General features: G+C 30.9%; 57 protein-coding genes and 1 tRNA gene (2 of these 58 cut by a window edge). 26 read left to right on the top strand and 32 right to left on the bottom strand.

What is annotated here, in order from left to right; translation table 11 throughout:
• Positions 1 to 660: the final stretch of a M56 family metallopeptidase gene (locus tag ABNT14_RS10385; RefSeq protein WP_101903144.1), read on the top strand. The gene continues 876 nt to the left of window position 1, outside the view; only the last 660 of its 1,536 coding nucleotides appear in the window; its start codon lies beyond the left edge, outside the window; the stop codon is at positions 658 to 660.
• 36 nt (positions 661 to 696) lie between these two features.
• Here the strand turns inward: ABNT14_RS10385 and ABNT14_RS10380 are convergent, their stop codons facing one another.
• Positions 697 to 2,205, bottom strand: coding sequence for a GH3 auxin-responsive promoter family protein (locus tag ABNT14_RS10380; protein WP_101903143.1), 1,509 nt, complete (start codon positions 2,203 to 2,205; stop codon positions 697 to 699).
• A gap of 76 nt (positions 2,206 to 2,281) precedes the next feature.
• Here ABNT14_RS10380 and ABNT14_RS10375 point away from each other — a divergent pair, with 76 nt between their 5' ends.
• Positions 2,282 to 3,082: a DUF2797 domain-containing protein gene (locus ABNT14_RS10375; protein ID WP_101903142.1), complete on the top strand. Its 801-nt coding sequence runs from the start codon at positions 2,282 to 2,284 to the stop codon at positions 3,080 to 3,082.
• Between the two features lie 156 nt (positions 3,083 to 3,238).
• Here ABNT14_RS10375 and ABNT14_RS10370 read toward each other — a convergent pair whose 3' ends face one another.
• On the bottom strand, positions 3,239 to 5,371 hold the full coding sequence (locus ABNT14_RS10370) for a carboxy terminal-processing peptidase (protein WP_101903141.1): 2,133 nt from the start codon (positions 5,369 to 5,371) through the stop codon (positions 3,239 to 3,241).
• A 286-nt stretch (positions 5,372 to 5,657) separates the two neighbouring features.
• Between ABNT14_RS10370 and surE the strand changes: the two genes are divergently transcribed.
• Genes surE through ABNT14_RS10350 form a run of 4 tightly spaced genes read left to right on the top strand, consistent with a single transcriptional unit; the run spans position 5,658 to position 8,435 of the window.
• Positions 5,658 to 6,428: a 5'/3'-nucleotidase SurE gene (surE, locus tag ABNT14_RS10365; RefSeq protein ID WP_101903140.1), complete on the top strand. Its 771-nt coding sequence runs from the start codon at positions 5,658 to 5,660 to the stop codon at positions 6,426 to 6,428.
• The gene (locus ABNT14_RS10360; RefSeq protein WP_101903139.1) at positions 6,416 to 6,703 is read left to right on the top strand and encodes a hypothetical protein; all 288 of its coding nucleotides are present in this window, start codon (positions 6,416 to 6,418) and stop codon (positions 6,701 to 6,703) included. The genes surE and ABNT14_RS10360 overlap by 13 nt, the downstream gene beginning before the upstream one ends.
• Before the next feature lie 3 nt (positions 6,704 to 6,706).
• The gene (gene lpxB, locus ABNT14_RS10355; RefSeq protein ID WP_101903138.1) at positions 6,707 to 7,822 is read left to right on the top strand and encodes a lipid-A-disaccharide synthase; all 1,116 of its coding nucleotides are present in this window, start codon (positions 6,707 to 6,709) and stop codon (positions 7,820 to 7,822) included.
• 28 nt (positions 7,823 to 7,850) lie between these two features.
• Positions 7,851 to 8,435, top strand: coding sequence for a C40 family peptidase (locus ABNT14_RS10350; protein ID WP_101903137.1), 585 nt, complete (start codon positions 7,851 to 7,853; stop codon positions 8,433 to 8,435).
• A gap of 234 nt (positions 8,436 to 8,669) precedes the next feature.
• Here ABNT14_RS10350 and obgE read toward each other — a convergent pair whose 3' ends face one another.
• From obgE to secDF, 3 genes are all read right to left on the bottom strand, one after another.
• On the bottom strand, positions 8,670 to 9,659 hold the full coding sequence (gene obgE / locus ABNT14_RS10345) for a GTPase ObgE (RefSeq protein WP_101903136.1): 990 nt from the start codon (positions 9,657 to 9,659) through the stop codon (positions 8,670 to 8,672).
• Between the two features lie 129 nt (positions 9,660 to 9,788).
• Positions 9,789 to 10,907, bottom strand: coding sequence for an adenylate kinase (locus ABNT14_RS10340; protein WP_101903135.1), 1,119 nt, complete (start codon positions 10,905 to 10,907; stop codon positions 9,789 to 9,791).
• Positions 10,908 to 11,006: 99 nt separating this feature from the next.
• Positions 11,007 to 14,024 (bottom strand): protein translocase subunit SecDF, encoded by a 3,018-nt coding sequence (gene secDF, locus ABNT14_RS10335; RefSeq protein WP_101903134.1) that lies wholly within the window; start codon positions 14,022 to 14,024, stop codon positions 11,007 to 11,009.
• Positions 14,025 to 14,231: 207 nt separating this feature from the next.
• Between secDF and ABNT14_RS10330 the strand changes: the two genes are divergently transcribed.
• Positions 14,232 to 15,908, top strand: a complete 1,677-nt coding sequence (locus tag ABNT14_RS10330) for a formate--tetrahydrofolate ligase (protein WP_101903133.1) — start codon at positions 14,232 to 14,234, stop codon at positions 15,906 to 15,908.
• An 86-nt stretch (positions 15,909 to 15,994) separates the two neighbouring features.
• Here the strand turns inward: ABNT14_RS10330 and ABNT14_RS10325 are convergent, their stop codons facing one another.
• The 15 genes from ABNT14_RS10325 to trxA all read right to left on the bottom strand — a co-directional run bounded on the left by ABNT14_RS10325 (position 15,995) and on the right by trxA (position 24,563).
• Entirely contained in the window at positions 15,995 to 16,594 is a 600-nt protein-coding gene (locus tag ABNT14_RS10325; protein ID WP_101903132.1) for a hypothetical protein, read from the bottom strand.
• Between the two features lie 94 nt (positions 16,595 to 16,688).
• The gene (gene rplT, locus ABNT14_RS10320) at positions 16,689 to 17,033 is read right to left on the bottom strand and encodes a 50S ribosomal protein L20 (protein ID WP_101903131.1); all 345 of its coding nucleotides are present in this window, start codon (positions 17,031 to 17,033) and stop codon (positions 16,689 to 16,691) included.
• A gap of 92 nt (positions 17,034 to 17,125) precedes the next feature.
• Positions 17,126 to 17,323 (bottom strand): 50S ribosomal protein L35, encoded by a 198-nt coding sequence (gene rpmI, locus ABNT14_RS10315; RefSeq protein ID WP_101903130.1) that lies wholly within the window; start codon positions 17,321 to 17,323, stop codon positions 17,126 to 17,128.
• A 46-nt stretch (positions 17,324 to 17,369) separates the two neighbouring features.
• Positions 17,370 to 17,888 carry a translation initiation factor IF-3 gene (gene infC, locus ABNT14_RS10310; protein WP_101903129.1) on the bottom strand — a complete coding sequence of 173 codons (519 nt, stop codon included), beginning with the start codon at positions 17,886 to 17,888 and terminating at the stop codon, positions 17,370 to 17,372.
• 97 nt (positions 17,889 to 17,985) lie between these two features.
• Positions 17,986 to 19,932 carry a threonine--tRNA ligase gene (thrS, locus tag ABNT14_RS10305; RefSeq protein WP_101903128.1) on the bottom strand — a complete coding sequence of 649 codons (1,947 nt, stop codon included), beginning with the start codon at positions 19,930 to 19,932 and terminating at the stop codon, positions 17,986 to 17,988.
• Positions 19,933 to 20,270: 338 nt separating this feature from the next.
• The gene (locus tag ABNT14_RS10300) at positions 20,271 to 20,681 is read right to left on the bottom strand and encodes a hypothetical protein (protein WP_101903127.1); all 411 of its coding nucleotides are present in this window, start codon (positions 20,679 to 20,681) and stop codon (positions 20,271 to 20,273) included.
• A gap of 125 nt (positions 20,682 to 20,806) precedes the next feature.
• Positions 20,807 to 21,037, bottom strand: coding sequence for a hypothetical protein (locus ABNT14_RS10295; protein ID WP_101903126.1), 231 nt, complete (start codon positions 21,035 to 21,037; stop codon positions 20,807 to 20,809).
• On the bottom strand, positions 21,027 to 21,401 hold the full coding sequence (locus ABNT14_RS10290) for a hypothetical protein (protein ID WP_101903125.1): 375 nt from the start codon (positions 21,399 to 21,401) through the stop codon (positions 21,027 to 21,029). Before ABNT14_RS10290 ends, ABNT14_RS10295 begins: the two co-directional genes overlap by 11 nt.
• 5 nt (positions 21,402 to 21,406) lie before the next feature.
• A complete protein-coding gene (locus ABNT14_RS10285; RefSeq protein ID WP_101903124.1) occupies positions 21,407 to 21,745 on the bottom strand; it encodes a hypothetical protein in 339 nt (112 codons plus the stop codon).
• 238 nt (positions 21,746 to 21,983) lie between these two features.
• Complete coding sequence (locus tag ABNT14_RS10280; protein ID WP_101903123.1) at positions 21,984 to 22,211, bottom strand: hypothetical protein; 228 nt, start codon at positions 22,209 to 22,211, stop codon at positions 21,984 to 21,986.
• Positions 22,201 to 22,575: a hypothetical protein gene (locus tag ABNT14_RS10275; RefSeq protein ID WP_101903122.1), complete on the bottom strand. Its 375-nt coding sequence runs from the start codon at positions 22,573 to 22,575 to the stop codon at positions 22,201 to 22,203. Before ABNT14_RS10275 ends, ABNT14_RS10280 begins: the two co-directional genes overlap by 11 nt.
• Before the next feature lie 10 nt (positions 22,576 to 22,585).
• A complete protein-coding gene (locus ABNT14_RS10270; RefSeq protein ID WP_101903121.1) occupies positions 22,586 to 22,918 on the bottom strand; it encodes a hypothetical protein in 333 nt (110 codons plus the stop codon).
• Positions 22,919 to 23,110: 192 nt separating this feature from the next.
• Positions 23,111 to 23,184, bottom strand: a tRNA-Asp gene (locus ABNT14_RS10265).
• 58 nt (positions 23,185 to 23,242) lie between these two features.
• Complete coding sequence (locus ABNT14_RS10260; RefSeq protein ID WP_101903390.1) at positions 23,243 to 24,166, bottom strand: DUF58 domain-containing protein; 924 nt, start codon at positions 24,164 to 24,166, stop codon at positions 23,243 to 23,245.
• A gap of 79 nt (positions 24,167 to 24,245) precedes the next feature.
• A complete protein-coding gene (trxA, locus tag ABNT14_RS10255; protein WP_058885805.1) occupies positions 24,246 to 24,563 on the bottom strand; it encodes a thioredoxin in 318 nt (105 codons plus the stop codon).
• A 341-nt stretch (positions 24,564 to 24,904) separates the two neighbouring features.
• On the opposite strand from trxA, the gene metK reads away from it, so the two are divergent.
• Complete coding sequence (metK, locus tag ABNT14_RS10250; RefSeq protein WP_101903120.1) at positions 24,905 to 26,161, top strand: methionine adenosyltransferase; 1,257 nt, start codon at positions 24,905 to 24,907, stop codon at positions 26,159 to 26,161.
• 90 nt (positions 26,162 to 26,251) lie between these two features.
• On the opposite strand, the gene sppA is transcribed toward metK, so the two are convergent.
• On the bottom strand, positions 26,252 to 28,009 hold the full coding sequence (gene sppA, locus ABNT14_RS10245; protein WP_101903119.1) for a signal peptide peptidase SppA: 1,758 nt from the start codon (positions 28,007 to 28,009) through the stop codon (positions 26,252 to 26,254).
• Between the two features lie 291 nt (positions 28,010 to 28,300).
• Here sppA and ABNT14_RS10240 point away from each other — a divergent pair, with 291 nt between their 5' ends.
• Both ABNT14_RS10240 and ABNT14_RS10235 read left to right on the top strand, forming a co-directional pair.
• Positions 28,301 to 28,861 carry a DNA-3-methyladenine glycosylase I gene (locus tag ABNT14_RS10240; protein WP_101903118.1) on the top strand — a complete coding sequence of 187 codons (561 nt, stop codon included), beginning with the start codon at positions 28,301 to 28,303 and terminating at the stop codon, positions 28,859 to 28,861.
• A gap of 44 nt (positions 28,862 to 28,905) precedes the next feature.
• Positions 28,906 to 30,966 carry a dipeptidyl-peptidase 3 family protein gene (locus tag ABNT14_RS10235; RefSeq protein ID WP_101903117.1) on the top strand — a complete coding sequence of 687 codons (2,061 nt, stop codon included), beginning with the start codon at positions 28,906 to 28,908 and terminating at the stop codon, positions 30,964 to 30,966.
• A 144-nt stretch (positions 30,967 to 31,110) separates the two neighbouring features.
• Here ABNT14_RS10235 and ABNT14_RS10230 read toward each other — a convergent pair whose 3' ends face one another.
• Both ABNT14_RS10230 and ABNT14_RS10225 read right to left on the bottom strand, forming a co-directional pair.
• On the bottom strand, positions 31,111 to 32,109 hold the full coding sequence (locus tag ABNT14_RS10230; RefSeq protein ID WP_101903116.1) for a metal-dependent hydrolase: 999 nt from the start codon (positions 32,107 to 32,109) through the stop codon (positions 31,111 to 31,113).
• A 132-nt stretch (positions 32,110 to 32,241) separates the two neighbouring features.
• Complete coding sequence (locus tag ABNT14_RS10225; protein WP_232119078.1) at positions 32,242 to 32,475, bottom strand: hypothetical protein; 234 nt, start codon at positions 32,473 to 32,475, stop codon at positions 32,242 to 32,244.
• A 106-nt stretch (positions 32,476 to 32,581) separates the two neighbouring features.
• Between ABNT14_RS10225 and ABNT14_RS10220 the strand changes: the two genes are divergently transcribed.
• Entirely contained in the window at positions 32,582 to 32,968 is a 387-nt protein-coding gene (locus ABNT14_RS10220) for a nucleoside triphosphate pyrophosphohydrolase family protein (RefSeq protein WP_101903115.1), read from the top strand.
• A gap of 49 nt (positions 32,969 to 33,017) precedes the next feature.
• Here the strand turns inward: ABNT14_RS10220 and ABNT14_RS10215 are convergent, their stop codons facing one another.
• Together ABNT14_RS10215 and ABNT14_RS10210 are read right to left on the bottom strand one after the other, a co-directional pair.
• Positions 33,018 to 33,872, bottom strand: a complete 855-nt coding sequence (locus ABNT14_RS10215) for a TlpA family protein disulfide reductase (RefSeq protein WP_101903114.1) — start codon at positions 33,870 to 33,872, stop codon at positions 33,018 to 33,020.
• Between the two features lie 131 nt (positions 33,873 to 34,003).
• Positions 34,004 to 35,059, bottom strand: coding sequence for a branched-chain amino acid aminotransferase (locus tag ABNT14_RS10210; RefSeq protein ID WP_101903113.1), 1,056 nt, complete (start codon positions 35,057 to 35,059; stop codon positions 34,004 to 34,006).
• A gap of 145 nt (positions 35,060 to 35,204) precedes the next feature.
• Between ABNT14_RS10210 and mnmD the strand changes: the two genes are divergently transcribed.
• A complete protein-coding gene (mnmD, locus tag ABNT14_RS10205) occupies positions 35,205 to 35,864 on the top strand; it encodes a tRNA (5-methylaminomethyl-2-thiouridine)(34)-methyltransferase MnmD (RefSeq protein ID WP_101903112.1) in 660 nt (219 codons plus the stop codon).
• 152 nt (positions 35,865 to 36,016) lie between these two features.
• Positions 36,017 to 36,775: a tRNA1(Val) (adenine(37)-N6)-methyltransferase gene (locus ABNT14_RS10200; protein WP_101903111.1), complete on the top strand. Its 759-nt coding sequence runs from the start codon at positions 36,017 to 36,019 to the stop codon at positions 36,773 to 36,775.
• 42 nt (positions 36,776 to 36,817) lie between these two features.
• On the opposite strand, the gene ABNT14_RS10195 is transcribed toward ABNT14_RS10200, so the two are convergent.
• The 4 genes from ABNT14_RS10195 to ABNT14_RS10180 form a co-directional block, all read right to left on the bottom strand.
• Entirely contained in the window at positions 36,818 to 37,669 is an 852-nt protein-coding gene (locus ABNT14_RS10195) for an alpha/beta fold hydrolase (RefSeq protein WP_101903110.1), read from the bottom strand.
• A gap of 222 nt (positions 37,670 to 37,891) precedes the next feature.
• A complete protein-coding gene (locus ABNT14_RS10190; RefSeq protein WP_101903109.1) occupies positions 37,892 to 38,194 on the bottom strand; it encodes a hypothetical protein in 303 nt (100 codons plus the stop codon).
• Between the two features lie 25 nt (positions 38,195 to 38,219).
• Positions 38,220 to 39,293, bottom strand: coding sequence for a cytochrome d ubiquinol oxidase subunit II (gene cydB / locus ABNT14_RS10185; protein ID WP_101903108.1), 1,074 nt, complete (start codon positions 39,291 to 39,293; stop codon positions 38,220 to 38,222).
• Positions 39,294 to 39,295: 2 nt separating this feature from the next.
• Positions 39,296 to 40,627: a cytochrome ubiquinol oxidase subunit I gene (locus ABNT14_RS10180; RefSeq protein WP_101903107.1), complete on the bottom strand. Its 1,332-nt coding sequence runs from the start codon at positions 40,625 to 40,627 to the stop codon at positions 39,296 to 39,298.
• 155 nt (positions 40,628 to 40,782) lie between these two features.
• Between ABNT14_RS10180 and ABNT14_RS10175 the strand changes: the two genes are divergently transcribed.
• Positions 40,783 to 42,666, top strand: a complete 1,884-nt coding sequence (locus ABNT14_RS10175; protein ID WP_101903106.1) for a B12-binding domain-containing radical SAM protein — start codon at positions 40,783 to 40,785, stop codon at positions 42,664 to 42,666.
• Positions 42,667 to 42,929: 263 nt separating this feature from the next.
• Here ABNT14_RS10175 and ABNT14_RS10170 read toward each other — a convergent pair whose 3' ends face one another.
• Both ABNT14_RS10170 and ABNT14_RS10165 read right to left on the bottom strand, forming a co-directional pair.
• The gene (locus tag ABNT14_RS10170; protein WP_101903105.1) at positions 42,930 to 43,568 is read right to left on the bottom strand and encodes a WG repeat-containing protein; all 639 of its coding nucleotides are present in this window, start codon (positions 43,566 to 43,568) and stop codon (positions 42,930 to 42,932) included.
• Positions 43,569 to 43,706: 138 nt separating this feature from the next.
• Positions 43,707 to 45,077, bottom strand: coding sequence for a saccharopine dehydrogenase family protein (locus tag ABNT14_RS10165; RefSeq protein ID WP_101903104.1), 1,371 nt, complete (start codon positions 45,075 to 45,077; stop codon positions 43,707 to 43,709).
• A 77-nt stretch (positions 45,078 to 45,154) separates the two neighbouring features.
• Between ABNT14_RS10165 and ABNT14_RS10160 the strand changes: the two genes are divergently transcribed.
• From ABNT14_RS10160 to rlmN, 12 genes are all read left to right on the top strand, one after another.
• On the top strand, positions 45,155 to 45,541 hold the full coding sequence (locus ABNT14_RS10160; RefSeq protein ID WP_101903103.1) for a DUF423 domain-containing protein: 387 nt from the start codon (positions 45,155 to 45,157) through the stop codon (positions 45,539 to 45,541).
• Positions 45,542 to 45,624: 83 nt separating this feature from the next.
• Complete coding sequence (gene pckA, locus ABNT14_RS10155; protein WP_101903102.1) at positions 45,625 to 47,226, top strand: phosphoenolpyruvate carboxykinase (ATP); 1,602 nt, start codon at positions 45,625 to 45,627, stop codon at positions 47,224 to 47,226.
• A gap of 95 nt (positions 47,227 to 47,321) precedes the next feature.
• Positions 47,322 to 48,944: an adenine deaminase gene (ade, locus tag ABNT14_RS10150; protein WP_101903101.1), complete on the top strand. Its 1,623-nt coding sequence runs from the start codon at positions 47,322 to 47,324 to the stop codon at positions 48,942 to 48,944.
• 53 nt (positions 48,945 to 48,997) lie between these two features.
• Positions 48,998 to 49,552, top strand: coding sequence for a crossover junction endodeoxyribonuclease RuvC (ruvC, locus tag ABNT14_RS10145; RefSeq protein ID WP_101903100.1), 555 nt, complete (start codon positions 48,998 to 49,000; stop codon positions 49,550 to 49,552).
• 6 nt (positions 49,553 to 49,558) lie between these two features.
• The gene (hemW, locus tag ABNT14_RS10140; protein ID WP_101903099.1) at positions 49,559 to 50,674 is read left to right on the top strand and encodes a radical SAM family heme chaperone HemW; all 1,116 of its coding nucleotides are present in this window, start codon (positions 49,559 to 49,561) and stop codon (positions 50,672 to 50,674) included.
• A gap of 4 nt (positions 50,675 to 50,678) precedes the next feature.
• Positions 50,679 to 51,434 (top strand): cyclase family protein, encoded by a 756-nt coding sequence (locus ABNT14_RS10135; RefSeq protein WP_101903098.1) that lies wholly within the window; start codon positions 50,679 to 50,681, stop codon positions 51,432 to 51,434.
• A 260-nt stretch (positions 51,435 to 51,694) separates the two neighbouring features.
• Complete coding sequence (locus ABNT14_RS10130; protein WP_101903097.1) at positions 51,695 to 52,900, top strand: MFS transporter; 1,206 nt, start codon at positions 51,695 to 51,697, stop codon at positions 52,898 to 52,900.
• Positions 52,901 to 53,203: 303 nt separating this feature from the next.
• Entirely contained in the window at positions 53,204 to 53,530 is a 327-nt protein-coding gene (locus tag ABNT14_RS10125) for a nucleotide pyrophosphohydrolase (RefSeq protein WP_058885777.1), read from the top strand.
• Positions 53,531 to 53,540: 10 nt separating this feature from the next.
• Entirely contained in the window at positions 53,541 to 53,789 is a 249-nt protein-coding gene (locus ABNT14_RS10120) for a hypothetical protein (RefSeq protein WP_101903096.1), read from the top strand.
• Positions 53,790 to 53,819: 30 nt separating this feature from the next.
• A complete protein-coding gene (locus tag ABNT14_RS10115; RefSeq protein WP_101903095.1) occupies positions 53,820 to 55,061 on the top strand; it encodes a 3-phosphoshikimate 1-carboxyvinyltransferase in 1,242 nt (413 codons plus the stop codon).
• Positions 55,062 to 55,127: 66 nt separating this feature from the next.
• Entirely contained in the window at positions 55,128 to 56,177 is a 1,050-nt protein-coding gene (gene queA, locus ABNT14_RS10110) for a tRNA preQ1(34) S-adenosylmethionine ribosyltransferase-isomerase QueA (RefSeq protein WP_101903094.1), read from the top strand.
• A gap of 70 nt (positions 56,178 to 56,247) precedes the next feature.
• Positions 56,248 to 57,288, top strand: coding sequence for a 23S rRNA (adenine(2503)-C(2))-methyltransferase RlmN (rlmN, locus tag ABNT14_RS10105; RefSeq protein ID WP_101903093.1), 1,041 nt, complete (start codon positions 56,248 to 56,250; stop codon positions 57,286 to 57,288).
• 78 nt (positions 57,289 to 57,366) lie between these two features.
• Here rlmN and ABNT14_RS10100 read toward each other — a convergent pair whose 3' ends face one another.
• On the bottom strand, positions 57,367 to 57,671 hold the 3' end of the coding sequence (locus tag ABNT14_RS10100; RefSeq protein WP_101903092.1) for a toxin-antitoxin system YwqK family antitoxin. It continues 1,228 nt past the right edge of the window; only the last 305 of its 1,533 coding nucleotides appear in the window; the start codon falls outside the window, past its right edge; it ends in the stop codon at positions 57,367 to 57,369.

The raw sequence follows: 57,671 nt of genomic DNA, 5'->3' as shown, positions 1-57,671 counted from the left end.
CAACCAGTAACGGTTTATGAAACTATAAATGGTAAAATAACAGCCGTACCTTCTAGTGGTTATCAGAGTAAATATCTTGATATTTATTCAGGAAATGATATCCCTAATACAAAAGAACTTACAGTTACAGCATTATCAAGTGAAGAACTTACAGAGTATCAAGATTTATTAAATAGTTTAGAAGATTATTCTTTACCAATTAAAATGAGAATTTTTGAAACTATTAATACTAGAAAAATGCTTTTTTTTGAATCTGAATCTGAATCTGAATCTGAATCTAAATCTAAAAGGTTAAAAAAATTAGTAGATAATAATAATATTACTTTTTCCGATTTAGATAAAATACCAACATTTCCAGGTTGTCAAGAAAATGATAAAGAATGTTTTAATAACAGTTTATTACATTTTGTGAAAGAAAATTTTGATACTAAATTAGTAAATTCATTAGGTTTATCTGCAGGAAAAAAGAGAGCTTATGTTCAGTTTAAAATTGATAAAAAAGGCACTATTGTTGATGTTAAAGCACGTACGCCACATAAAAAAATAGCAGCAGCAGTTGTAGCAGCACTACAAAAATTACCTAAAATGATACCAGGAGAAATAGCAGGAAAAGTAGTAGAAACAGGCTATGTTTTGCCAATTAGTTTTAATGTAGAATAAATTACATACTTAAAAGCCGAGGTACTACTTCGGCTTTTATAATTCGAGTAATTCTTCTACAAAATTACGAGAATTAGACAAACGAGGCACTTTATGTTGACCGCCTAATTTTCTTTTTTTAGTAAACCAATCGTAAAATAAATTTTTACGTGCTATGTGTATTGTAGGCATTGTTAAGGTCATGTTATTATAGCGTTTAGCCTCATAATCAGAATTTATCTTTTTTAAATTATCGTCTAATAATTGGGTAAAATACTCCATATTTTCGGGTAAATTATCAAATTCGATAATCCATTGATGTCCACCACTATTTTTATCAATCATAAAAATAGGACCAACTGTATATTCTCTAATACTTGCTTTTGTTTTTTTACAGGCAATTTTTAAGGCATCTTCGGCATTTTCAATAATTAATTCTTCGCCAAAAACATTAATATGATGTTTGGTGCGCCCTGTAATTTTTATACGATACGGATTTGTGTTGGTAAAACGAACAGTATCGCCAATTAAATAACGCCATAAACCGCTGTTTGTGGTAATTATAATGGCGTAATTAACACCTGTTTTTACTTCCGATAACGGAATTGCAGTAGAATTTTCGCAGTCATATTGTGTCATTGGAATAAACTCATAAAAAATTCCATAGTCTAGCATTAGTAGTAATTCATCTGAATTATTTACATCTTGAATTGCAAAAAAACCTTCCGAAGCATTATAAGTTTCGTAATATTTAAACTCTTTTTTAGGAATTAATTTTTGATACTGCTCTCGGTAAGGATTAAAATTTACGCCACCATGAAAATAAACCTCTAAATTAGGCCAAACCTCCAATATATTATCTTTTCCTGTTTTTTCTAAAACCCTATTTAAAAGCACTAACATCCAACTAGGAACGCCTACTAAGCTGGTAATATCTTCATCAATAGTTTCTTCAATAATAGCCTCCATTTTGGTTTCCCATTCTGCCATTAAAGAAACTTCGTGACTAGGAGCGGAGCTAAAATCGGCCCAAAAAGGTAGGTTTTTAGTTAAAATTGCCGATAAATCGCCAAAAGATGAATTGTTGTTTTCGTAAATAGCCGTACTACCACCTAATTTTAAGCCTTTTCCTTTAAACATTTTCGAATTTTCGTTGTTCGAAACATACAAACACAACATGTCTTTCCCTGCCTTTAAATGACAATCTTCAATTGCCTGATTGCTAACAGGAATAAATTTACTTTTCGCATTGGTTGTTCCACTGCTTTTTGCAAACCAACGAATAGGTGTAGGCCAAAATAGGTTTTGTTCTCCTTTTCGGCAGCGTTCAATAAGCGGCTCGATGCTTTCATATTTTTGTATCGGCACATTTTTTGAAAAATCAGCATAGTTTTCTATGGATAAAAAATTATGTGAAGCTCCAAATTCGGTGTTTTTAGCCGTATTTATTAATTTTAGAAGCAATTCATTTTGAACATCAATAGGATATTTTAAAAATAATTCTACTTGGTGTTTACGTTTTTTTAAAAACCAGGAAATGATTGAATTTATAAATGGAAACGACATAGGTTACAACTTAATTCGATTTAATTCAGTTTTTTTACTGTAATTTTGTAAGGTTAAAAGTAATAAAATTTAAGACATGGAATACCAAGGAGTTTTAAAAAAAATGCGCACTGAAAATTTAGATACAGTTCAGTATTATTTAGATATGAAAACTGATTTTATAAATATGAATCAGTTGTTACAGAACAAAATAACGCTAAGTTTTGCTGGGTATGAATGTTTAAATTGTCATTTAGAAAAAGAAATATATCGTCAAGGCTTTTGTAAAAAGTGTTTTTTTGAAACGCCAAATGCTGGCGATTGGATTATGCGCCCTGAATTAAGTAAAGCTCATTTAGATATTCAAGATAGAGATTTAGCTTATGAAAAAAGCGTACAATTAAAACCTCATATTGTGTATTTAGCCAATTCTAGCAATGTAAAAGTGGGGGTTACTAGAAAAACACAAGTGCCAACTCGTTGGATAGATCAAGGCGCACATGAAGCTATTGAAATCGTTGAAGTGCCAAACAGGTATTTAGCAGGAATTACAGAGGTTGCTTTAAAAGCACATGTTGCCGATAAAACCAATTGGCGAAAAATGCTAAAAAACGATATTGAAGATGAAAGTTTGCTATCTTGGAAAGAGAAATTAAAAGAATTTATTCCTGAACAAGCACAGCAATATATTATTGAAAATAATAAAGAAACGGCAATTAATTTTCCTGTTGATAAATATCCTTTAAAACCAAAGAGTTTAAATATTGTAAAATCAGAAACTTATACGGGAGTTTTAGTTGGAGTAAAAGGGCAGTATTTAATTTTTGAAGACGATACTGTTTTTAATGTACGTTCTAACGAAGGTTTGGTGGTTAAACTAGAAGTGTTAAGTGAGTAAAAATGCCTAGCCCCGATTGAAGCAATTGTTTGAGCTCTTTTTTATTTTTAAAAAATAAAAAAAGCGAGTGCGTAAAGCGGGAAGTTGCTTCAAAAAAAATAAGAATTTAAAATATTAAAAAAGAGACTACTTTTTAGCAGTCTCTTTTTTATCTAATTATTGTTTTACAAGCGTGTAATTTCGATTCATTTTTAATTCACTTAAAACATTTAAAGCTTCGTTTAAATAAATATCTTTCTTTAAATTTTTATGCCAAACCACACGTTTTTCTTTTAAAACAGTGTCTTTTGTAAAAAGATTTACTTCGTATTTAGGCGAATTAAAAGTTAAGTTAGAATCGAATTTAAAGATGTCTTTAAAAAGTTCACCTTCTTTAATTTTTTTAGTGCTCTCCTTTTTAAAAGTACTATATTTTAATGAATAGACTCTTTCTTCCTGGTTTTTCTTTAGCCATTTTGCGTATTTATTAATTTTATTAAAACGCTCATTTTCTAATACACGTTGCTTGCTATTATAAACAGCATCGTTAAAATTACTATACGAATTTGTCGGGTTATAATCGGCTTGTAACACTTTATCCCACGGCAAGGCACCGTCTAAATCACGTTCGCCAAATTTCATATAACTATATCTGGTAGGCAATGAAATATCAGAATAAACACCTTCAATTTGAGTAGAACCACCGTTAATTCTATAAAATTTTTGAATGGTCATTTTTAAGGCGCCTAAATCGCTTGGGTATTTTTCATAAAAACGATTAATTGGCATCACATTTTGAACAGTTCCTTTTCCGTAAGTTTGTTTTCCGCCAATAATAACACCACGTTTATAGTCTTGCATTGCAGCGGCAAAAATTTCAGAAGCCGAAGCCGAAAACTCATTCACCATAACGACCAAAGGACCGTCCCACTGTATTTTTGAATCGGTATCATTTTTTATTAAAGGATCTTCTCCACGGTATTTTACTTGTACAATAGGACCTTTTTTAATAAATAATCCGCCAATTTCGATGGCTGTTTTTAACGATCCTCCGCCGTTGTCACGCAAATCGACAATAATTCCTTTTACGTTTTCACTCTTTAAACGCTCAATTTCTTGCTCCATATCTTTAGCAGCATCTCTACGGCTTAAATCATTGAAATCGATATAAAATCGTGGCAGGTCGATAACGCCATACTTTTGTCCATTTTTTTCAACAATACTCGATTTTACAAAGGTTTCATCTAATTCAACAACATCTCTAATAATTGGAATAATTTTGGTTGATCCGTCAATTTTTTTCTTAACCGTTAAACGAACTTCTGTTCCTTTTTTTCCTTTGATAAATTTAATGGCATCGTCTAAGCGCATTCCTACAATATCTAAAGGTTCAGCATCGCCTTGGGCTACTTTTAAAATAATATCGTCAGGTTCTAATTCGCCTTGTTTCCATGCTGGACCGCCTGAAATTAGCTCTACAATATGTGTGTACATTCCTTTTTTTTGTAAACGAGCGCCAATTCCTTCTAGTTTACCCGACATTTCTTGGTCAAAACGAGATTTTATTCTTGGCGACATATACGTAGTATGAGGGTCAAAACCGCTAACCACACTGTTTAAAAAGGTAGAATACCAATCAGAATTTTCAAGCTCATCAATACGCTCGTATAATTCGTTCATGTTTTTTAACACTTCTTTTCGAGCTTCAATTTCTAGCTGATAGAATTTTTTAAGCTTTAATTTTTTATCTTTTTTAGCTTTTTTATTTTGTGTGTCATCGGCATCTTCAATTCTGCTTAATATTGATAATTTAAGCTGTTTTCTCCAATAATCAACCAATTCGCTTTCATTTTTAGCAAACGGAATTTTTTCGTAATCAACATTAATTACTTCATTTTTTTTGTAATTAAAAGGTTGGGCTAATAAAGCACGGTAGTTATTTTTTGCGGCAGTTAATTTTTCTAAAAACCGATTGTAAACCAATTTGTAAAAATGAATTTCTGTGTTTCTTAATTGGTCATCTATCTGATACTTAAATTGCGAAAATTCGATTAAATCTTCTTGAGTAAAATACCGTTTATTAGGGTCTAAACCGTCTATAAAAGAGGTGTAAACATACTCGGAAAATTCATCATTTAATTCTTTTTGAACATAATGATATCTGCTTAAAATATTTTTTAAAACATATACAATTACCCGATCTTTTTCAGGGTCTTTGTTATGATTTTTATCTGAAGTTGTATTTGAATAAATGGTGTTTGAAAAAAATACAATAACGGCTAAAAATGGAATGATAAACTTCTTCTTCATATCTCTTCTATATTTTTAATGATGTACTTAGCATTGCTAATCTACTAAAATAATGCCAATTTATTAATTTTGATGTTTTTTATAACAACTTCTTTCCTTTATTTAAAGGAATTATGATCAAAAAAACGTGTTAAGAATATAAATAGATACATATATAATTAATTGTAGCATGTTGTTGGGCTTTGATTCTTACAATTTTACGTATAAAATTCAGGTTTTTATCTTTATAAAATGTTAAAATAAGAGTGCTTTTTTTATGTTACATTTGTTGTAAAACTAACATACTATGCAAGAAAGACCCTTAATTTTGGTGACCAATGATGATGGAATTACCGCACCAGGTATTCGCATGCTTATTGAAATAATGAATAAAATAGGTGATGTCGTTGTAGTAGCGCCCGATAGCCCACAAAGCGGTATGGGGCATGCCATTACGGTAAACAACGTATTGCATTGTAATCCTATTACAATTGACCAAGGCCCGCAAATAGAATACAGTTGTTCGGGTACGCCTGCCGATTGTGTTAAAATGGCTAAAAATGAAATTTTAAACCGCACGCCCGATTTATGTGTTTCAGGAATTAACCACGGTGCAAATTCATCGATAAATGTTATTTATTCAGGAACTATGAGTGCTGCTGTTGAAGCGGGTATTGAAGGGATTCCTGCAATTGGTTTTTCGTTATTAGATTTTGACTGGCATGCCGATTTTAGAGCTGCTAAAAAATTTATAGAAAAAATAGTCGTAAATGTACTAGAAAATGGCTTGCCTGATGGGGTGGTTTTAAATGTAAATATTCCAAAATTAAAAGAAGAAGAAATAAAAGGGATTCGTGTTTGTCGTCAGGCAAATGGCTATTGGAAAGAGAGTTTTGACAAACGTAAAAACCCAAATGGTAAAGAATATTATTGGTTGTCGGGCGAATTTGTAAATAGAGACAAAGGACAAGATACGGATATTTGGGCGCTAGAAAATAATTTTATTTCAGTGGTTCCTGTGCAATTTGATATGACGGCACATCATGCAATTCAAAAATTAAACTCATGGGACATATAAACAAAGAAGTATTTATTGGTGTTTTAACAGGTTTACTAGCTACGGCTTGTGGTCTTTTTGTGTATTTAGAATTTATTTCAGATGCTACAATTATCGAAACTTTAAAAAAAGTAAAACAAGGGGGTGTTTTAGGTGCTGTATTGGCGTTGGCTGCACTTCCTAATTTATTTGTTTTTTGGGTGTTTTTAAAAAAGAAACAAGATTATAGAGCTAGAGGTGTTTTAATAACAACTGTTACAATAGCAGTAGCAACACTTATTTTAAAATTTGTATAATATATGAAATATTACATTCTTGTAGGCGAGGCTTCGGGTGATTTACACGGCGCCAATTTGATGAAATCTTTATTAAAAGAAGATCCAAAAGCAGACATTCGTTTTTGGGGTGGCGATTTAATGCAAGAAGTAGGCGGAACACTTGTAAAACATTACAAAGAACGTGCTTTTATGGGCTTTGTTGAGGTGTTATTAAATTTACCAAAAATACTAGGTATGATGTCTTTTTGTAAAAAAGATATCGCTAGTTTTAAACCCGATGTACTTCTTTTTATAGATAATTCAGGCTTTAATTTGCGTATTGCTAAATGGGCAAAACAACAAGGTTTTAAAACGAATTATTATATTTCGCCACAAGTTTGGGCAAGTAGAGCGGGTAGGGTAGCCGATATTAAACGCGATGTTGATGCGATGTTTGTAATTCTTCCGTTTGAAAAAGAATTTTATCAAAAATATGATTACGAGGTAACTTTTGTTGGGCATCCGTTAATTGATGGTATTGAAGGTAGAAAACAGATTGATGAAGCACTTTTTAGAACCACGCATAATTTAGGTGATAAAGATATTATCGCTTTATTGCCAGGAAGTAGAAAGCAAGAAATTACAAAAATGTTATCGGTTATGTTATCTTTAGTCGATGAATTTTCTGAGTATCAGTTTGTGATTGGCGGTGCTCCTAGTCAGCCGTATGAGTTTTATAAAACGATTATTGGTAGTAAAAATGTGAAGTTTATCAACAATAAAACCTACGATTTATTAAGTATTTCAAACACGGCTTTGGTGGGCTCGGGTACGGCAACGCTAGAAACTGCTTTGTTTAAAGTTCCTCAGGTGGTTTGCTATAAAGGAAGTAACATTTCATATCAAATTGCAAAGCGAATTATTACCTTAAAATATATTTCGTTGGTTAATTTAATTATGGATAAAGAAGTGGTTAAAGAATTAATTCAAGACGATTTTACCAAAGAAAATTTATCGAAAGAATTACAACGTATTTTACAACCCGAACACCGAAAAGAACTGTTTTTAGCTTATTTTGATTTAGAAGAAATACTAGGAGGAAAAGGAGCATCTGCAAAAACAGCTAAATTAATTGTAAATGGATTAAAAAAATTATAACTAGTGATAAAAAAGAATAAATAGCTTTATGATTAAAAGAATAATATATGTTTTAATAGCTTCTTTTTTAATGATTTCTTGTGGATCATCAAAAAATATAAGCAAATATCATAAAGCGTCAAAATCGATACATAGATCGGTTCGCTTGGTAAAATCAACCAAAAAATATCCTAAAAATACCCCCAAAAAAGCATCTAAAAAAGCTGTTGTAAAATCGACAAAAACAGCAAGCCTTGCCGATAAAATTATTTGGACAGCGGTAAGTTACAAAGGCGCTCCTTATAAATACGGCGGAACTTCTAAAAGAGGTATGGATTGTTCGGGTTTAATTTATACATCTTTTAAACATCGGAAGGTACAAATACCAAGGTCATCGGGGCAAATGTATGCCAAAGGGTATCAGGTTTCACTTAAAAAAGTAAAACGTGGCGATTTATTATTTTTTAAAACCGCAAGAAGAAGTGGGCGTGTAAATCATGTTGGTTTGGTTACTTCTGTTAAAAATAGAAATATTCGTTTTATACATGCAAGCACCTCAAGTGGCGTAATGATTAGCTCTTTGCAAGATAATTACTGGCGAAAAACCTTTGTAAAAGCTAAAAGGGTTTTGTAAAATTAGATAAACTGTCAGTTCGAGTGATTTTTTTCCTTCAAATTCCTTTTAGTCATTAAAATTACTCGAATTGACAAATAATCATCAAAAAAAGTTAAAAAATACGGCAAATCAGGATGTGATACTGAACTAAATTCAGCATGACAGATTCGGTTTGATAAAAAACTAAAAACCCTGAACAATTACTGTTCAGGGTTTTTATATAAAATTTTTGAAATAAATTAAGGTTGAAAATTAATTCAACATATCCCATAATTTATCTTTCAATTCTTGTAAACCTAATTGAGCTACAGAGGAGATAAATAAAGCATCAATACCTTCTGGTAAATCTTTTTTAATTTCTTCTTTTAGTTCGTCGTCTAGCATATCCGACTTAGAAATAGCTAATAAACGGTCTTTGTCTAACAATTCAGGATTGTGCTTACGTAATTCGTTTAATAGAATTTCATATTCTTTTTTGATATCATCACTATCGGCAGGAATTAAAAATAATAGGGTAGAATTACGTTCAATATGACGTAAAAAATAATGTCCTAATCCTTTTCCTTCGGCAGCTCCTTCAATAATTCCAGGAATATCTGCTACCACAAAACTCTTGTGATTACGGTGTTCTACAATACCTAAGTTGGGTTTTAGGGTGGTAAAAGCGTAATCTGCAATTTTCGGTTTTGCTGCTGTAATTACCGATAATAAAGTAGATTTTCCTGCATTCGGGAAACCAACTAAACCAACATCAGCTAATAATTTAAGTTCAATACGGAACCATCCATCTGTACCGTCAATACCTGGTTGTGCGTAACGAGGTGCTTGGTTTGTTGACGATTTAAAGTGCCAGTTTCCTAAACCACCTTTTCCACCAGGTAATAAAATAATATCTTGATCGTGGTGTGTAATTTCGTGTAAAATTTCATCGGTATCGGCATCACGAATAATAGTACCTAATGGAACAGGTACAATAATGTCTTTCGCATCATGCCCAGTACTACGACTTGCACTACCATCACCACCTGGTTCAGCTCTAAAATGACGTTTAAATTTTAAATGAAAAAGTGTCCACATACTTTTATCACCACGTAAAATGATGTGACCTCCACGACCACCGTCACCTCCGTCAGGACCACCTTTAGTAATATATTTTTCACGATGTAAATGCACAGATCCTCGACCTCCTTTACCAGAAGATGCGTAGATTTTTATATAGTCAACAAAATTTCCTTCAGTCATTTTTTCTAAGTTATTGGCTGTTATATTTAAACAGCAGTAATCGTTATAACTACTATGGTTTTGAGTAAGATAAAGAAGTTTTTTTATATTTCTTTAAAATTATTGCTCTTCGTTTAAAAATAGTAATTTTTATAATGTATCAAATACTTCTGATAAACGTTGTGTAATTTCTTGAATATTTCCAACACCATTTACACCATAATAATTACCTTGATCTTGGTAAAATTCTTTTAAAATAGCGGTTTTAGTATTGTACTCATTAAAACGATTTCTGATTTTACTCTCGTCAGTATCATCAGTTCTTCCGCTTGTTTTTCCTCTTTCTAATAAACGTTCTACTAATAAATCTTCAGATACCTCTAAAGCTACCATTCCGTTAATACGTTCGTTTTTTTCGCCTAAAAAAGCATCTAAAGCTTCCGCCTGCGATTGTGTTCTAGGAAAACCATCAAAAATAAATCCGTTAGCATCAGCATTTCTTTCAACTTCGGCCTTTAGCATATTAATGGTTACTTGATCAGGAACTAAATTTCCATCATCCATATAGGTTTTAGCAAGTAAACCTAATTCAGTTTCATTTTTAATATTAAAACGAAAAACGTCACCAGTAGAAATATGTACTAAATTATATTTCTCTTTTAATAAATCTGCCTGTGTTCCTTTTCCTGCGCCTGGAGGGCCAAATAATACGATGTTTTTCATTTTTGGTGCTGTTGTTAATTGGTAAATAGCGGGTAAATTTCTACCGTAATTTTTATAGTCTAAGCCGTAACCAACAATAAATTTATCTTCAATACTTTTTCCGATATAATTTATAGGTAGTTCTTTTCTGTAAACATCAGGTTTGAAAAAAAGTGTTGCTATTTTTAATTCTTTAATATTTTTTGTTTTGAAGATTTCATAAATCTCCTGTAATGTTGTTCCTGTATCAATAATATCTTCTAAAATAATAACCGTTCTATTGGTTAAATCTTCATTAATACCGATTAGATTTTTTACTTTTTGGGTTGATGTTGTTCCTTGGTAAGAAGCTAATTTCACAAAACTAATTTCACAATCGCCTTTATATTCACGTAAAAAATCGGCAGCAAAAACAATGCACCCATTTAAAATTCCAATAAAAATAGGAACTTCATTTTTGGGCAAATCAGCCTTTACTTGTTTTGCTAATCTTTTAACAATCGTAGTTATTTCATTTGGAGAAATGAATTCTTTAAAATATAAATCGTGAAGTTTTGTAATTTTCATAATAGTACAAATAATTTTACAAAGATAGTTGCTTGATAGTAAATGAAAAAACCGTTTTGAATAAAATTCAAAACGGTTTTTGTAAAATAGATATTGTTGTTATGCTATTTCTTGGTTTTCTTCTTGCTCTTTTACAGCTTCTGCTTTTTTAGAAGCGTCGAACATAATTGGTGTTGCTACGAATAATGATGAATACGTACCTACAACAACCCCTACAATTAAGGCAAACATAAATCCTTTAATACTATCTCCTCCAAAGAAGAAAATGGCTAACATTACTAATAATGTTGTTAAAGAAGTATTTATGGTTCTACCTAAGGTACTGTTTAAAGCTTTGTTTACTAAACTTGCCGATATGGTTGTTTTTTCTTGAGTAAACTCTCTAATTCTATCAAAAATTACTACGGTATCATTTAATGAATATCCAACTACTGTTAAAATAGCAGCAATAAATGATTGCCCAATTTCCATGTCAAAAGGCATGAATTTGTAGCAGATAGAAAATACACCTAATACCACTAATACATCGTGGAATACAGCAACAACTGCACCGATAGAGAAGGCTATTTTTCTAAAACGTAATAAAATATATAAGAAAACTACAATTAATGAACCGATTACTGCCCATAATGCTGATTTTTTAATATCATCGGCAATGGTTGGTTCTACTTTCATGTAGCTCATAATTCCGCTACCTGCTTTTTCGAATCCTGGTTTAAAGTCTTCGTAAGAAGTAGTTCCTAAATACGCTTTTAATCCTGTAAATAATGATTTTTGAACTATTTCATCAACTTCGCTACCATCTTCATCAATTTTAAAAGCAGTAGTTATTTTTAATTGATGATCAGATCCGTAAGTTTTTACTTCAGGAGCCGATTTGAAAGCATCTTTTAAGCTCGTTGCAACTTGTGTTGCATTCATTGGCTGATCAAAACGTACAACGTAAGAACGACCTCCTTTAAAATCAACACCTTGTTTTAATCCTAAGGTAAAGATTGATACCAATCCAGCTAAAATAAAGAATCCAGAAACAATATAAGCTAACTTACGTTTCTTTAAAAATTCGATATTGATATTTTGAAACCAGTTTTTAGAAATATTTGTGTTAAAAGGTAATCCAGTTCCTTTTTCAACAGATTTATCAATAAATAAACGAGTGATAAAAATTGCAGTAAATAATGAAGTTGCAATACCTAGCATTAAGGTATAAGCAAAACCTTTAATTGGTCCTGTTCCGAAGATAAATAAAATAACACCCGTTAAGAATGTAGTAATATTTGCATCAATAATTGCCGATAAAGCTCCTTTAAAACTAAATCCTTCATCAACGGCAGTTTCTAAAGTTTGTCCACCTCTTAAGGCTTCTTTAATTCTTTCGAAAATAATAACATTCGCATCAACCGACATACCGATTGTTAAAATAATACCTGCAATTCCAGGTAAGGTTAAAACTGCATTATATGAGGCTAACCATCCGAAGATAAATAAAATGTTTACTAATAAAGCAATGTTGGCGTAAATACCCGCTTTACCGTAGTATAAAAACATCCAAACTAAAATTAATAAAATCGCTAATCCGAATGACCAAATACTTGCGTTAATAGATTCTTGCCCTAATGATGGTCCAACAACTTCTGCCTGAATAATTCTAGCAGGAGCAGGTAATTTACCCGCTTTTAATACTGTTGAAATATCTTGAGCTTCTTCAACAGTCATGGTTCCTCCTGAAATTTGAGTACTTCCTCCTGTAATTGCTCCGTTTACGACAGGCGCTGTATATACGTAGTTATCTAAAACAACGGCAACGAATTTACCAACATTATCGCCAGTCATTTTTGCCCATTTTTTAGTTCCACTAGCATTCATTGTCATTGATACAACTGGCTTGCTTAACTGATCAAAATCTTGATTAGCATCTGAAATTACATCACCATCAATAGTTGCTTTGTCATTTCTGTTTGATTTTATGGCGTATAAACCAATAATTTCAGCAGTACCATCAGCACTTTTTTGTGCTTTATAATCCCATAAAAATTTAACATATTTTAAATTAGCAGGTAATAAAGCTTGTACACTTTTATGAGCAAGCAAGCTATTTACCTGTGCCGTATCTTGAACTTTAGCCTGTGCTACTAAAGAGCTCATTTGTTGTTGATTTTGAGCTACATTAGGATATAAATAAGTAAATAAGTTCTTTTGAGTATTTGCTTTTTCGGCAGCATCGGTCGATGTTCCTAATAAATCATCAATATCATCTGCTTTTGCAGAATCTTTAACTTGCGTGGTTGCAGTTATTGAATCATCTTTTAATAATTCAGCAACTTTAGCATTTGCACTAAAGAAAAAGTTTTGAACTTCGGCATTGGTATATACTTCCCAAAATTGTAATTCGGCAGTGCTTGTAATTAATTTTGTAACACGCTCAATATCTTTAGCACCTGGTAATTCAATTTGAATTCTTCCAGAGTTTCCGATACGCTGAATATTTGGTTGAGTTACACCAAATTTATCAATACGGCTACGTAATACTTCAAAAGAAGTATTAATAGAACTATTAATTTCTTGTTGTAAAACTTCTTTTACTTGCGCATTGGTTTTATTAAAATCAATTTTTTCACGTAAAGATTTTGTACCAAAAATTGCAGGATCACTTAATTTAATACTTCCGTTACTTAAGGTTTCGAATTGTGTTAAAAATAAGTCTAAGTAATTTTCTTGACTGTCTTTTTGAGCTTCATTCGCTTTTGCTAACGCCGATCTAAAAACAGTATTTTCAGAATTGTTTGCTAAAGCAATTAAAATATCTTTTACTGATACTTGTAAAATAGCATTAATACCACCTTTTAAATCTAACCCAAGGTTCATTTCACGTTCCTTGATGTCGTTATAGGTATATTTATCAATACCTAAGTTTACAACCTGATCGTTTGCAACGCTATCTAAATACTTTCTTTCAAATCTAGCTAACTCTCTACCGCTGTTACCCTTAGCGTTCTCCTTTGCATATACCTTAGCGCTATCTTCTACTTTATTAGCAAAAAATGTAAACGACAATTGGTACAAGCTTACTAGTCCGAAAAGGACAGCAAATAATTTAATAAGACCTTTGTTTTGCATCTATTTTAATTTAAACGAATTCTTTTTTAAAACGAGCAAATATAGTATTTCGAAAAAGGTTTGCCAATTATTTTGCCATATTTATATGCTACATCTGTGTTTAGCTAAAATAAATGACTTAATTATGACTTCTTAAAAGAATTAGATTGTGTATATTTACTATGTTTTAAAAGTGTAAATTAATAACATAAAATCATATAATTAGCGATGGCACATTTATCAGATATTGAAATTGCACAAGCAAAAGAATTACAACACATTAAGCATATTGCTACGAAACTCAATGTAAAAGAAGACGATTTAGAAATGTACGGAAAGTACAAAGCAAAATTACCTTTAAATTTAATTGATGAGGAAAAAATTGCAAAAAACAACCTAATTTTAGTAACCGCTTTAACGCCAACTCCAGCAGGAGAAGGTAAAACAACGGTTTCAATCGGTTTAACCGAAGGGTTAAATAAAATTGATAAACAAGCAACTGTTGTGTTACGTGAGCCTTCATTAGGGCCTGTTTTTGGTATTAAAGGAGGTGCTGCTGGTGGTGGAAATTCACAGGTAGTTCCGATGGAAGACATCAATTTGCATTTTACAGGTGATTTTAACGCTATTGAAAAGGCAAATAATTTATTAGCTGCTTTAATTGATAATAATATTCAGAGTAAAGTTAATAATTTAAATATTGATCCTCGTACCATTTTATGGAAACGAGTAATTGATATGAATGACCGTGCTTTGCGTCAAATTACCATTGGTTTAGGAGGTACAGGAAACGGAATTCCTCGTGAAGATGGTTTCAATATTACCCCAGCATCCGAAGTAATGGCGATACTTTGTATGGCAAGTAATTTTGATGATTTAAAAGAACGTTTAGGAAGTATTTTTATTGGATTTACTTTCGATAAAAAACCTGTTTTTGCTCGTGATTTAAACGCACAAGATGCGATGGCAATTTTATTAAAAGATGCTATCAAGCCGAATTTAGTACAAACTTTAGAAGAGAATCCAGCAATTATTCACGGAGGTCCTTTTGCAAATATTGCCCAAGGAACCAACACGATTATCGCTACAAAAATGGGATTATCATTATCTAATTATGTAGTAACCGAAGCAGGTTTTGGAGCCGATTTAGGCGCAGAAAAATTTTTAAATATCAAATCGCAACATGCGGGCTTAAACCCAAAATGTGTTGTTTTAGTAGCAACCATTAGGGCATTGCGTCATCATGGAGGAGCAAAAAAAGAGGAATACAATACGCCAAGTTTAGAACGTGTTCAAAACGGATTTAAAAACTTAGAAAAGCATATTGAAAACATTCGTAAATTTAATATTGAGCCTGTTGTAGCAATTAATTCATTTATTTCTGATTCGCAAGAAGAAGTAAATTTTGTTATTGAAGCCTGTGCCAAATTAGGTGTTGAAGCAGTGGTTTCAGAAGGTTGGGCAAAAGGAGGTGAAGGAACTAAAAACTTAGCCAAAGCCGTAGTTAATGTTGTTGAAAATAAAGCAACACAATTTAAACCTTTATACGATTTTAAAAGTCCAATTAAAGATAAAATTGAAGTAATTGCTAAAGAAATTTACGGTGCCGATGGGGTAACCTATGATAAAAAAGCCGAATTAAATTTACGTAGAATAGACAGATTAGGATTTAACGATTTTGCTGTTTGTATGGCAAAAACGCAAAAATCTTTTTCAGATGATGACAAATTAATTGGAAGACCAACAGGTTTTACAGTAAATGTACGTGAAATAGAAATAGCAGCAGGAGCGAGGTTTGTAATTCCTATTTTAGGAAAAATGATGCGTATGCCAGGTTTACCAGCCATACCAGCATCAGAAAATATGAGTATTGATAATAATGGTGTAATTTCAGGATTATCTTAAAAATACTTTAATAACTATTTATTAAAAAACTAAAAACCTCAAGTTTTGCTTGAGGTTTTTTTTAGATATTTAGTATATCAAAAAAATTAATTAACTCCTCTTTGTTTGTTAATTTCATCTTGTAATTGACGACGTAATTTTTGTTCTTTTTCAATAGATCTTCTTTTATATTGTTCGAGTTCATCTTCAGTACCAATTAATAAATTTTTAGTTTCTCTAGTAACAGCATTACTACTATTAAATTTATAGATAAAAAAGGCTAAGGCTATTAATAAGCAACTAATAATACTCCAAAGAATAGTATTGTAAAGGTTCTTATTTATTAAAGAACCAAAAATATCGATACCATTTTCTTTTTCAATAGATAATGATAAATTATTCTTTAATGTAACTATTTCATTTTTTAGAACGTTCTCATTTTTTAATTGTGATTCTAATAGAAGTTGTTTAGCTATAACATCTTTTTTAATAGCAGTAACACTATCTAAAATATTTTTTTGAAAATTGATAAAATGTGTACGTTTAATCAACTTATATTCTTGCCAATTGTTAGATAATCGATACGCTTTAATAAATTGATTTTCAATAGTGTTTGGTAATGAATCTACTTGTGCTTTAGATAAACGCTTTTGTGCAGTAATATTTTGCGTTATAAAAATTAGTAATAGGATTCTTAGAATTTTCATTGGTTAGAATTTTATGTAAATATGGGAATCTAAGGGATTTAAAAAAACCCAAACGTTTAAGTTTGGGTTTTTAGTATAAGCAAGTATATGAAACTTATTTTACTTTTTCTACAATGGCCTTAAAAGCTTCTGGATTGTTCATAGCTAAATCAGCTAAAACCTTACGGTTTAATTCGATATTGTTAGCTTTTACTTTACCCATAAACTGAGAGTAAGACATTCCGAACTGACGAGCTCCAGCGTTGATACGTTGAATCCATAATGCACGGAAATTTCTCTTGTTATTTTTACGGTCACGGTAAGCGTATGACATCGCTTTTTCTACCGCATTTTTTGCTACTGTGTAAACGTTTTTACGTCTTCCGAAGTAACCTTTTGCTGCCTTCAAGATTTTTTTTCTTCTTCTTCTTGAGGCTACTGAATTTACTGATCTTGGCATAATTCAAATGTTTTTTGTAGTAGGCGATCGAATATTCGATACTTATTTGAGCCTAACTCCATGGTTAATAATTAAATTCCCTGTATAAAGAATTATCTTAAAACTAATTGTTGCTTAATATTTGCTACATCAGATTTGTGTACTAATGTTGCATGTCTTAAAGCAAGCTTACGTTTTTTAGATTTCTTTGTTAAAATGTGGCTTTTAAAAGCGTGCTTTCTTTTTATTTTACCAGAACCAGTTACTTTGAAACGTTTCTTGGCACTAGATTTTGTTTTAATTTTAGGCATTTCTGTTCTTTAGTTTATCTTGCTTATATATTATGAACGTTTTGATTTATTTAGCCTTTTTAGGGGCAATAAACATAATCATACGTTTTCCTTCTAATTTAGGCATTTGCTCTACTTTACCGTATCCTTCTAGTTCTTGTGCTAATTTTAATAATAAAATTTGCCCTTGTTCTTTAAAAACAATAGAACGTCCTTTGAAGAAAACAAATGCTTTTAACTTTGCACCGTCTTGTAAAAACTTAATAGCATGTTTCTTTTTAAATTCGTAATCATGCTCGTCAGTTTGAGGTCCGAAACGAATCTCTTTTACAATAACTTTTGTTGCCTTTGATTTTAAAGCTTTATCACGTTTTTTTTGTTCGTATAAAAACTTTTTATAATCAATAATTTTACAAACAGGGGGTACAGCTTTAGGTGAAATTTCAACTAAATCTAACTCTTGTTCAATTGCCAGTTGTTTGGCTTTTTCTAAAGGATATACACCCACTTCGATGTTTTCGCCTACCAAGCGAACTTCATCAACATATCTAATTTTATCATTAATTCTATGTTGATCTTCTTTAATTACCCTTAGCGGTCTACGTCCGCCTCTTCTTCTAATTGCTATGACTCATGATTTTAAGTTATTACTATTATTTAGTTTCCTTTCGTTAATTTTTTAATTAATTTCCAAAAGGAACTAAAGTTTTGCTTACTTCTTTTTGTATTAATGAAATAAATTCTTCGATGGTAAATGTACCAATATCTCCTTCACCGTGTTTTCTTACAGATACCGTGCCATCTTGTTCTTCTTTTTCGCCAATAATAACCATAAAAGGTATTTTACTAACTTCGGCATCACGAATTTTTCTTCCTGTCTTTTCACTTCGGCTATCTACTAGGGTGCGAATTTCGGAATTTTCTAACAAAGTTAAAACTTTTTTCGTGTATTTTTCATATTTATCACTGATAGGCAATAAGATAACCTGCTCAGGGGTTAGCCAAAGTGGGAAGTTTCCGCCTGTATGCTCTAATAATACGGCAATAAAACGTTCCATCGACCCAAAAGGAGCTCTGTGAATCATTACAGGTTGATGTAATTGATTATCGGCACCTTTATACGATAATTCGAACCTTTTAGGTAAATTATAGTCCACTTGTATGGTTCCAAGTTGCCAACTTCTGCCTAAAGCATCTTTTACCATGAAGTCTAATTTCGGTCCATAAAATGCCGCTTCACCTTCTTCAATCACAAAATCTAACCCTTTATCGGTAGCGGCATTGATAATGGCTTTTTCTGCAAGTTCCCAAGTTTTAACATCACCAATATATTTATCAAGATTTTGCATGTCTCGAATGGAAACTTGTGCTGTAAAATCTTCAAAGCCTAATGATTTAAATACATAAAGTACTAAATCAATAACCTCTTTAAACTCTTGGTCTAATTGTTCAGGCGTACAAAAAATATGTGCGTCATCTTGCGTAAAACCTCTTACACGTGTTAAACCGTGTAATTCACCACTTTGTTCATATCGGTAAACGGTTCCAAATTCTGCAAAACGTTTAGGTAAATCTTTATAAGAATGAGGTTTGAAATTATAAACCTCACAATGATGTGGACAATTCATCGGTTTTAATAAAAACTCTTCGTCCATCTTTGGTGTTTTTATCGGCTGAAAACTATCTTCTCCATATTTTGCATAATGACCAGAAGTAACGTATAATTCTTTCTGTCCTACATGAGGAGTCATTACCATTTCATACCCAGCTTTCTTTTGAGCTTTCTTTAAAAAGTCTTCTAAACGCCCTCTAAGTGCGGCACCTTTTGGCAACCATAAAGGCAAACCAGCACCCACTTTTTGTGAAAATGTGAAAAGTTCTAATTCTTTTCCTAGTTTTCTATGGTCTCTTTTTTTAGCTTCTTCTAATATTTCTAAATACTCGGTAAGCATTTTTTGTTTAGGGAAACTAACACCGTAAATACGTGTTAATTGATTATTTTTTTCATCGCCTCGCCAGTATGCTCCGGCAACATTCATTACTTTTATCGCTTTTATAATTCCTGTATTTGGAATATGCCCTCCTCTACATAAATCTGTAAAATCGCTGTGGTCGCAAAAAGTAATATCGCCGTCCGTTAAGTTTTCAATTAACTCAACTTTATATTGATTATTTTCTTTCTGATAATACGCTAAGGCATCTGCTTTAGAAATTGCACGTAATTTAAATTCGTGTTTTCCACGTGCTAATTCTAAAAATTTCTTTTCAATTGCTGGAAAATCTTTTTCAGAAATCACCTCTTCTCCTAAATCAATATCATAATAAAAACCGTTGTCAATTGCCGGCCCGATGGTTAATTTTGCTTCAGGATGAAACGTTAAAATAGCTTGTGCTAATACGTGTGCCGATGAATGCCAAAACGCTTTTTTTCCGTCATTGTCATTAAAAGTGTACAATATTAAAGCACCATCAGTAGTTAGTGGGGTAGTGGTTTCAACGGTTGTGCCGTTAAAATTTGCCGAAATTACATTTCTAGCAAAACCTTCACTAATACTTTTAGCAACGTTCATTGGCGTGCTGTTTACTTCAAATTCTTTAACCGTTCCGTCGGGTAGTGTAATTTTAATCATTATCTATAAGTTATATTTAATTTCCTTACAAGTGGAAATTTTAGAGTGGCAAATATATTGTAAAACCATTTTGAATACAATTTTTAGACAATATATAATGTTTTTAAAATGTTATCTTTTTTTGAAAAATATATAGATATTGAATAGTTTTAATTTGAGATTAAGGAAGTTTATTTTAATTTTTTTTTTCGTTCTAGATTATAAAAATTAAACTACATAAAGATCCTGTTTAAATTTTATCTAAAAAAAGATATATAACAGAAAAATAGTAAATCAAATTTAGGATGGTGAGGTTTTAGTTTTCAAACAGGCTTTAATTAAAATAGCTTTTTTTTGTTTTAAATTCCAGCTTGAATTATTTCGATACGATCAAAATAATTCCCAGACTCTAGGTCAATCAATAGTATCCTTTCAGAATTTGTTTTATTCTTTGTCATTTGAATATGAATTTCAGTTGTGTTTTTTCTTTCAATTCGAAATTCAGTTTCTTCTATTATAAAATTATTTGCACTAGTATCAATTTTATTGATGTTAAAATTTGAATTTCTGTCGAGAGAAACTTCATGTACCCACCACCATTTTCCTTCGGTATTAATTACTATTGAGTTTTTATTAGAAGAGAACTCTACTTGTTTTTCAGATAATTTAATATTATCTTCCCAAAGACCTATAGAGTTTTCAGATTCACAAGAAGTAATAGTTGAAATCATTAAAATTAATAAACTAATTATTGTAAATTTTCTTAACATTTTTATATTTTAGATATTATTTAGAATATAAATACATATTTTATACGTAATTAACAAATAAATTAGTTGTAAAAGATAAAAAAGCTCCTCATTTTTTGAGAAACTTTTTTAAGTGATGATAATTTTTAAGATTTATTTAGTTTAAGAAGATTTAAAACATTGTATCTTGGGGTAAAAAAGAAATCTTCTAAGGTATCTTTAATATTTCTTTTTTTAGCGTTTTCAATTTTCTTATCTATTTTATTAGGGCAATTTTTAAGTATTATATTATTGTATAAATTTTGATAAGAGTCAATAAAAGTAACAAATTCAGTATCAAAATTTCGATTGGTTAAAATTAATTGATTATAATTCATCGTTTAGTTCTTTAGTGTATTTATTTAACAATTTTCTACTAAGTGCTATATTTGCTTTTTTAGAATCTATAGCTAAATACACAAAATATTCACCAGAAGGAGCAATATCAATTATATGTATTTGTTTATCAAGATTAAAGTGTATGTCTTTTAAATTTTCATCTAAACCTAGTGTTTTTATAGCTTTTCGTTTGGCATTTATTACTTCAACATTATATGCGGCAGCTAATGTTGTATCAAATTCAGGGACGTTTGAATTTGAAATAAGACACTCACCAGAAGACATTTCAGCTACACTAATAGCAATGTAACCAGGTATATTTTCTTTTACATTATTTACTAAGTCATCTAATAGTTTTTGCATTTTAATTATTTTATATTGGTGGTTAAATTCTTTTTTAAGATTAATTCTATTAATGAAATATTAAAATTTTCATTTGATATAAGTGCGATAATATATTTTCTGTGTTTAATTAGTAGTATATTCTGAATATTAGACTTCAGTATAAGTTCTTTTAAGTCAGCGTTATAAAAAGTGTTTAAAAAGTGACTACTCATGTTAAAAATAGCTGTGTTGAAAGTAGCAGTTTTTTCTTTTAATGTATCTGATTGATTTTCTTCGGAATAAAAATCGAATATATTACCATCTTCATTAATAAGGTAAATAGCATTGGAATTTGTTTCTGAAATTATCTTTTTTAAATTCATTATATTTATTTAATCTAAATAACAGAACAAATATAAGTAGTTTTATTAGTTGTTTTTTTTTTTTTTCGATAAAAAATAAGATTAATTGTTTTTTGACAAAAAACATTGCCGTTTTACTAAAAAGTTTAGTAAAACGGCAAGGCGAAAAATTATGTTGAAAAAATGAAAAAAGAGTATTCTTTTTAAAAGGAAAGAAGTAATATAATATTCCAGAAAAAAGAGATTTTAAAAAAATAATTTATACTTTTTTTAATTTGAAAATATCTAACACATTATATTTAGGGGTAAAAAAGAAATCCTCAAGGGTCTGCTTAAGTTTTCTTTTCTTTAAAGTTTGATTGTTATTTACTTTACAAATAGTATTTTCAAGTATTATATTTTGATATAAGTTTTGGTAAGAATTAATAAAATCAATAAATTCAGTATCGAAATTTCGATTCGATAAAATTACTGGATTATAATTCATTGTTTAGTTCTTTAGTGTATTTGCCTAATAATTTTCGACTAAGCGCAATGTTTGCTTTTTTAGAATCAATAGCCAAGTAAACAAAATATTCACCAGAAGGAAAAATATCAATTATATGTATTTGTTTGTCTAAATTGAAGTGTATATCTCTTAAATTTTCGTCTAAACCTAATGTTTTTATAGCCTTTCGTTTAGCGTTTATTATTTCTACATTGTAAGCAGATGCTAAAGTAATATCAAAATCAGATAGACTTGAGTTTGATATAAGGCATTCACCAGAAGACATTTCAGCTACACTAATAGCAATATATCCTGGAATATTTTCTTTTACGTTAGTTATTAAATCATTTAAAATTTTTTGCATTGGATTTATTTTACGTGGTGGTTAAATTCTTTTTTATAATTAATTCAATTAATGATGTATTTAAGTTTTCATTAGATAAGAAAGCTAAAATATATTCATTATACTTTATTAATAGTATGTTTTCATTGTCAGCCTTTAATATAATTTCATTTAATTTAGCATTGTAAAAAGTGCTTAAAAAATGACTACTCATATTAAAAATAGCAATATTAAAGGCTGCTGTTTTTTCATTTAAGGTAGCTGTTTTATTTTCTTTTGAGTAGAAATCGATAATATTGCCTTGTTGATTAATAAGGTAAATAGCTTTTGAATTTGTTTGAGACAGTAACTTTTTTAAATCCATTGATATTAAATCTAAATAAGTAAGCAAAGATAAGTTGTTTGTTAGCTATTTTTAACCTTTTTAATGAAAAAATATAACATTAAAAAAAGGTATTAATAACATTATTGTAATGTTATTTTGAAGAGTTTGTATTAGTTAAAGGTAAATTTATATAAAAAAGAAAAAGCTCCTCAAATAAATGAGAAGCTTTTGCGGTCTGGACGGGACTCGAACCCGCGACCCCCTGCGTGACAGGCAGGTATTCTAACCAGCTGAACTACCAGACCGTTGCTAATTACTCTAAGCGAGTGCAAATATAAGACCTTTTTCTTAATTGAAAAAAGATTATTGATGTTTTTTTTGTCTACTAACCAAGTAAGCGGTTAATATTTTGTCAAAACCTTCGTTTATATCAACAGGAATGTAATCTATTTTATATTGTAAGCATTTGTTTTTTAAGTTTTTGTGTTGTAATTTACTAAATGCTGTATATTTTTTTTGAATATTATCAGGATGTAAATTTATTTCTTCCCCGGTTTCAATATCTACAAATTTTTTGGGGCTATTATCAAAATTAAATAGCAATTCCGTCTTTTTATCATAGGTGTGAAACAAAATTACCTCATGTTTATTGAATTTTAAATGTCGTAAAGCGTCAAATAATTCTTCTTCATTTTTTGTAGTCTGAAACATATCGGTAAATAAAAAGATCAAAGAACGACGATGTATTTTTTCGGATATTTCATGTAAATATTGATAGGTTTCTGTACTCGTCTTACTTGTTGATACTAATAAATTATCTAATTGATTCAATAACATTTTATGATGACGCTCGCTTCCTTTTTCGGGTGCGTAATATTCGTAACTATCCGAATAAATACTCAAACCAACAGCATCTCGTTGCTTTTTTAAAATTTCCATCAAGCAAGCTGCGGCAACTGCCGAAAAACTAACTTTATTTAAGTGGTTGATTGTTTGGTTTTTAATAATAGGGTAGTGCATCGATGCCGAATTATCAATAATAATATGACACCTCAAATTGGTTTCTTCTTCATATTTTTTGATGTATAGCTTTTCGGTTTTAGCAAATAGCTTCCAATCTATATGACGGGTACTTTCACCTTTATTATATAGCTTATGTTCCGAAAATTCTACCGAAAACCCATGAAAAGGACTTTTGTGTATGCCTGTAATAAAACCTTCAACGACTTGCTTGGCAAGTAATTCAAGGTTTTTAATATCCGAAGAAATTGTTTTGATATCAATCATATCTTTCGAAAATAAAAAAAAGGTTTGACAAATAGCCAAACCTTTTAATATATTAATGATATCTTATAAAAAATACGGCTTATAAAGCAGCATCAATTTTATCAGTATATGCTTTTTTAGGAGCTGCACCAACTTGTTTGTCTACAACTTCACCGTTTTTAAATACTAATACAGTAGGAATATTTCTTACACCATATTTAGCCGCAAATTCTTGGTTATTGTCAACATCAACTTTACCAACAACAGCTTTTCCTTCATATTCGTTACCAATTTCGTCAACAATAGGACCTACCATTCTACAAGGACCACACCATGCTGCCCAGAAATCAACTAATACTGGTTTGTCTGATTTTAATACTAACTCTTCGAAGTTTGCGTCTGTAATTTCTAATGCCATTTTTTTATATTTTAATTAGGTTATTTTCTTGTTTATTATACTACAAAAGTAATCAAATATTTTAGCAATGCAATTCTACAAAAATTACTTTTTATTATGATCACATCAATAGTTTCTATTTTGTTTTTTAACGGATTTTCATTTCGCTGTAAGTTTGTTTTTGTGTGTGTAAAATAATCAATAACTTAGCCCCATAATTTTCGAGGAAAAATTTGACTGATTGCAACCTCATTGAACACAAGTTCATACTAAAAAGCTAAAGCAGTAAATATCTACTCCTTTTAAGTTATTTAAGCAATCTCAAGTTTTTCTTTTTTCTAATTTAAAAAAATAGCAGTTTTATGTCATATTTATTTACTTCGGAAAGTGTTTCTGAAGGACATCCAGATAAAGTAGCAGATCAAATTTCTGATGCTTTAATAGATAATTTTTTAGCTTTTGATAAAGCATCAAAAGTAGCTTGTGAAACTTTAGTAACCACAGGACAGGTAGTTTTAGCTGGTGAAGTAAAATCTAAAACATATTTAGATGTTCAAAAAATTGCACGTGATGTAATTAACAAAATAGGATACACCAAAAGCGAATATATGTTCGATGGTAGTTCTTGTGGTGTTTTTTCAGCAATTCATGAGCAATCTCCAGATATAAATCAAGGAGTAGTAAGAGCAAATCCTGAAGATCAAGGAGCGGGAGACCAAGGAATGATGTTTGGTTATGCAACCGATGAAACGCAAAATTACATGCCGTTAGCCTTAGATTTATCGCACCGTTTGTTAATCGAATTAGCTGAATTACGTAGAGAAAATAAAGATATTACCTATTTACGTCCCGATGCAAAATCGCAAGTAACTATTGAATATTCTGACGATAACGTGCCACAAAGAATCGATGCCATTGTAATTTCTACACAGCACGATGATTTTGATGCCGATGATGCAGTAATGTTAGCTAAAATTAAAAAAGATATTGTTTCTATTTTAATTCCAAGAGTAGTTGCAAAATTACCAGCGAATATTCAAAAATTATTTACTGATAATATAACCTATCATATTAACCCAACAGGTGTTTTCGTAATTGGAGGACCTCACGGAGATACAGGTTTAACAGGGCGTAAAATTATTGTTGATACTTACGGAGGAAAAGGAGCACACGGAGGTGGAGCTTTTTCAGGAAAAGACCCATCGAAAGTAGATCGTTCTGGAGCCTATGCAACACGTCATATTGCTAAGAATTTAGTAGCTTCAGGATTATGTAAAGAAGTTTTAGTACAAGTTTCATACGCTATTGGAGTTGCAAAACCAACGAGCATTAATGTAGAAACTTACGGAACTTCAACAGTTGATAAAACAGACGGAGAAATCAGTAAAATAGTAGAAAGCATTTTTGATATGCGTCCTTATTTTATCGAGCAACGTTTAAAATTAAGAACGCCAATTTATTCTGAAACTGCTGCTTACGGGCATATGGGAAGAGAATCAGAAATTAAAACAGTAACTTTTTCAAACCCGATGGGCGAAACTGTTTCGCAAGAAGTAGAAACATTTACTTGGGAAAAATTAGATTATGTTGATGTAATTAAAGAAAATTTCGGTTTGTAATAAATCCCTAATTTTATTTTAAAATATTTATAATAAAAAATCCTTGATACAATTTGTATCAAGGATTTTTTTATAAAATTTACTAAAAACTTATTTTATCTGAAGAATATACGGCATTCTCGCCTGAATTCCTTCTAATTTTTTTAGCTCATTAATGTTATTGTATAACTCATAATTTTCATCACCTAAAGCTTCTTTTAAAATATCTTCTTTTGATGCTTTAGTAAAAAGAGAAAGGTTAAAAGTTTCTTTAAAATCTTTTTTGTAAACAGGGTAATTACGTACTCTATAGCTTTCAATTTCGGCTAAATTTGCAGCAACAGCAATGGCATCATTTAAGTTACCAAGTTGGTCAACCAAACCATTTTCAACAGCTTGTTTACCTGTCCAAACACGTCCTTGAGCCACGTTATTTACTTGCTCAAAAGTCATATTTCTTCCTGCAGCAACACGGTTTACAAAAACGGTATAAATATGCTCAACACCTTGTTTGGTAACATTATAAAACTTGTCATTTATCGGCTCAAAAACACTGTAATTAGGGTTACTATTTGTAGATACCTGCTCAGCGTTAATCCCCATAAAACCTGCTAATTTATGAAAGTTAGGAACTGCTCCAAAAACACCAATAGAACCTGTAATAGTTGTAGGTTCAGCAATAATTTTATCGGCATTACAAGCAATATAATAACCACCCGAAGCGGCTAAATTCCCCATAGAAACCACTAAAGGTTTTTCTTTTTTCGCCAATTCTAATTCACGCCAAATAAGTTCAGAAGCTAAGGCGCTTCCACCAGGTGAATTTACACGCAATACAATAGCTTTTACATTTTTATCTTTACGAGCTTTTCGAATGGCTTTATTGGTAACTTCTTGCCCAATAATATTTTCATTTCCTTTGGCATATCTAATTTCTCCCTGCGCATAAATAACGGCAATTTTATTTTTAGCCGAAGATGAAATGCGTCCTTTTCCTGATTTTATATAATCAGCTAAAGAAATAGTATGTACTTTTTTATCAGTATTAATAGCTAATTTTTCTTTGTACTGATCTTCATAAATAATGGCATCAATTAACTTATTTTCTTTAGCTAATTCGGCATTTCTACCATTGGCATTATCGGCAATAATATTTAATTTTTCAACAGAAATATTTCTACTTTTAGAAACATCTGCTGTAATTTCCGACCAAATAGATTTTAAAAGAGACGTAGTTTGCTCACGGTTGGCATCACTCATTTCGTTTAATAAATACGGCTCTACCGCACTTTTGTATTTTCCGTGACGAATAACTTCCATTTTAACGCCAAATTTATCTTCAAAATCTTTATAATATAAAATTTCTGTTGATAATCCTTTAAAATCGATAGCGCCCACAGGATTTAAAAATATACTATCGGCAACCGAACTTAAATAGTAGTTTTTTTGCGTATAAACATCATTATAAGCATATACAAATTTTCCACTTTCTTTAAATTCTTCAATTTTATTTCGAATCGCTTGTGTTTGTGCAATACCAGCATTTACACCTATTGTTTTAATGCTAATTCCTTTAATTTTAGCATCGGTTTTAGCATTTTCAATAGCATTTATAATCTTGTTTAAGGCTAATTTTTCATCGGCTAATTCTAAGACTTCTGCTAACGGATTATCGTCTTTTGGCGCATAATCTTTTATAGGCATCGCCAAGTCTAACTGTAAAACAGAATTCGATTTTACCACTATTTTTTCATCAGAACCCATCCCTGAGCCTACAACGGCGGCAATGGCGATAAAGAAGAAAAATAGTAAAAATATGGCGATAAAAAAGCCTGTAATTGATGCGAGTAAATTTCGTAAAAATTTCATATAATAGTATTAATTTTTTAAGCAAATATACAGTTTTACGCTAAGTTTAGTATCTAACAAAAAACCGATTTAACATTATCTTTTTTATCCGTATAAAAATAAAAATTATTTGGAGCTATTTCCCGCTTTCCGCACTCGCTCTTTTTTGAAAAAAATCAAAAAAGGAGCTCAAACAATTGCTCAATCGGGGCTAGGCTTATCAGCATATTTTTAGCTTTGATAAAAAAAGTAGAACACTTATATTTTTTTAAGCTATTTAAATAGTACATTTCAGAATCAAAAAAATCAAAAATGAAAAAAAGATGTTCATGGGTTACAGATGATTTATCCTATATAAAATACCACGATACTGAGTGGGGAGTTCCCGTATATGATGATGCCGTTTTGTTTGAGTTTTTAATTTTAGAAAGTTTTCAAGCGGGTTTAAGTTGGATTACGATATTAAAGAAACGAGAAAATTTCCGCCTCGCTTTCGATAATTTTGATTACACTAAAATTGCCAATTACGATGAAGATAAATACCAAGAACTACTTCAAAATAAAGGAATTATAAGACATCGACTAAAAATTAAATCGGCTATTTTAAATGCCAAACTTTTTATAGAAATTCAAAAAGAGTTTGGGTCTTTTTCAACCTATATTTGGAGTTTTGTACAAGGAAAACCGATTTATAATAACTTTAAAACAACTGCCGAAACACCTGTTAAAACGGTTTTGTCAACACAAATTTCAACGAATTTAAAAAAGCGTGGATTTAAGTTTGTAGGCGACACAATAATGTATGCTTATATGCAGGCAATAGGCATGGTTAATGACCATACAACAAATTGTTTTAAGCATCCTAAATTTTAAAATTTGTATCTTTATCGGCAGAAAAACAATTTAAAATCATAAAAATGAAAATCAAACAAATACTTTGTACTGCCGCAGCGGTTAGCGTATTGGTTTCTTGTGGACTAGATGCTAAAAAAGATGCCAAAGAAGCAGTAAGTAAAGAGGTAAAGAAAGAAGTTTCTGATGTTTTAAAATTTAACTATGAGGTAGAGCAATTTGCCGACATTAAAGTGTTGAGGTATCAAATTCCAGGATTTGAAGCACTAACCTTAAAAGAAAAAAAGTTGGTGTATTATTTAACCCAAGCAGGTTTGGCAGGGCGAGATATTATGTGGGATCAAAATTACCGTCACAATCTTGAAATTAGAAAAGCTTTAGAGCATATTAATACTAATTTTTCAGGCGATAAAAACAGTGAAGATTTTAAAAAATTTACGACCTATTTAAAACGTGTTTGGTTTTCGAACGGAATTCATCATCATTATTCGAACGATAAAATTAAACCTGATTTTTCTAAAGAATATTTAGCAGATTTATTAAAGCAAACAAAAGCAAATTTATCCGAAGAAGCTTTAGAGGTTATTTTTAATGATAAAGACGCTAAAAAAGTAAACAAAAAAGCAGGTGTCGATAATGTTTTGGCATCGGCAATTAATTTTTACGGAGCAGATATTACCAGTAAAGAGGTTGAAGCTTTTTACAAAACAGCATACAAAGGAAAAGACGCTAGTAAGCCAATAGAAGCAGGTTTAAACTCGAAATTAGTTCGTGAAAACGGAAAATTAGTAGAAAAAGTATGGAAATCGTGTGGAATGTACGGTGGCGCAATTGACACTATTATTTTTTGGCTAGACAAAGCAAAAGAAGTTGCCGAAAATCAAAAACAAGCAAAGGCTTTAGGCTTGTTAATGGAGTATTATAAAACAGGAAGTTTAGATGTTTGGGATGAATATTGCATTGCTTGGGCAACATCTACAGAAGGAAATATTGATTGGATAAATGGTTTTATCGAAGTATATAATGACCCAAAAGGATATAGAGGTTCGTACGAAACGGTGGTGCAAATAAAAGATTTTGACATGTCTAAAAAGATGAAGGTTTTATCTGAAAACGCACAATGGTTTGAAGATAATGCGCCTTTATCGCCAGCACATAAAAAACAAAATGTAGTAGGAGTGTCTTATAAAACCGTAAATGTAGCGGGAGAGGCAGGAGACGCTTCGCCAAGTACGCCAATCGGGGTAAATTTACCAAACAATAATTGGATTCGTCAGCAGCATGGTTCAAAGTCAGTTTCGTTAGGAAATATTATTGGCGCTTATGGAAATGCAGGGGGTTCAGGAAGGTTAAAAGAATTTGCTTACAGTAAAGAAGAAGTAGCTTTAGAGCTTGCACACGGTAAATTAGCCGATAAATTACACACCGCTTTACATGAGGTAATCGGGCATGCTTCTGGGCAGATAAATAAAGGAATTGGGCAACCAAAAGAAACCTTAAAAAATTACGCATCGACCATGGAAGAAGGAAGGGCTGATTTAGTAGGATTGTATTATTTAATGGATCCTAAATTACAAGAATTAGGCTTGGTTTCTGACTGGAAAGAAGTAGGGAAAGCAGCTTACGATGGGTATATTAGAAATGGTTTAATGGCGCAATTAATCCGTATTAAATTAGGCGATGATATTGAAGAAGACCACATGGTAAACCGTCAATGGGTTTCGGCTTGGGCTTTTGAACAAGGAAAAAAAGACAATGTTATTGAAAAAGTAACCAAAGATGGTAAAACCTATTTTGTTGTACATGATTATATGAAACTTCGTGAAATTTTCGGTCGTTTGTTAAAAGAAGCGCAACGAATTAAATCAGAAGGAGATTTTGATGCCGCAAAAGCCTTGGTTGAAGGATATGGTGTTAAAGTAGATCAGGCATTACACAAGGAAGTTTTAGAGCGTAATAAACAATTTACTTCTGCGCCTTATAGCGGTTTTGTAAACCCTGTTTTAGTACCGATAACCGATGCAAAAGGTAGTATTACCGATGTAAAAGTTACTCAGCCTAAAACCTTTGAAGAGCAAATGAAGTTTTATGCTAAAAATCATAGTTTTTTACCTGTTAAAAATTAAAAAAGACTAAATTATGGTCATGCTGAATTTATTTCAGCATCGCATCAACAGGAAAAATACAGCAATTCAGAATGCGATTTCTTAATAAAATGAAAAAACCGATGCTATTTTAGTATCGGTTTTTTTTGATTTTGATAAAGGGGGTTAATTTCCTTTTAAACGCGTCCATAATTCAGTAAGTAATTTTTTTCCATCACGATTATCTTTGGGTTGTTCTGTAAAAATTACTTCGCCTGAGTTATCAACTGTCATTTTATATTTAAAAACAAAATTTTCAGCATTTGGATTCATACTTAAAAGCCCAAATCTTAAATCGTTAAAATAAAGTTCTTCATTTTTTTTATTGATGGTAAACCAACCTTCAGAAATAAAAATCATCCGTTTAACCGATTCATTTTTAGCAAGATTCCCTAATAAATGATGCTTTTTAAAATGTTTGGTAAAAGTGATGGGTTTTGTATCAAAAAAAGAATAATTAGCCAATAAAAAGGCATCTTCTGTTTGCACATTAGCACTCCAAAGTATGGTATTTAAAGCAGAAGGTCTGGTATCAATTTGTAAATATTCGATGTTTTGATTTTCTAAAGCTTTTTCAAACTGATTAAAAGCCAACCATTTTAATAAAAAAGTTAGTACTAAATAAGACGAACTGATAATTAATCCCATTTTATTATAAAAACGACGCTTTTCACTTATCCGCTTTTGTGTCATGGCAAAAATCAGAAAAACTAGAAAAGGAATAGTATAAAGCGGGTCAATAACAAAAATAGTTTTAAAGGCCAGGCGAATATCAAAAGGCCAAAATAACTGTGTTCCCCAAGTGGTGTGAGCATCTAAAATAGGATGGGTTATAAATCCTAAAAAGAAAAGCCACGCCCAATCTTTAATATTTTTATGTTTTTCGTAACGGGTTACAATCCATGCAAAAATAGGGGCAAAAATAACCGAAAATACAATAGAATGTGTAAAACCACGATGCAAATAAAGTGCGGTAACTTTATCGGTAAAAAGTGAAGCTAGTACATCTAAATCAGGAATTGTACCCGCAATTGCTCCGTAAAACATCGCCCTGTTTCCAATCTTTTTTCCTAAAACTGCTTCGCCAACAGCGGCACCTAATATAATTTGTGTTAATGAATCCATATTTATAAAAATAATTTAGAGCCTGTTTAAAAATTAAATAAAGACTAAATTCAGGTTGACGGATGCGATTTTATATTTTTCTGTTGTAATTTTTTTATCCTAAGAAATTAAATAAAATCGATAAAAAATAATTTAACGGTTAATTAAATATTTTGAAAGTAATAAAAAGGCAATAGCTGTAACAATACCTATCGCTACAAATAAAGCGGTATTTTTATAATGTTTTTTATTATTTTTAGCATCTTTTATATAGCTATAACACATAGCGATAACAAAAACGAGCACAAATAAGCTTGAAAAAATGATTCTACCTGTGGTAAATTCTATGGTGGCAAAAGGAATAAACATAAATTGTATTTTCGGCAAAGTTAAAGAATGATTTTATAATGAAGATAGCCAAATTGGTAATTGTATCTATTTAAAATATAATTAATCGGATAAAAACAAAAACAGCTTAATAAATCAGCTAAAAATGAAGGATAAAATAAAAGCAGTACAAAAATTTCACGAAGCATTTAAAGTAAATATTCAAAACAAACCAACGGTTGCGATTACTGAGGATAGAAAAAACTTGCGTTTTGAGTTGATGAAAGAAGAAAATCAGGAGTATTTAGAAGCAGCTAAAAATAACGATTTAGTTGAGGTTGCCGATGCTCTTGGCGATATGTTATATATTTTATGTGGAACAATTATTGAACATGGAATGCAGGATAAAATTGAAGCAGTATTCAATGAAATTCAGCGTAGTAACATGAGTAAATTAGATGAAAATGGCAAGCCAATTTACCGTGAAGATGGTAAGGTTTTAAAAGGAGTAAATTATTTTAAACCCAATATAAAAGCAATTTTAGAAGCTTAAAAAAAGCCTCATTAAATATGAGGCTTCATTTTGTATAAATAGTTTTTTTTTACTCTAAAATACGTTCTAACTCTGTCGTTAAAGTATTTACATTGTTAACCATTTTAATAATAACACCCTCTGAATTTATAATAATATGTGTTGGGTATTGTTTTACTTTTAAATGCTTAGATAGGTATTTTTTTTGGTCGGGTACAGTAACATACTTAAAAGACTTTGTTTTTAAGAATTTCTTTAATTTTTCCTTTTCATTAAAAGCCAAACTGATAAACTGCACATCATCACTTTTGTAAGTGTCAACTAAGGTATTTAGCTGAGGAAATTCTTCGACACATACTTTACAGTTAATAAACCACGATTTTAAAACAGTTATTTTACCTGTACGCACTTCTTTATTGTGTGATTTTCCGTCTAAATCAACAAAATCATAATTTGGTAATTTCTGACCTTCCATTTTAAAATATTGATGCGCCATACCAGCTTTACTAATCATAGCTTTCTTTATTTTTTGATTAACAGGTTTCTTTATTTCCGTTAATTCATATTGAAAAAGTCCTTCTTTGTCAGATTTAATAACAACATAATTCCCTGTTCGTAGTAAAGTTAAAAACAGGTCTTTAGTTATTTCTTCGCCTTGATTATCAATCGGGGTAAAGGTTGCCATTAAGTCAATATTTTCCTTCATATATGCTTTCCAGTTGCTGTAACTGTTTTGCATTACGTTAGTATTTATGGCTTCATTTTTAACGTTTATTGTTTTTTCAACGCCTTTTATTTCCTTAATTTCCTTGGTTTTTTTGGAAATATTTTTTTTTGTAGTAGGTTTTAAAAAAGTATTTAAACAAAGTAAAGACAAGGCAATACCTACTATAATTGACAATAATATTGGAAGGGTATTTTTCATTTTTTCCCAGTAATTTTTCAGTAAATTTAAAATCTTTTTTCTGATTTTGAACTCAAATAACAGCTTATTTAAGAATGAAATAAAAAAAGCATCAAGTAAAAACCTGATGCTTTGTATAAAAATGTATTTTATTAAAGTTTAACGCTCCAACCGTAAGGGTCTTCTACCTTATTTGTTTGTATATCGGTAATGTATTTTTTTAAACGAGTAGCATATCCGTTTTCAATTTTTGGAAGGTCATAATCTTCATTTTTATATCCAAAACCATTAATTGGAGAAATAACTGCCGCTGTTCCTGCACCAAACATTTCTTTTAAAGAACCATTTTTAGCCGCTTCAACCACTTCATTTACGGTAATTTGACGAACTTCAACCGAAATTTTTTGATCTTCCACAATTTGTAAAATACTTTTACGAGTAATTCCGTCTAAAATTCTATCGCTTGTTGGGCTTGTAATTAAGGTATCGTTAATTCGGATAAAAATATTCATCGCACCAGCTTCCTCAATATATTCATGCGTATTATCATCGGTCCAAATAACTTGCTGATAACCTCTATCAGTCGCTAATTTTGTAGGATAAAACTGTGCAGCATAATTTCCACCAGCTTTAGCAAAACCAACACCACCGTTAGCAGCACGTGCGTATTTTTCTTCAATTAAAACCTTAATATCTCCAGCAAAATAAGCACCAGAAGGCGCGGTACAAATAATCAATTTATAGGCATCCGCAGGTGAGGCATGAAAACCTTCACCAGAAGCAAATATAAAAGGACGAATATATAATGAACTTCCGTCTTTTGTAGGAATCCATTGATCGTCAATTTCTAATAATTTTTCTAAACCAGCCATAAATAACTCTTCAGGAATTTGAGGAATTACTAAGCGTTCAGCCGATTTGTTTAAACGTCTGCAGTTATCTAAAGGACGAAATAATAAGGTATTATTATCAGCATCTTTATAGGCTTTCATTCCTTCAAAAATAGACTGCCCATAATGAAATATTTTCGAAGAAGGATTTAATGATATTTCTGCATAAGGTTGAACGGTTGGATTGCTCCATTTTCCGTCAATATAATCGCAAACAAACATATGGTCGGAAAAAATACTACCAAATGTTAAATTGTTAAAGTCTACGGTGTCAATTTTTGATTTCTCTACAAGTTCAACGCGAATATTAGATTTCATAAAAGGTATGTGTTTATACAGCAAAAATACGAAAATACTATGTCATTTAACAACAAACCGAAATGACATTATTAAAAATAACATATCTTTGGATGACCTATTTTATTACAGTAATTAGAAATATTCATAAAATAAATTTTTTATTATCAAAAGAGAAATAATTATTACGTCGGATGGTTCTACAACTATCTATTTGCCAGATTGGGATGAGCAATATCATTCAAAACACGGCGCTATACAAGAGGCATATCATGTTTTTATAAAAAACGGATTAGCATTGCAAACAAAACCAGCAATTTCAATTTTAGAAATAGGTTTTGGAACAGGATTAAATAGTTTTATTACTTTTTTAGAAAATTCAAGAAAAATAAATTATGTAGGTGTAGAAGCCTATCCTGTGGTAGCTCAAGAAGTAGCCAAATTAAATTATGTAGCCGAATTAAAAGCTGAAAAATATCAGGCTGTTTTTGATAAAATGCACGATTTTTCTTGGGATAAAAAACACGAGATTACCCCAACATTTAGCTTAACAAAACGCCAGCAATTTTTTAAAGATATTGATGATAAAGAAGCATTTGATTTGATATATTTTGATGCTTTTGCTGCCGAACATCAGCCCGATTTATGGACAGAAGCAATTTTTGAAAAAATGTTTGAAGCCTTAAATGAAAATGGAGTTTTAGTAACCTATTGTGCAAAAGGAAGCGTGCGTCGTGCTATGCAAGCCGTTGGTTTTACCGTAGAACGCTTGGCAGGACCTCCAGGGAAAAGAGAAATGCTTCGAGCAACAAAAACGTTGGCATAATTAATTTAAAAGATAAAAAAATGGAATTTAAAAGACGTTTTGGAAGTCGCAAAAGAACAGAATCAAAAAAAGGATTGTTTCTAATCGTAGTACTTATTATAGTTTTGTACTTATTTTTTAATGCCGATAATTTCCTCGAAAAAATACTATAAATGAAGCCATTTAAATTTAAAGAATTTTCAGTATATCAAGATAAAACCGCCATGAAAATTGGCACAGATGGTGTTTTATTAGGAGCTTGGTCTTTATTACCAGAATACCCAGATACCATTTTAGACATCGGTTCTGGTACAGGAGTTATAGGCTTAATGTTGGCACAACGAAGCGATGCCATGACCATCGATGCCGTTGAAATTGATGCCGATGCTTACGAGCAAACTGTGGCTAATTTTGAGCAATCACCTTGGGGCGATCGCTTGTTTTGCTACAATACTTCTTTTGCCGATTTTGCTCAAGAAATAGCCGAAGAACAAGAGTTTTACGATGTAATTGTTTCTAATCCGCCATTTTATACCGATACTTTTGAAACTCAAAATGAAGCTCGTAATAAAGCCCGTTTTACATCTTCATTATCTTTTGAAGAATTACTAAAAGGCGTTGCGCAAATTTTATCAAAAAGAGGTGTTTTTTCGGTGATTATTCCTTTTAAAGAAGAAGCTAATTTTATCGATTTAGCAAAAAAATACAGGTTATTTTTGAAAAAAGTATGCCGAGTAAAAGGAACTGAAAATTCAGAAATAAAAAGAAGTTTATTAGCATTTTCTTTTTCTTCGGATGAAATAAAAGAAGATAATAAGCAGGAAAGTAAAGCGATAAAAATTGAGAAAGAAGAATTAATTATAGAAAAACAAAGACATCAATATACCGATGCTTATATAAAGCTTACCAAAGATTTTTATTTGAAAATGTAAGAAAAACAGGCTATATTTTTTATAAATACAGCCTGTTTTATTTTATTTATCCATCGAATAATCAAAGGTATTGTTTAAAAATTTGAAAGCTATTTCATTAAAAAATGTGGCATTATTACGAGGTATTCCATGGTTTGCACCTGGCATAATACACAATTGTGCTTTGGGTAAATTATTAAAAATTTCTACGGCATGTTCATTTTTAATAATATCTCTATCGCCAATAGTTACTAGAACTTCAGCGGTAACTTTTTTCAAATCGGCATGGCTTATATTTGGCTGGTTTAACAACAAACGATCTAATTGTAATTCTTTTTCCCAATCTTTAGAAGTATCGCCTTTTTTCAGCATTTTTATGGATTGAGAGTGCATATCAATTACCTGTTGAATAGCCCATTTATTAACAGCAGTAGGGTCTAGTCTTAAATTTACACCCATGGTTACTATTTTTTTGATTTTAATTTTATTGCGGATTCCCATTTTTAAACCAATAATTCCACCATCGCTCCAGCCAAGAATATTTACGGTGTCTAATTTTAAATGTTTTGCCAATTCTTCCCAATCTTCAGCCATTAAATCGTATGTTAATTTTTTCGTTTTTAACTTCGATTTTCCTTGCCCGCGACTATCTGCAGTAATGACTCTGTAATATCTTTTAAAATAATCAATTTGATATTCCATCGCCTTAATATCGGTACCACAACTATGAATTATCAGCAAAGGTTCGCCTTTTCCATAGGTTTCATAATAAATTTTTGTACCATTTATTTTTACGAATTCCCCTGCTTTTTTATTGTTTCCGTAAGGAGTTTTAAAATTTTCTTGAGCAGTATTAATACTAATCTGAAATAGTAAAAATAAGAAAGAAAAATTAAGTAAAATTGACTTTTTCATCGTTGTTTATTGATTTATAGTAAATTGTATTGAAAAAATTTTAAATTAATCGTATTTAACAATGCAATAATAGTAGGAAATAGGCTGATAATCAAGTTATATTTATTTTTTAATTGAAGCAATTTCCCGCTTTCCGCACTCGCTCTTTTTATTTTTTTTAAGAAAAATAAAAAGGAGCTCAAATAATTGCTACAATCGGGGCTAGGCATTTGTACCCTATTACTATTTTTTCTTACCGAGTTTATTTTTTAGTTGATAAATTAAAAAAACAGCCACTGCGCCACCTAAAAAAGAAACGAGGCTATTTAGCAAAAATAAGGCGTAATTAATGTGTTCAACTTGAACTATAAATTTAGGGCTAAAACCTAATCGTCCGAAAGATTTAATAAAAAAAACACTCCCAAAAACTCCAGCGATGGTATTTCCTGTAAGTCCGAAGGAGTATTTTTTAACTAATTTCCCCATACTATTTGCTCCCAATATTCCTATTAAAATACTAATTAGCGAAATTAAAGTAGCGGTCATACTGTTTTTTTATGTTGTTAGCTAGTTAATGTCCGTAATCCATATTGTCTATTTTTCCGCCCATAATCTTTTTTTGCACAATCATATATACAAAAAGTAAGATAAAACCAACCACACCCCAATAAGTTGCTACCGATAATCCGTAGGCAGTGGTAGTGGTGTTGTATATTGTTAAAGAGTCGTTTACGGTATTTGTTGAGGGTAAAATTACAGGAAATAGTGATGCTAAAGAGGAAGTTATTCCTCCTAAAATCAGTAAGGTAGAAAAAGTAAACGCATAGATTTCTTTGTTCAGTTTTTCAACAAAAAATAAGCCAACTAACCCTGAAATATAAATAAGCGGAAATACCAATAAAAAAGGATTTTCAATAAAATTATTCAAGGAGTTAGGGTTTACAATTTGCCAGATAATTAATGAAAATATAGTTAAACCAATTAGTAAAATATTTAATTTAAAAACGGTTTTCTTTAATTTTTCATTAATAGATGAATTAGTTTTTAAAACAATCCAATTTGCACCGTGAATTGCCAAAGTAACCACCGCAATAATTCCGATAACAAGGGTAAACCAATCAATAACACCAGGGTTTTCAGCTAGTGGACTAAAGCTGTTATTCCAAAGAGGTAAGAAAAAATAATGAGCTTCATAGGCAGAAATTCCGTTTTCAACACTGCCTAAATTAACTCCTCTAATTACATTTCCTAAGGCAATTCCGAAGAATAAGGCAAGTAATAAACTCGATACGCCAAAAGAAGTATCCCAGATATCTTTCCACATTTGAAAGTTAAATTGCGATCTAAATTCTAGTCCAATCGCTCTGAAAATAATCAGCCATAAAACAATAATTAAAGGCAGATAAAAACCACTAAAAACCGATGCGTAAAATGTAGGAAATGCCATAAAAAGCATACCGCCTGCGGCAACTAGCCAAACTTCGTTAGAGTCCCAAAATAACCCTGCTGATTTAGCAATAACTTCTTTATCTTTCTCTTTTTTTGCCATAAATAAATGAATGATTCCTGTACCAAAATCATAACCATCTAAAATAAAAAATACAGTCAAAACAATTGCGATAATAATAAACCAAAATACTTCCATAATTAATGTGTTTGATGTTTAGGTCCTTGATGAATTGTTTTTCCTACCAATAGTAAAAATAATGCGCCGAGTAACATATATAAGGCTACAAATCCTAAAAGGGTAAATAAGGTATTTCCTGATGAAACCGTTGGCGATATTCCGTCACTTGTTTTCAATAATCCGTACACTAAATAAGGTTGTCTTCCTAATTCGGCAGTGTACCAACCTGTAATATTAGCGATATAAGGAAACGGAACTAAAAACATTATTGTCCATAATAATGGTTTAAAAGTGTATAGTTTTTTTCGATATAGAAAGAAAACTGCCAATCCCATAATTCCGATAAAAATTGTTCCTAAACCAACCATAATATGATACGAATAATAAAGTGCAGGAACATTATCTGGTAATTCCTCTTTTTTAAACTGATCCATTCCAGGCACTTGTTTATCCCATTCTTGATAGGTTAAAAAGCTTAAAATATTAGGAACTGCAATTTTATTATCTAGTTTTTTTTCTACCATATTTGGTTGCCCGATTAACACAATTTCGGCACCAGCTTCTTCGGTTTCAAAAATTCCTTCCATCGCCGCAAAAGATGCAGGTTGATATTTTGCTACATTTTTGGCGTTTAAATCTCCCGTAGGGAATGCCAATAATAAACTGGCAATAAACCCAAAAATAACGCCTGTTTTTAAAAGTAATTTACCGTATTCTAGGTTTTTATTTCTCAAAATATAAAAAGCACCAATACTTGCTACCACAAAAGCAGAAGTAGTAACCGAGGCAACTTGATTGTGTAAAAAAGCGGGTAACAACCACGGATTTGTAAATAAATCGCCAAAATTTTCTAGGACGAATTTTCCATTTGCTAAAACTTCATGTCCTACGGGATGTTGCATCCAAGCGTTGGTAGCTAAAATAAACCAGCCACTTGCCCAAGAACCTAAAAAGACTAAAAAAGCCGTTAAAAGATGGAGTTTTTGCCCCATTAATTTTTCACCAAAAATAAAAAGTACTAAAAAGGAAGACTCTAAAAAGAACGAAAACATGCCTTCCATCGCCAAGGTTTGCCCGATAATTCCGCCTGTTAATTCTGAAAATTTTGCCCAGTTAGTACCAAATTGAAATTCCATCGGGATTCCTGTAACAACGCCCATGGTAAAATTCACAGCAAATATTTTCATTAAAAATTTTGCTGAATTATTATATTTTTCAATATTATTTTTTAAGTATTTCCACTTAAAATACACGATTAATAAGGATAATCCCATGGTTAATTGTGGGAATATATAATGAAACGTGATTGTAAATGCAAATTGCAATCGGTCGTAAAATAGCATATCTTCCATCGAGAAGTAAATTTTTAAACAAATTTAATCCATATTTTTAGATAAATATGTAACATTTATAACATAATTTTTTTTGGTTATTAATTTTAAAAACCAAGCCTAATTTTACAATTTTTTCATAAATCAGATGGTATCTTTGCGGTTCATTTATATTTATGGCGATTAATACACTTTTAATTACACCACCTTTTACGCAATTAAATACGGCATATCCGGCAACAGCATACATCAAAGGATTTTTAAATTCTAAAGATGTAAATGCTACGCAGATGGATTTAAGCATCGAGCTTTTTACCGCTGTGTTTACCAAAGAATTTATAGACGCTATTTTCAAACAGGCTGAAATGCTTGGGAATAATGATTTTCCGTTGGTAGGAAATCAGCAAGAAAATTATATAGATAAAGTAGATTTTGTGATGAATTATTTGAGAGCGCAAGAAGTTACGGCGGCGTATCAAATAGTACATAAAGATTTTTTACCTCACGGACATAGACGTATTAAATTAGCTAAAAATTTAACTACCGAATTTGGGAAATTAGGAATTTTAGATAAAGCCAAACATATTGCAACTTTATTTGTAGAAGAATTGGGCGATTTTATAAATGCCAATGTCGATGAGTTTTTTTCTTTTACACGTTATGCCGAACAATTAGGGCGATCGGCTTCTAGTTTTGATACTATTGATGAATTTCTTCAATATGAAACTACTTTAATTGAAGATGAAATGTTGTATCTTTTAGATGAAAAAATAAAGGAACAAATAACATCAGAAATAACCGAAAAATCGTATGATTTAATTTGTTTTACTGTGCCATTTCCAGGGAATTTATTTTCCGCTTTGCGATGTGCTCAATTTATAAAACAACAATATCCAAAGATAAAAATAGCCATGGGTGGCGGTTATTGTAATACTGAATTAAGACGTTTATCTGACCCCAGAATTTTTAATTTTGTAGATTTTATTACCTTAGATGATGGTGAAGCTCCATTGTTAAGAATTACCGAATTTTTAGATGGAAAAATAGGAGAGGAAGCTTTAGAAAGAACTTATATCTGTAGAAATAATAAGGTTATTTATGCAAATAAAATTCCGAATACAATATTTCATCATAAAAACTTACCTGCGCCGAGTTATATCGGCTTGCCGACTAATAAATATTTATCTTTTTTAGATGTAATGAATCCGATGCACAGAATGTGGTCAGACGGAAAGTGGAATAAACTCACCATTTCCCACGGATGCTATTGGAAACAATGTTCTTTTTGTGATGTTACATTAGATTATATCAGTAATTATGAAAACACCACAGCTGATGATTTGGTTAATAAAATTGAAAAAATAATATCAGAAACAGGTGTTACAGGATTTCATTTTGTAGATGAAGCAGCACCGCCAAAAATGTTAAGAGCTTTAGCTAATAAATTACTAGAACGAAAAATATTTATTACATGGTGGACAAATATTCGTTTTGAAAAAACCTTTACGCCTGAGCTTTGTGCTTTATTATCAAAATCGGGATGTATTGCTGTAACAGGAGGTTTAGAAGTGGCATCTGATAGATTACTTGCTAGAATGAAAAAAGGTGTAGATATTGGGCAAGTGGCACGAGTTACCAAAGCTTTTTCAGATGAGAATATTATGGTTCATGCTTATTTAATGTTTGGTTTTCCTACTGAAACGGATCAAGAAACTATTGATTCGCTAGAAGTTGTACGTCAGTTATTTCAAAATAATTGTATTCAATCTGCTTTTTGGCATCAGTTTGCGTGTACAAGTCATAGTCCTGTGGGAAAAAATCCTGATGCTTTTGAAATTAAAATTACAGGTCCTAAATTTAAAGGATTTGCAGAAAATGATTTATATCATGAAGATCCAACAGGGGCGGAGCATCATTTGTACAGTCAAGGATTAAATACGGCGTTAAATAATTACTTAAATTACAAAGGATTTGAAATACCTTTATATAAATATTTCGATTTTGAAGTACCAAAAACAACGCAAAAACCGAATTTAATTGAAGGGTTTTTGAAGGTTTAAAACCTGTTTGCATTTCATCTTAAAAAAAATATAACAGAAAAATAAAGAATCGAATCCGTCAACCTGAATTCAGTTCAGGTTCGCATCCTGATTTGCCGTAGTTTTCCTTGTTGATACGATGCTGAACTTAATTCAGCATGACGTTTATCTAATTTTAAAGAAGATAAGTTATTTTTTAAAAGTTTTTTTTGATAAAATCATAAACAAAAAAAATCATGTTACTTTTATGGTAACATGATTTTTTTATAAAAGAGTATCGTGTTTTATTCTTCGGTTTCTTTACTGTCTTTTGTTTTAAAAAAGGCATCAATATTATCATAAATAGCAGGAATTATTTCTTTACCTGAGGTATCAATAAAACCATATTTTACTTTGTTAACACAAACTTTAGCCCAGCCTTTTTTATAGGTGTCAAATGCGTCAATTTCGGTGTATTTTATTTTAACAATAGTGTTCCCTTTTTTATTGATAAAACCAAATTTATCTTTAATTTTTACTAAAGCCCAGCCTTTTTTGTATAAGTCAAAATCATATACTTTGTCAAACTTGGTGTTTATTACTTTTTGCCCCTTGTTGTCAATAAAACCTAATCGATTATTTTCTTTTATAAGTGCCCATTTTTTTTGAAACATTCCAAAATTACCAATAGAATCATAAACAGCTTCTACAACTTCATTTCCAAGTTTATCAATAAACCCTACTTTATTTTTAAGATTTACCTTAGCCCACCCTTTTCTTACGGCATTATAAGGTTCGATACTATTGTATTTTGGGGCAGCAATTTCTATTCCTTTATTATTAACAACTCCGTAAAGGTTGTTATTTTTGACGATAAAAAAATTTTGAGAAGTTGCATAGAAGCTTGAAAAAATGATAAAAGATAGTGCTATTTTTAATTTCATTACGTATTAATTTAGGGGATTAAAAAGTGTAAATATAAGGTCATTTAATTAATTTTTAAGTGTTTTATCTGCCAAAAAAAAAGACACCATTTTACGGATGTCTTTTGTATAAAAATGTAGTTAAATAGTGCTAAAATTTTATCCTTTTATAGTTTCAGGATTATAGCCTAAATAAGGAACGTCTTTTTCTACGAATATAATTCCGTACTCTTCTAGTTCTTTTAAAATAGGTTCGTAGACTTCTTTTTTAATCGGTAATTGTACACCAGGGTTTGTAATATTACCGTTTAAAATATGTAAAGTAGCCATTGCTACAGGTAATCCTACGGTTTTTGCCATTGCAGTATACGTTTGGTCATCACCTTTAATAACCATACTGCTTTCTATCTGATGTTTTTGATTATCAAGCTTATATCCAAATTTATGTTGCATAACAATCATGTCTTTATCATCGGCTTCAAGCGTCCATTTTTCAGAAAGTATGCTTTGTAATATTTGCGCAGGTGTGGCATTTTTTAAACCTGTTTTTTTAGTCGGATTAAAAATATCTAACTCTAAAAATTTATCCCACATTACATCATCTTGTTCTATTTTTAAATAAGAACGGAATTTTAATTCAACAGAATCAGAAGGAGAATAGGGTAAAAATAAATTAGTGAAATCACGGTATGTTAGGTTCTCTGAATTTTCAATAGTATAAGAGTCATCGGTCATTCCTAATTGCACAAATACATTCCAAGCTCTTGAAAAACCAACCTTTCTAACCGTTCCACGGTACATTGTTGGCACGTTTTCTAAATTATAAATACTTCGATATTGTAAAGAATCACGGTTTGCGTAGGCTTCAAATTTACCATGCCCATCAATATTTAAAAACTCTGTTCTTCTAAATAATTTATGATATGGAATATATTTAGAGGTGTTTTCTTGAATAAACATTGCAGCACCTCCTTGTCCTGCTAACACTACGTTTCTAGGGTTCCAAGTAAATTTATAGTTCCATAAATTTGTGTCACTCTCTGGGGCAACTAAACCACCACAAAATGATTCGAAAAGTAACATTTTAGCGCCTTTTTCATGAATTTTGTCAATTACTTGCATGGCACTCATATGGTCAATCCCTGGATCTAAACCAATTTCATTCATAAACACCAAGCCTTTTGCTTTTACATCAGCATCTAAAGCTTTCATTTGATCAGAAATATAAGAAGCCGTTACCAAGTGTTTTGCGTAGGTAAGACAATCTTTGGCAACTTCAATATGAAAACGAGCAGGCAACATTGAAATAACAATATCGGCATTTTGAACTGCTTGTGCACGTTGATTTGCGTTAAAAACGTCTAATTCTACAGCAGTTGCATTTTTATGATTATTGATAATTGCTTCTGCATTTTTAAGCGAAAGATCACCAATTGTTATGTGTAAGTTTTCTACTGTTGATTTATCTAATAAATATTTTATAAGAGACGAACAAGATCTACCAGCGCCAATAATTAATATTTTTCTCATATTATAGTGTACTTTTGTTTTCTATTTAAAGCACAATATCGTTAAATAAAGTTTAAAATTAAACAAAATCAGTAAAAATGTATAGAAATTTAACAATTGCATCCATCTTAGGAGTACTTGGAGTTATTTTAGGAGCTTTTGGCGCACATGCTTTAAAATCAAAATTGAGTTCAGAAGCCTTGCAAAGCTTTGAAACAGCAGTCAGGTATCAATTTTTACACGTACTCGTTTTACTTTTTGTAAATATGTTCAATGAGTTTAATTTGAAGCAAAAAAACAGGATAAGTTTTCTTTTTATAGCAGGAATTGTACTGTTTTCAGGTTCAATTTATACCATTCAGTTAGTAGAAGTACCCGCAAAAAATATTTGGTTTGTAACGCCTTTGGGTGGTGTTTTACTAATAATAGGTTGGTCTGTAATGGCTTTTGAGTTTATTAAAAAGTTATCAAATAAAAAGAATTAATCATAAAAAAAATCAATAATTAACCTGTTAAGGTCAAAAATCCCTATTTTTGTGTGAACTTAACACAACTAAAATATTTTAAGATGACAAATCTTGATACAAAAACGATATCGATAGAAAACTTAGGTATTAAGAATGCTACGGTTCGCTATCAATTAACTTCAGACGAGTTACACGATATAACTATTGAAAAAGGACAAGGAGAAAACACTAGTTCAGGAGCATTGGCTGTAAAAACAGGTGAGTTTACTGGGCGTTCTCCAATGGATCGCTTTATCGTTAAAGACGATATTACAAAAGATGAAATTTGGTGGGGAGATATAAACCTTCCTTTCGACTCAGAAAAATTTGATAAATTATACGATAAAGTAACTAATTATCTTTCAGAAAAAGAGGTTTTTGTACGTGATAGCTATGCGTGTGCAGATGAAGATTACAAACTAAATATTAGAGTTGTAAACGAATATCCTTGGAGTAATATGTTTGCTTACAACATGTTTTTACGCCCAACTGCAGAAGAATTAAAAGGTTTTTCTCCAGAATGGACGGTTGTAAATGCACCAGGTTTTATGGCAGATCCTGCGGTTGACGGAACTCGTCAGCACAACTTTGCTATTTTAAACTTCGAGAAAAAAATTGCTTTAATTGGTGGAACTGGTTATACTGGTGAAATTAAAAAAGGAATTTTTTCTGCTTTAAACTTTATTTTACCTGTATTTAAAAATACGTTACCAATGCACTGTTCTGCAAATGTTGGTAAAGAAGGTGATACTGCTATTTTCTTCGGATTATCAGGAACTGGAAAAACGACTTTATCTACTGACCCAAATCGTAGTTTGATTGGTGATGATGAGCACGGTTGGACTTCAGAAAACACTGTATTTAACTTTGAAGGAGGTTGTTACGCTAAAGTAATCGACCTATCTAAAGATAAAGAACCAGAAATTTATGCAGCTATTAAAAGAGGTGCAATTCTTGAAAATATAGTTACAGATGCTAAAGGTGATGTAGATTTTAATGATACCTCTATTACACAAAATACACGTGTAAGTTACCCAATACATCATATTGAAAATATTCAAACACCATCAGCAGGAAAAAATCCTAAGAACGTATTTTTCTTAACTGCAGATGCTTTTGGAGTATTGCCTCCAATATCGAAGTTAACACCAGGTCAGGCAGCATACCACTTTATTTCAGGATATACTGCAAAAGTTGCTGGTACTGAAGCAGGTGTTACTGAGCCATTACCAAGTTTTTCTGCTTGTTTTGGAGCACCATTTATGCCATTACACCCAACTCGTTATGCAGAAATGTTAAGCGAAAAAATGAAAGAAACAGGGGTAAATGTTTGGTTGATAAACACCGGTTGGACAGCAGGTCCTTACGGAGTTGGTCATAGAATGAAACTTAAATACACTCGTGCTATGATTAACGCAGCATTAAACGGTGAATTAGGTGAAGTAAATGATGAAAACTATCATACACACTCTATATTCGGTTTAGCACAACCAAGACAATGTCCTGGAGTTCCTTCTGAATTATTAAGCCAACGTAAAGCTTGGGATAATGATGAAGAATATTATAAAACAGCACACAAATTAGCAGATTCATTTAGAGCAAACTTTAAGCAATTTGAAGAAAATGCAAATGATGAAATTTTAGCAGGTGGACCAATAGCTTAATTAACTATTGTAAAAATAATATATATAAAAGCATCCGAAAGGATGCTTTTTTATGTAGAAATACCACCTATTTTTGTTACTTTAAAATAACTAGTATGATTGTAAAAGGAAATATTGTTGATATAGAAAATAAACGAATTTATAAAGGAATTATTCAGGTTGAAAATGGTAAAATAAAAGATATTATAGCACAAAATCATACTATAGAAAATTATATTTTACCTGGTTTTGTAGATGCTCATATTCATATTGAAAGTTCGATGTTAGTGCCATCAGAATTTGCTAAAATTGCAGTTACACACGGTACAGTTGCAACAGTTTCTGACCCCCATGAAATAGCCAATGTATTAGGTGTAAAGGGAGTCGATTTTATGATTGAAAATGGAAAAAAAGTTCCATTAAAGTTTAATTTCGGAGCTCCAAGTTGTGTACCAGCAACATCTTTTGAAAGTGCTGGTGCAATTATCGATTCAGAAGATATTAAATTGATGATGGAAAATTCAGATATCAAATATTTAGCTGAAATGATGAATTATCCAGGCGTGTTATTTGATGATGCTGAGGTTTTGAAAAAAATTCAACATGCAAAAGATAATAAAAAACCCATAGATGGACATGCTCCAGCTTTGCGAGGCGATGATATTTCAAAATATATTTCAGCAGGAATTTCAACAGACCACGAGTGTTTTACCTATGATGAAGCTTTAGAAAAACTTCAAAAAGGAATGAAAATAATTATTAGAGAAGGAAGTGCCGCTAAAAACTTTGATGCTTTAATTGATTTATTACCAAATCATTTTGATAATATGATGTTTTGTTCTGATGATAAACATCCTGATGATTTATTAGTAGGACATATAAATGAATTATGTGAACGTGCCGTTTCAAAAGGAATTGATGTTTTTAAAGTATTGAAAGCAGCTTGTGTAAATCCTGTAAAACATTATAATTTAGATGTTGGTTTATTGCAAAAAGGTGATGATGCCGATTTTATTGTAGTCGAAAATTTAGAGCAATTTAAGGTCTTACAAACGTATATAAATGGCGAGTTAGTTGCTGAAAACGGAAAATCGTTTGTAAAATCAGTAGCTTTTGAGGTATTGAATAATTTTAATACAGATAAAAAAAGTATTGCTGATTTTGAGTTTAAATCATCCACAGAAAAAATTAGAGTTATTGAAGCCTTAGATGGCGAATTGGTAACCAATCAAATTGAAGCAAATTCGTTAATTAAAAATGGGAATTTAGTTTCGAATACTCAAAATGATGTATTAAAAATGACGGTTGTAAATCGTTATAAAAATGCCAAACCATCAATAGCTTTTATAAAAAACTTCGGATTAAAAGAAGGTGCAATTGCAAGTTCTGTTGGACATGATTCTCATAATATTATTGCTATCGGTGTTTCTGATGAAGCTATTTGCAAGGCAGTAAATTTATTAATTGAAAATAAAGGCGGAATTTGTGCAGTAACAACATCCGAAGAAAAAATAGTTTCATTGCCTGTAGCAGGAATTATGTCTGATAAACCAGCTGTAGAAATTGGAAAATCTTATGCTGAATTAGATGCAATGGCAAAAAAAATGGGAAGTAAATTAAAAGCTCCTTATATGAGTTTATCGTTTATGGCATTGTTGGTTATTCCATCGTTAAAATTATCAGATAAAGGGTTGTTTGATGGAAATACGTTTCAATTTACATCATTAGAAGTTGGATAAATTTACCGAATAATAATTGATTAGTTTTGTATTTGCAGAAATTGCCATAAAATTTGAAGACAGAAAAAATAATATTAGGAGTTGACCCAGGTACAAGTATCATGGGGTTTGGGATTATAAAAGTTGTAGGAAAAAAAATGGAATTTGTTCAAATGAATGAATTAGTTTTAAAAAAATACGACAATCATTATATCAAATTAAAGCTGATTTTTGAACGAACTATTGAATTAATAGATACGTATCATCCTGATGAAATTGCTTTAGAAGCACCTTTTTTTGGTAAAAATGTACAATCGATGTTAAAGCTAGGTCGTGCGCAAGGTGTAGCGATGGCGGCAGCATTATCACGAGATATTCCCGTAACAGAATATGCACCTTTGAAAATAAAAATGGCAATTACAGGAAGTGGAAAAGCAAGTAAAGAGCAAGTTGCTTTAATGTTAAAATCGTTATTAAACTTAAAAACCTTGCCGAAAAACCTAGATGCAACCGATGGTTTAGCCGCTGCGGTTTGTCATCATTATAATTCAGGAAAAGTTATTGGCGGTAAAAATTATACAGGCTGGGCTTCGTTTGTAAAGCAAAATGAAAAACGTGTTAAAAAATAAACTAATTTGGCAGGAATCTACATACATATACCGTTTTGTAAACAAGCATGTTTTTATTGCGATTTTCATTTTTCGACTTCTTTAAAAAAGAAAGACGAACTAATTTCGTGTTTAATAACAGAATTAGAAATCCGAAAAAAAGAATTACAAAACGAAATAATTGAAACTATTTATTTTGGTGGCGGAACTCCATCATTATTATCATCCGAAGAAATAACAAGTTTATTAAATGCGATTTATCAGCATTATAAAGTTATCGAAAATCCTGAAATTACACTAGAGGCAAATCCTGATGATTTATCCGAAGAAAAAATTTTAGAACTCGCAAATTCACCAATTAACCGATTGAGTATTGGCGTGCAATCTTTTTTTGAAGAAGATTTAAAAAGTATGAATCGGGCGCATAATTCAAAAGAAGCAAAAGAATGTTTATCAATAGCAACTCGTTATTTCGATAATATTACGATTGATTTAATTTATGGCGTTCCGAATATGAGCAATCAACGATGGAAAGAAAATTTGCAAATTGCTTTCGATTTTGGCGTAAATCATATTTCGAGTTATGCTTTAACAGTTGAGCCAAAAACGGTGTTAGATAGTTTTGTTAAAAATGGAAAATATCCCGAACCAGATGAAACAGAAGCCAAAGAACATTTTGATATTTTAGTCGCCCAAACTGCTAAAAATGGATTTGTACATTATGAAATATCAAATTTTGGAAAACCAGCTTATTTTTCGAAACATAATACTTCGTATTGGTTGGGTAAAAAATATATCGGAATTGGTCCTTCGGCACATTCGTTTAGTAAAACACATCGCAGTTGGAATATTGCCAATAACGCAAAATATATAAAAGAATTACAAGAAGGAAATCTTCCGAATGAACAAGAAAAATTATCCGAAGAAGACCAATTTAATGAATATTTAATGACAGGTTTACGAACTATTTGGGGTGTTTCATTAGATGAAATTAAAGATTCTTTTAAAAATGATTTATTAAAATCATCAGAAAAATTTATATCCGAAGGATTATTAATTATTGAAAATAATACACTTAAAACAACTCCAAAAGGAAAGTTTTTAGCAGATGGTTTAGCATCAGAATTATTTAGAATAAAATAAAAATATGATTGCAGAAATATATCATAATTCAGAAAAATATAAAATAGATTTAGCAAAACCTTTAGATATTTCAATAGCAATTGATACATCAAAAGAAAATGTAAATGCTTGGTATATTGATGACCCAAAAATAACTCCTGTTAAATTAGATGATTGGATTGGAAGTGTTGAAAAAGGGGCATTTGTGAATTTTAATACTATCAATTTTAACCCGCATTCGCACATAACACACACCGAATGTGTGGGGCATATCACTAAAAAAGTGCATTCTATCAATAAGAATTTAAATAAATTTTTCTTTTTGGCTGAAGTGATAAGTATTTATCCGAAGAAATTAGAAAACGGTGATTTAGTAATAACAAAAGAACGACTAGAAAATGTTTTAGAAGATAAGAAGAGAGAAGCAGTTATTATTAGAACCTTGCCAAATTCTGATAAAAAAACAATTGCTAGATATTCAAATACGAATCCGCCATATTTGTTAGAAGAAGGTGCTGTTTATCTGAAAGAAAAAAATATTAAGCATTTATTAATTGATTTGCCTTCGGTAGATAAAGAAAAGGATGAAGGAAAATTAGTATCTCATAATGCTTTTTGGAATACATCAGAAAATATTCGTTTAGATGCTACTATAACAGAATTTATTTATGTAAAAGATGCTATAAAAGATGGTACTTATCTTTTAAATTTAATGATAGCACCTTTTGAAAATGATGCTACGCCAAGTAAACCTATTTTGTATAAAGTTGAAAATCAATAATTTTTTAACAATAATTAAACAAGTATTATTAGAAATAAGTATTCTTTTTTTTATAGATTTACAGCGTAATAAAAAAAGAATATGATAATTTTTAATACATATACATATAAGCAATGTTGGTTAATCGTAATATACGGTATAACTCGGGCTGTTTATGTATTATGATTATTTAAATATAAAATATATCAATTCTAAAAAGTCCGACTGTTAAGTCGGACTTTTTATTTTTACATCAAACTCAAAACAAAAAACTATCGATTATGAAAAAATTATATTTTAAGTATCTGAATACTTTTAAAGGACTCTCGAGAGAGGTTTGGTGGTTGGCTTTAATTACCTTAATCAATAGAGCAGGCACGATGGTAATTCCATTTTTGTCGTTGTATTTAATTAAAAGTTTAAATTTTACCTTAAAAGATGTCGGTTGGATTATGACATTTTTTGGGCTAGGTTCTGTACTTGGTTCATGGGTTGGCGGAAAATTAACCGATAAAATAGGCTTTTATAAAGTGATGAAAGCAAGTTTGTTTTTAACAGGTTTACTATTTATAGCCTTACAATTTGTAACTACATTTTATGGCTTTTGTATTGGTATTTTTTTAGTAATGTTGGTTGCTGATACTTTTAGACCCGCTATGTTTGTGGCGTTAAGTACCTATAGTAAACCCGAAAATAAAACCCGCTCGGTAACTTTAATTCGTTTAGCAATTAATTTAGGATTTTCCGCAGGACCTGCTTTGGGCGGGTTAATTATTACTTCGTTAAGTTACAGTGGTTTGTTTTGGGTAGATGGAATTACCTGTATTTCTGCCACTTTTTTGTTGATAAATGTTTTAAATCCGAAGAAAGTAAAAACGTTAGATGAACTAAAAGTCGTAAATCCAATATCTATTTTTAAAGATACTGCTTTTTGGCTGTTTTTTGTAGGTATATTTATTTTTGCATTGGTATTTTTGCAGTTGTTTTCAACAATTCCCTTGTATTATAAGCAAGCGCATCATTTGTCGGAATTACAAATTGGTTTGTTAATGGCAATGAATGGTTTTATTATTTTTGCGTTAGAAATGCCACTAATTAAATGGCTAGAAGAAAGTAAGTATTCGAAAGAATTTTTAATATTTATAGGCTTATTTTTAATGGGATTAAGTTTTTTTGTGCTAAATTTAACAAGTTGGTCGGGTATTTTAATTGTAGGAATGTTTTTTATGACCTTTGGCGAAATGATTGCACTTCCGTTTTCGAACGCTTTTGTAATTGATAGGGCTAAAAAAGGAAATCAAGGAGAATATATGGCATATTATAGCATCGCATTTTCGTTGGCACATATTTTTGGACACAATTCAGGAATGCGATTAATTGATGCTTATGGTTTTGATACCACTTGGAGTATTACAACGATTACCGCAGTTGTTGGATTGGTTATTTTTTTACTGTTGATGCGTATGGTGAAAAAAGAAAAAGCATAATGTTTAAGTACTGTGTTTTTTAGTTGAATATGTAAGGAAGAACAAAATAGCAATGCTACAATAGTTAAAATGGAGCAGGTAATTCTAGCCCCGATTGTAGCAATTGTTTGAGCTCTTTTTTATTTTTCTTTTTAAAAAAATAAAAAAAGCGAGTGCGGAAAGCGGGAAATAGCTTCAAAAAAAAATAATTTTAGGACGTTTAAAGGTTGTTTAAAGTTGATATGAATAGTAAAAACCTGCCTTTGCAAATTACCTAGCCGAAAAGAAATATTTATCTTTGAATTTTTAAAGAATCAACATAAAATGGATATACAAAACGCCCAAAAGGAAGTAGATAATTGGATTAAAAATCATGGAGTTCGTTATTTTAACGAGCTAACAAACATGGCGCAATTAACCGAAGAAGTAGGAGAGGTGGCTCGAATTATTGCCCGTCGTTATGGTGAACAAAGCGAAAAAGAAAGCGATAAAAATAAAGATTTAGGCGAAGAATTAGCCGATGTAATGTTTGTGGTATTGTGTTTGGCAAATCAAACAGGGATTAATTTACAGGATGCTTTTGATAAAAAATTAGACATCAAAACAAAGCGAGACCACGACCGTCATCATAATAACGAAAAATTAAAATAAGGTAATATAAATGAGTTTTAGTAAAAATATACAGCAAGGAAGTTTTTGGATTAACGTGCTAAAAATTAGTGTGCCATTTTTAATTTTTGTAACTATCTTTTCGTTATTGGTAAATAGTGGAAGTGCGTTATTTTCTGGAGATTTTGAAACAGTAAATAATATCAATTTTTCAGAAGGAAAATGGCAACGTTTTTGGTTAACCAAGTTAACTGTTAGTGTTTTATATGCTATTTATGTAGTGAATAAAAAAACAAAATAAATAGTATTTTAAAAAAAAAGAATATAAAGAATGAACTTACAACTAGCGAGTCGTAGAGATCAAACAATTAGTTCGGAGGTTGTTATTTCTGGGTCAAAAAGTGAATCGAATCGATTGTTAATCTTACAACAATTATTTCCAGAGATAACTATTCAAAATTTATCAGATTCTGATGATACGCATCATTTACAGGAAGCATTATCGGAAGAAAATAAAAAAAATGAAATAGCAGATATTGGTCATGCAGGTACGGCAATGCGTTTTTTAACGGCTTTTTTTGCAACCCAAGAAGGTGTTACAAAAATTTTACAAGGGTCTGAACGTATGCACAATCGTCCTATTGAAATTTTAGTAAATGCGCTTCGTGATTTAGATGTTAGTATTGAATACTTAGAAAAAGAAGGTTATCCGCCCATCAAAATTACAGGTAAAAATATTGTAAAAAATACTGTTACTATTGATGGAAATGTAAGTAGTCAGTATATTTCGGCGTTAATGTTAATTGCACCTAGTTTAAAAAATGGGTTAGCAATTGATTTAAAAGGTATTGTTACTTCTGTTCCATATATTGAAATGACGTTATCTTTATTGCATCAAATAGGTGTTTCGGCTACTTTTATTAAAAATACTATAAAAATAGAAGCTTTAGAAAATGTTGTACCTCAAAATATAGTTGTTGAATCTGACTGGAGTTCTGCTTCTTATTTTTATTCGTTAATAGCGTTGAGTAAAGTAGGTGCTACAGTAGAATTAACAGCTTATAAAAAAGATAGCTTACAAGGAGATAATTGTTTGGCTACTATTTATAAACATTTTGGTGTAACAACTACTTTTAAAGAGAATACGATTGTTTTATCTAAAGAAGAAAAGCATAGTACTGCTATTTTATCCGAAGATTTAAAAAATGCACCCGATATTGCTCAAACCATTGTTGTAACTTGCTTTGGTTTAGGAATTGCTTGTGATTTAACAGGGCTTCACACTTTAAAAATTAAAGAAACCGATAGGTTAGAAGCATTAAAAAAAGAGCTGACAAAACTTGGTGCAAATATTAGCGTTACCAGCCAAAGTTTACATTTAAAGGTAGCAAATAGTATTAATAGAAATATTACAATTGCGACCTATAACGACCACCGAATGGCAATGTCTTTTGCTCCTTTAGCATTAAAAACAACCATTATTATTGCCGATGCTCAGGTGGTAAGTAAATCGTATCTTAATTTTTGGGAAGACATGCAACAAGTAGGTTTAGAAACGATTAAAGTAAAATAAAAGGCAAATCACTTGACAAGGCCTATCTCGAAATTGTATATTTGCCAACGTAAGAAAAAAATATAAATGAAATTATCAAATTTTAGTTTTGAATTACCAGAAGAATTATTAGCTGAATATCCTTCAGAGCATAGAGATGAAGCACGTTTAATGGTGTTACATAGAGATACTCAGAAGATTGAACATAAGCTATTTAAAGATTTAATCAATTATTTTGATGAAGGCGATGTATTAATGTTAAACAATACCAAAGTTTTTCCTGCTCGTATGTACGGGAATAAAGAAAAAACTGGCGCTCGTATTGAAGTATTTTTATTACGTGAGCTAAATGCTGAAAATCGTTTGTGGGATGTATTGGTAGATCCAGCAAGAAAAATCCGTATCGGAAACAAGTTGTTTTTCGGTGAGGATGAAAGCTTAGTAGCTGAGGTTATTGATAACACAACATCACGTGGTAGAACATTACGTTTCTTATATGATGGTCCTTACGAAGAGTTTAGAGAAAAGTTAGTAAAGTTAGGAGAAACTCCTTTGCCTAAATATATTAAACGTGATGTTGAAATTTCTGATGAAGACCGTTACCAAACAATTTACGCAAAGCATGAAGGTGCGGTAGCAGCTCCAGCAGCAGGTTTACACTTTTCGAAGCACTTAATGAAGCGTTTAGAAATTAAAGGTGTTGATTTTGCAGAAACTACTCTACATGTAGGTTTAGGTACTTTTAATCCTGTTGAGGTAGAAGACTTATCGAAACATAAAATGGATTCTGAAAAAATTAAGGTAACTAAAGAAACTGCAGAAATGGTAAACAATGCCATTGCTAACAAAAAAAGAGTTTGTGCTGTTGGTACTACGGTAATGCGAACTGTAGAATCGGCAATTACTTCTAAGCAAAAGTTAAAAGAATTTGATGGTTGGACTAATAAATTTATTTTTCCTCCTTTTGATTTTAGCGTAGCAAACTGTATGGTTACTAATTTTCATTCACCAAAATCTACTTTAATGATGACAGTTTCAGCTTTTGCTGGTCATGATTTTATGATGGAAGCGTATGAAGAAGCAATTAAAGAAAAATATAAATTTCACTCGTATGGAGATGCGATGTTAATTTTATAATAACACATAAATTTTATTAATATAAAACCTCACAAGGATACTTGTGAGGTTTTATGTATTTTTGTACCCGATGGAAGTAAAGAAGAAAGATATACGCGCATTATCAAAAGAAGAACTTCGTGATTTTTTTGTAAGCAATGGAGATAAATCATTTAGAGGGAATCAAGTATATGAATGGTTGTGGAGTAAATCGGCACATTCATTTGATGATATGACTAGTTTATCAAAAGGTACACGTCAAATGTTAGATGAAAATTTTGTAATTAATCATATTCAGGTTGATACAATGCAACGTAGTAAAGACGGTACGGTAAAAAATGCGGTACGTTTACACGACGGATTAGTGGTAGAATCGGTTTTAATACCAACAAAAACAAGAACTACTGCTTGTGTTTCTAGTCAAGTAGGTTGTAGTTTAGATTGTAAATTTTGTGCAACAGCACGTTTAAAAAGAATGCGTAACTTAAACCCTGATGAAATTTTTGATCAGGTGGCTGCTATCAACAAAGAAAGTTTATTGTATTATAATAAAAAACTTTCAAATGTTGTTTTTATGGGAATGGGAGAGCCTTTAATGAACTATAAAAACGTAATTAAATCAATAGAAAAAATTACATCTCCAGAGGGTTTAGGAATGTCTCCTAAGCGTATTACAGTTTCTACATCAGGAGTGCCAAAAATCATAAAAAAAATGGCTGATGATGAAGTGAAATTTAATTTAGCTGTTTCGTTACACTCTGCAATTGACGAGGTTCGTACTTCAATAATGCCTTTTAATGCTACCTTTCCTTTAAAAGATTTAAAAGAGGCTTTGGAGTATTGGTATGAAAAAACTGAACGAGTAATTACTTATGAATACGTAGTTTGGGGAGGTGTTAATGATAAAAAAGAAGATATTAAGGCATTAATTCAGTTTTGCAAACATGTACCTTGTAAGGTGAATTTAATTGAATATAATCCTATTGGTGATCCGAATTTTAAGCAAGCAAGCCCAGAGGTAATTAATAATTATATTTCAAATTTAGAAATGCACGATATTAACGTAAACGTTCGTCGTTCACGAGGAAAAGATATTGATGCCGCTTGTGGTCAATTAGCAAATAAAGAATAATAAATACTGTAGTTTTTAGTTTAAAATTTGATGAAAACGTCTTATTATTTAGAATAAATAATAAGACGTTTTTTTATGTTAATTAAAAGTTTTAGTTGCTATTTTTTTACCCAATTTATACTCAATTTCTTTATTAATACTGCCATCCAAATGGTAGTGTTTCCAAACACCATCTTTGTTATTATTACTGTAATTACCTTCTATTGAAATGATATTAGCAGCGTTATATTTTTTATAAACTCCGTGTTTAGAGTTGTTTGCATATGTTATCTCTTCTATTAAACGTCCTTTTTTAGGTTCGAAAAATTGCCATAAACCATTTTTATATCTTTTCAAATAACGCCCTTTTTTAATTAAAAAACCATCTTTACTATATACTTCAA

Origin of the sequence: Tenacibaculum dicentrarchi (genome assembly GCF_964036635.1) — a bacterium.
GTDB classification, from domain to species: Bacteria; Bacteroidota; Bacteroidia; order Flavobacteriales; family Flavobacteriaceae; genus Polaribacter; species Polaribacter dicentrarchi.
The sequence above is the reverse complement of the archived record's forward strand: the minus strand, read 5'-3'. Positions and strand labels throughout refer to the sequence as shown.

What these genes read in the sequence shown, in the direction of transcription:
- ABNT14_RS10280 (WP_101903123.1), bottom strand. Translation starts at nt 22,211, where the DNA reads ATGAATTATAATCCAGTAATTTTATCGAATCGAAATTTCGATACTGAA.
- ABNT14_RS10260 (WP_101903390.1), bottom strand. Translation starts at nt 24,166, where the DNA reads ATGATTGATATCAAAACAATTTCTTCGGATATTAAAAACCTTGAATTA.
- obgE (WP_101903136.1), bottom strand. Translation starts at nt 9,659, where the DNA reads ATGACTGAAGGAAATTTTGTTGACTATATAAAAATCTACGCATCTTCT.
- ABNT14_RS10230 (WP_101903116.1), bottom strand. Translation starts at nt 32,109, where the DNA reads ATGGATTCATTAACACAAATTATATTAGGTGCCGCTGTTGGCGAAGCA.
- ABNT14_RS10215 (WP_101903114.1), bottom strand. Translation starts at nt 33,872, where the DNA reads ATGAAAAATACCCTTCCAATATTATTGTCAATTATAGTAGGTATTGCC.
- ABNT14_RS10165 (WP_101903104.1), bottom strand. Translation starts at nt 45,077, where the DNA reads ATGAGAAAAATATTAATTATTGGCGCTGGTAGATCTTGTTCGTCTCTT.
- ade (WP_101903101.1), top strand. Translation starts at nt 47,322, where the DNA reads ATGATTGTAAAAGGAAATATTGTTGATATAGAAAATAAACGAATTTAT.
- ABNT14_RS10190 (WP_101903109.1), bottom strand. Translation starts at nt 38,194, where the DNA reads ATGACCGCTACTTTAATTTCGCTAATTAGTATTTTAATAGGAATATTG.
- ABNT14_RS10270 (WP_101903121.1), bottom strand. Translation starts at nt 22,918, where the DNA reads ATGGATTTAAAAAAGTTACTGTCTCAAACAAATTCAAAAGCTATTTAC.
- metK (WP_101903120.1), top strand. Translation starts at nt 24,905, where the DNA reads ATGTCATATTTATTTACTTCGGAAAGTGTTTCTGAAGGACATCCAGAT.
- ABNT14_RS10325 (WP_101903132.1), bottom strand. Translation starts at nt 16,594, where the DNA reads ATGAAAATTCTAAGAATCCTATTACTAATTTTTATAACGCAAAATATT.
- pckA (WP_101903102.1), top strand. Translation starts at nt 45,625, where the DNA reads ATGACAAATCTTGATACAAAAACGATATCGATAGAAAACTTAGGTATT.
- ABNT14_RS10170 (WP_101903105.1), bottom strand. Translation starts at nt 43,568, where the DNA reads ATGAAATTAAAAATAGCACTATCTTTTATCATTTTTTCAAGCTTCTAT.
- ABNT14_RS10220 (WP_101903115.1), top strand. Translation starts at nt 32,582, where the DNA reads ATGAAGGATAAAATAAAAGCAGTACAAAAATTTCACGAAGCATTTAAA.
- ABNT14_RS10200 (WP_101903111.1), top strand. Translation starts at nt 36,017, where the DNA reads ATGAAGCCATTTAAATTTAAAGAATTTTCAGTATATCAAGATAAAACC.
- trxA (WP_058885805.1), bottom strand. Translation starts at nt 24,563, where the DNA reads ATGGCATTAGAAATTACAGACGCAAACTTCGAAGAGTTAGTATTAAAA.
- ABNT14_RS10275 (WP_101903122.1), bottom strand. Translation starts at nt 22,575, where the DNA reads ATGCAAAAAATTTTAAATGATTTAATAACTAACGTAAAAGAAAATATT.
- ABNT14_RS10285 (WP_101903124.1), bottom strand. Translation starts at nt 21,745, where the DNA reads ATGAATTTAAAAAAGATAATTTCAGAAACAAATTCCAATGCTATTTAC.
- ABNT14_RS10340 (WP_101903135.1), bottom strand. Translation starts at nt 10,907, where the DNA reads ATGAAAATTACAAAACTTCACGATTTATATTTTAAAGAATTCATTTCT.
- rplT (WP_101903131.1), bottom strand. Translation starts at nt 17,033, where the DNA reads ATGCCAAGATCAGTAAATTCAGTAGCCTCAAGAAGAAGAAGAAAAAAA.
- secDF (WP_101903134.1), bottom strand. Translation starts at nt 14,024, where the DNA reads ATGCAAAACAAAGGTCTTATTAAATTATTTGCTGTCCTTTTCGGACTA.
- ABNT14_RS10330 (WP_101903133.1), top strand. Translation starts at nt 14,232, where the DNA reads ATGGCACATTTATCAGATATTGAAATTGCACAAGCAAAAGAATTACAA.
- cydB (WP_101903108.1), bottom strand. Translation starts at nt 39,293, where the DNA reads ATGGAAGTATTTTGGTTTATTATTATCGCAATTGTTTTGACTGTATTT.
- thrS (WP_101903128.1), bottom strand. Translation starts at nt 19,932, where the DNA reads ATGATTAAAATTACACTACCCGACGGAACGGTTAAAGAATTTGAAGTA.
- ABNT14_RS10360 (WP_101903139.1), top strand. Translation starts at nt 6,416, where the DNA reads ATGGGACATATAAACAAAGAAGTATTTATTGGTGTTTTAACAGGTTTA.
- ABNT14_RS10240 (WP_101903118.1), top strand. Translation starts at nt 28,301, where the DNA reads ATGAAAAAAAGATGTTCATGGGTTACAGATGATTTATCCTATATAAAA.
- lpxB (WP_101903138.1), top strand. Translation starts at nt 6,707, where the DNA reads ATGAAATATTACATTCTTGTAGGCGAGGCTTCGGGTGATTTACACGGC.
- surE (WP_101903140.1), top strand. Translation starts at nt 5,658, where the DNA reads ATGCAAGAAAGACCCTTAATTTTGGTGACCAATGATGATGGAATTACC.
- ABNT14_RS10290 (WP_101903125.1), bottom strand. Translation starts at nt 21,401, where the DNA reads ATGCAAAAACTATTAGATGACTTAGTAAATAATGTAAAAGAAAATATA.
- ABNT14_RS10130 (WP_101903097.1), top strand. Translation starts at nt 51,695, where the DNA reads ATGAAAAAATTATATTTTAAGTATCTGAATACTTTTAAAGGACTCTCG.
- ABNT14_RS10120 (WP_101903096.1), top strand. Translation starts at nt 53,541, where the DNA reads ATGAGTTTTAGTAAAAATATACAGCAAGGAAGTTTTTGGATTAACGTG.
- ABNT14_RS10115 (WP_101903095.1), top strand. Translation starts at nt 53,820, where the DNA reads ATGAACTTACAACTAGCGAGTCGTAGAGATCAAACAATTAGTTCGGAG.
- ABNT14_RS10350 (WP_101903137.1), top strand. Translation starts at nt 7,851, where the DNA reads ATGATTAAAAGAATAATATATGTTTTAATAGCTTCTTTTTTAATGATT.
- ABNT14_RS10370 (WP_101903141.1), bottom strand. Translation starts at nt 5,371, where the DNA reads ATGAAGAAGAAGTTTATCATTCCATTTTTAGCCGTTATTGTATTTTTT.
- rpmI (WP_101903130.1), bottom strand. Translation starts at nt 17,323, where the DNA reads ATGCCTAAAATTAAAACAAAATCTAGTGCCAAGAAACGTTTCAAAGTA.
- ABNT14_RS10135 (WP_101903098.1), top strand. Translation starts at nt 50,679, where the DNA reads ATGATTGCAGAAATATATCATAATTCAGAAAAATATAAAATAGATTTA.
- ABNT14_RS10160 (WP_101903103.1), top strand. Translation starts at nt 45,155, where the DNA reads ATGTATAGAAATTTAACAATTGCATCCATCTTAGGAGTACTTGGAGTT.
- rlmN (WP_101903093.1), top strand. Translation starts at nt 56,248, where the DNA reads ATGGAAGTAAAGAAGAAAGATATACGCGCATTATCAAAAGAAGAACTT.
- ABNT14_RS10235 (WP_101903117.1), top strand. Translation starts at nt 28,906, where the DNA reads ATGAAAATCAAACAAATACTTTGTACTGCCGCAGCGGTTAGCGTATTG.
- sppA (WP_101903119.1), bottom strand. Translation starts at nt 28,009, where the DNA reads ATGAAATTTTTACGAAATTTACTCGCATCAATTACAGGCTTTTTTATC.
- queA (WP_101903094.1), top strand. Translation starts at nt 55,128, where the DNA reads ATGAAATTATCAAATTTTAGTTTTGAATTACCAGAAGAATTATTAGCT.
- ABNT14_RS10375 (WP_101903142.1), top strand. Translation starts at nt 2,282, where the DNA reads ATGGAATACCAAGGAGTTTTAAAAAAAATGCGCACTGAAAATTTAGAT.
- ABNT14_RS10195 (WP_101903110.1), bottom strand. Translation starts at nt 37,669, where the DNA reads ATGAAAAAGTCAATTTTACTTAATTTTTCTTTCTTATTTTTACTATTT.
- ABNT14_RS10175 (WP_101903106.1), top strand. Translation starts at nt 40,783, where the DNA reads ATGGCGATTAATACACTTTTAATTACACCACCTTTTACGCAATTAAAT.
- ABNT14_RS10125 (WP_058885777.1), top strand. Translation starts at nt 53,204, where the DNA reads ATGGATATACAAAACGCCCAAAAGGAAGTAGATAATTGGATTAAAAAT.
- ABNT14_RS10180 (WP_101903107.1), bottom strand. Translation starts at nt 40,627, where the DNA reads ATGGAAGATATGCTATTTTACGACCGATTGCAATTTGCATTTACAATC.
- ABNT14_RS10210 (WP_101903113.1), bottom strand. Translation starts at nt 35,059, where the DNA reads ATGAAATCTAATATTCGCGTTGAACTTGTAGAGAAATCAAAAATTGAC.
- ABNT14_RS10380 (WP_101903143.1), bottom strand. Translation starts at nt 2,205, where the DNA reads ATGTCGTTTCCATTTATAAATTCAATCATTTCCTGGTTTTTAAAAAAA.
- ABNT14_RS10300 (WP_101903127.1), bottom strand. Translation starts at nt 20,681, where the DNA reads ATGTTAAGAAAATTTACAATAATTAGTTTATTAATTTTAATGATTTCA.
- ABNT14_RS10295 (WP_101903126.1), bottom strand. Translation starts at nt 21,037, where the DNA reads ATGAATTATAATCAATTAATTTTAACCAATCGAAATTTTGATACTGAA.